This is a genomic window from Alteromonas sp. CNT1-28 (genome assembly GCF_022348345.1).
Lineage (GTDB): Bacteria > Pseudomonadota > Gammaproteobacteria > Enterobacterales > Alteromonadaceae > Alteromonas > Alteromonas macleodii.
This window is the reverse complement of sequence record NZ_JAKREZ010000005.1, coordinates 1-57671: the sequence shown is the minus strand read 5'-3', so window position 1 is coordinate 57671 and position 57671 is coordinate 1. Positions and strand designations below refer to the sequence as shown.

Below are 57671 nucleotides of genomic sequence, written 5' to 3'. Positions count from 1 at the left end.
GGCTTGCAAGCACGTTGTAAATACCCTTTATTCCTGCCCTTATTGATAGCTCGTCGAATCTTAATGCCTCACCTGCCTCGTAAAGCAAAATACGAGTACCAGACTCCGAGGCCGCCTGTCTCAATGAACCATCGCGCAAATTGGCGTTGAGTAACACCGGAACGCCAAATGCTTTGGCTAAGCTTAAGGTGTCTTCGTCAGCCAAATTCGCACGAACTTGTGGCAAATTGCTTCGGTGAATTGCGCCGGTATGCAGGTCAATACCGTAATCGCATTTGCTAACAATTTCAGTCAAAAACAAGTTAGCTAAACGCCCCGTTAATGAGCCTTTGCTAGACCCAGGAAAACTCCTGTTGAGGTCACGGCGATCTGGCATATAACGGCTTTGCGTTAACATGCCATACACATTCACCATAGGCACCGCTATCAAGGTTCCTCGAGTTAGCTTAAAGGTGTCCGACGCTAATAAACGCCGAACTATTTCAATACCGTTAAGCTCATCTCCGTGAATGGCCGCACTTATGAATATTGTCGGCCCCTGACGCTTTGCTCTTATGACTTCAACGGGAATAGACATTTCCGTGTCAGTGTAGAGCTTGGCAGAAGTAAGTGAAAGCTTAACCCTACTTCCCGCCTTTATCTCTGTATCGCCGATAAACAGTGATGGAATACGAGACATGTATTAGCCCTGCCCACGGGTTTTAGTGTTGTGCGGCTTAGCTTTAGTATTTTCGATAAATTCGATGATCATGTTTGCCACGTCTTTATTGGTAGCATTTTCGATACCTTCAAGACCTGGAGATGAGTTCACTTCCATTACCACTGGGCCATGACTTGAGCGCAATAAATCAACACCACAAACGTTAAGCCCCATTGCTTTAGCCGCTGCTACTGCAGTTGTACGCTCTACCGATGTAAGTCGAATTAGCGTTGCACTTCCGCCGCGATGAAGGTTAGAACGGAATTCACCTGGAGCGCCTTGACGCTTCATTGCCGCGACCACTTTCCCACCGACTACGAAACAGCGAATATCTGCTCCACCTGCTTCTTTAATAAATTCTTGAACCAGAATGTTCGCCTTAATACCCATAAATGCTTCAACAATACTCTCAGCAGCTTTGTTGGTATCGGCTAACACCACACCTATGCCCTGCGTACCTTCTAGAAGCTTGATTACAACAGGCGCTCCACCTACGTTCGCGATTAAGTCTTTAACGCTATCTGGGCTATGCGCGAATCCGGTTCTAGGTAGACCAATACCTTTGCGCGATAATAACTGCATTGAGCGCAATTTATCTCTAGAGCGACTAATCGCTACTGACTCGTTAACACTAAACGCCCCCATCATTTCAAACTGACGAACAACGGCCGTACCATAGAAGGTAATAGATGCGCCTATACGTGGAATAATGGCGTCGTATTTGGGTAGAGGCTGGCCTTTGAATCGAACCGAAGGCTTGTTACTGGTAATGTCCATGTAGCAATGCAATGTGTCGATAATATCAACTTCATGGCCACGCGCTTCAGCCGCTTCTTTAAGACGTTTGGTAGAGTAAAGACGTTTGTTTCTCGATAAGATAGCGATTTTCATAAATGCTCCTTTGTTTTTTTTGTAGACGATTACGCAAAAACAAAAGTCACAAACTTTTATAAAAAAAGGCGACATCTGAAATGAGTCCAACTTAATGGGGTCACTTCAGATGTCGCCTTTTCTTTATTTACTCTGAAATAGAAGGAGCTGTTTCCTTTTTCTCCGTTTGCGCGCTTACCACATTAGAGAGTAATGCCTCTGGCATGGCTGAGCTTATTCCCTTAAGCAACCTACCTAAGATATCGGCGCCCGTGATAATGCGGGGCTTTTCTCCCCACACAAGCACTAGATCCACATCAATGGTGCCATCGTGATGGGCATCTAACGATTCCTGCGCTTTTAGATGCCAAATTACATCTCCCAGCGTTAAGTTCTCGTCGCGAACAATTAACGGCCTGTGACAATAATCGTAAATATCAAATGGCTTGTCGGTATCGAACAATGCTGCGCGAAGTGCACCATCCGCGTCTAAAATAAGGTGCGGCTGGTTGTTTTCATCCGCCAATACAACCCAGTTATGCCCGCTACGGTTAATTCTACGAAGTAATTCGTCAGAACTCTCACGCACAAAATCAGGCACTATTGGGAAGTCCACTTTTGTAGGTAATGAAATAATGGAATCAGGGTCTAGTAACTCACCTTCTTGAGACACGCGAATATCATCGATTGCCAGAAAGTTCAGTGCTCCAATACCTTCAACGTGATCAACCTCTGCTTCTTCGGCTTCAACGTGCTGTTTTAACACGCGGCGTAGATCACGGTCTCGCATGTACTCCACACCCTCTTTGCCTAACCAGCCATCGAGAATAAGTGCAGAAGGCTTGGCTACAGGATATAAAACCAGCTGATAAAACCGCAGCGCAGGCGACAAGATTGACGCCATTTTCATCGCATTTCTTGAAAAATAGGCCTGCGGCAATATTTCACCAAAAATCGTGATAAAGCCGGTAGAGAAAATAAACGCACTGGCGCCAACAAGTACCGAGTCAGAAAGCAGCGTTAATAATACGTTTATCCCAACATTACCCCACAGTATGGTAGTAAGCAGAAAGTTCGAATCCTGTCTTAACTTAAGGATTTTCTGCGCGGATTTATGCCCATGAGACACTTCCATCTCTAGCTGCAATCTGTTGAGCGAGAAAAAGGCCAGGTTCAACCCGGAAAACATCGCTGATTGTGAAATACAAAACAATATGCCCAACCAAATGTAGAGCTCTTGTTGAGTAAGAGAAAACTCCATAAAAACGTCCTAAACTTGTAGCGTTAAGTTAACTACATTAATAACAAAGTACCGAGACCTAGAAAGGCAACAAAGCCCACAATATCCGTCACGGTGGTGAGTATGACCGACCCCGATAACGCAGGGTCAATATTGAATTTTTCAAGTAATACAGGAACAAAAATACCTGCAATTGCGGCGGCAATGATATTAAAAAGGATCGCAAGTCCAATAACTAACCCTAGCCAAGTATTGCCAAACCAAAGCATAGCAACGGCACCAATAACAAACGCCCAAATAACGCCATTTAACCCACCTACTTTTAGCTCTTTAACAAGAAGTGCGCTTACGTTTGCTGAGTTCACCTGCTTCAGCGCTAACCCTCGGATGATTAACGTCAATGTTTGACTACCTGCAATACCTCCCATACTAGCGACAACAGGCATCAATACCGCCAAGGCAACCACTTCTTGCAAAGTAGCCTCAAATAAGCCGATAAATGCACTTGCCAGAAAAGCGGTGAGCAAATTTATCCCCAACCATAACGCACGCCCCTGGGCACTTTTTCTAACTGATGAGAACAAATCTTCATCCTCATCCATACCCGCACCTGCCATCAGCTGGCGTTCATGCTCTTCAAACGAGAGTTCGGCTGCGGTAGTGACATCCAGCCTACCTATCAGCTTTTGATTTTCATCTACCACCGGCAGTGCACCGAACCCAGAAAGCTGCACGGTTTTCGCTGCCATTGCGCAGTCTTCGGTGTCCCTTATAGTGGCCACATCTTCCAACGCTACATCGACCAAAGGTAAATGCTCTGGCAGTCCGTGTATCTGCGATATCTCCACTGCCAAAGAAAATTGACCAGAACGGTTCGTCAAAAACAAGAGGTCGCAGTGTTTAGGGGTTTCCCTTCTAATCAATCGAAGCGCGTCTCTTACTTTCGCGTTGCTTGGCAGCGATAAAAAGGAATGCGACGCCCAGTGACCAATTTCCTCTTCACTATATTCGTTAGCTTGGGTGAAATACGCTTTTTGAACTTTATCCATCGCCAAAAATGCTTGTTCCACTAGCGCTTTGGGTAAAGAGTCAGCCAACTCCAATAAGTCATCAGCCTCAATGTCAAAAAACAACGTCTGCCATAACGATGGGTCTGTTGAATTAATCAAAACCTCTCGTGGGTCGCTGCGCATTTCTATCAGTACATCTAGCTTTTTCGCGTCGGCAATGGTGTCCCATAATGACAAACGCTCATCAATAGGAAGGGATTCCAGTAAAAGCGCCAACTCTTTTTCATCAGCTTGTGCTATCACTGTGGCGCTACCAAGAAGTTCTTCATTTGCGGGCGAGTGTTGAATCACTTCTTCAACCAATGTAGGCAATATTTCAGACATGCCGCATTCCTTAATTCCAAAAACTACGGCTACTGACGAGCATTGATTCAATAAAGTCACATTTTTTTATTTTTTTTGTGACTTTTCGCGATTTCCTCTCGTCTATTTAACTATTCATAAACTAAAGGCTATCTAGCCGGTAAAAACGCAATCTGCGCATAATGCTCAAAATGTGAAGCCCAAACAAAGCATCATCTCAATGGTATATGAGGTTAAATGTGAACTTAGATGAAGAAAAGTTTAAGCACTTGCTAAACGAAGAGGTTGACGGGGTCGATGAATCTCAGTCCTTAGAGACGGTGCTGTCCAACGGCAAAAGAGTTGTTGCCGTTAAAGATGTGGCAAGTTTGTTTGTGGGCTGGATTTGGGTTGTATTTTTAGGTTTTGGAGCCTCTTTGTATTCTGCAAAAATGCAATACGGGAAACATGTTGCAGCAAAGACAAATCCTTTAAGACTAAGAAGTAAAAGTAAAAATAAATAAGGAAAACAAACATGGATCTCGATTTATGGGCACAGTCCTTTAGTAATGCATTCAGCCGCTTCTGGACCGAAGTAGCCGGCTTTTTACCTAACTTAATTGCAACCATAATCGTTGTGCTTTTTGGCCTGTTCGTGTCGAAGGTACTCACTAAATGGGTAGCAAAACTCCTTGAAAAATTAGGGTTTAACTCACTCTGTGGAAAGCTGGGTATTCACCGATTAATAAAATCCATTGGATTTAAAACTCGCGGCTCTGAGTTAATTGGTAAATTGCTTCACCTGTTTTTCATTTTGATCATTTTAGTAGCGGCTGCAGAAACCTTAGGGCTAGAACGCTTCTCGTCAATCCTTGACGAATTTATTCTTTATCTGCCTAAGCTATTTGGCGCACTGCTAATCGCCTTCATCGGACTTTTCATTGCTAAGACTGGTAAGAGTCAACTTGAGATGTCTTTAGAGAACGTTGGTGTTGAATACGGCGCCGCGGCAGGACGAGTGTTACAACTTCTTGTACTTTTCGTAACGTTTTCTCTCGTTATTGGGCAGCTGGAGTTAGAAACAGAGCTGCTGAACACAATTTTTACGGTGTTGATTGCTAGTTTAGGTATTGCGCTGGCCTTGGCACTGGGACTCGGTACGCAAACAGTGGCAAATAGTATTGTGTCAGGCATATACGCCCGTGAGCAGTTACTGCCAGGCGATGAAGTAGAGTTTGAAGGTTTCGTTGGCAACGTAGTGTCTGTAAGCACAGTTAATACGTTGTTAGAAAGCAAAGAAGGTAAGCGCCTAAGCATTCCGAACCAAGACCTGCTTTCAAGCAAGTTTGTTGTCACCAAGCTTGGAGCCACTAAACGTACAGATAACAAAACGTGAGATAAGACATGAACGATCTAGAGAACGAAATGATTCGTCTCTCTGATCGGCTGTCGCAACTCAGTGATGACGAATTAGTGCGTATTGCAAAATTGCAGCTCCCTTATGTGACTACGGCGTATGAAGCTATATTTCATCGTCACTATAAAAAGTTGCTGCAGATATGCTTCCGTTATTTGAAATCAGCCGAAGAAGCAGAAGAGACGGTAAATGATACGCTTCTGATTGTATTTAATAAAATCAACCAGTTTGAAGAAAGAGCTCATTTTAGAACGTGGTTGTACAAAATTGCACACAATCAAGCAATAACTCGTTTGCGAAAGAAACATACCAAGTACGTCGAGCTTAATGAAGCGTTGCCAGAAATTGAAAAGCACGAGGAGCTATCTGAGCACTGCCATGTGAGCGAGCAGCAACAGCTAAACAAACTTTTGGACTTACTTAGCCTCGAAGAGCGCTCTATTGTTGTGTTTCGCATAACGGGCAATTTAGAGTTTTCTGAAATATCGCAAATACTCGATATGAAACTTAGCGCTGTAAAAATGCGCTTTAAACGAGCTTTAGAAAAAATGGCTATATCGGCTAAAAAAGCCCTTGAAAGTGAATAAAAGTTTCGGAGTATCAGGTTTACCTTGCTGCCCATCAGGCAAGGTATGGTTTTCCCCTTTGGAACAACCTGGTACTCCTTTTTAATAACCAAATAAGATATTGTCTACTCTAAAAGAGCAAGAGTCACTAAAGTGGTGTTAGAAGAAATACCTTCGAATACAGTACACATTTTTCTAATAAAAATAGCGCAACGCAAACTTAGCAACACTTCGTTTAATGCCAAATTTAGTATCTTGCAAGGTGTGAAAGAAAAGAGACTGATTCTTTCGTACGCTATATCCATCAATTGAAGAAAAAATCGTCATTATGTAAATCGAGCCTTATTAAGGAGCTGGGATGAACGACGTTATTGAGTTTTTAAATCAGCCCGTACTCGAGTTTATGTCTCGTGAATTCACGGTTGGCATGCTGACCCTAATCCCGTTAATGCTAATCGTGGCGGTATGGCTACTTAAATTCATTTCTAAAATTATTCCACGCTTGCTAATCAAGAATAGAGTAACACCCGACGCGGTGCACTTAATTAATCGCGTTGTACAGATATTGGTGCTGGTCATGTTAGTGATAACCACCCTCGATATCTTGAATGTCCCGTTAACTGCTTTCGCCTTTGTATCAGGTGCAGTAGCGATTGGTGTTGGTTTTGGTGCGCAAAATATAATAAACAACTTTATAAGTGGCTGGATCTTGATGTGGGAGCGGCCAATTCGCATTGGAGACACATTAGAAGTAGATGATACCCGAGGCCGAGTAGAAGCCATTAATACCCGCTCAACGCGTATTCGTCGAGTAGATGGGGTGCATATGCTAGTCCCTAACAGCAAGCTGTTGGAAAATACAGTCATTAACTGGAATCTGGTGAATACTGAAACGCGAACCTCGGTAAAGGTAGGGGTTGCGTACGGCTCTTCAGTAAGAGAAGTGGAACAACTCATCTACAGTGCCGTAGGCAAGCTTGACGGTGTTCTAAAAACCCCGGCGCCCGCGGTAATGTTTGACGACTTTGGCGACAATGCCCTTAATTTTGAGGTGTACTATTGGCTAAATGCGAGCTCAGAGATGGAGCGGCGTAAGTCTCGTAGTGACCTTCGCTTTCTTATCTGTGAAGCCTTCGAAAAAGCGGGAATTGTGGTCGCCTTTCCGCAACGAGATGTTCATATTGATGGGGAGCTAGTACTGACTAAAACAGAACAGAATTGGCGTCCTTAATGCTGACACAAGATTTCTGCTAGCTGAACAGCTGCGACGCATCAGTGCATGCATCGCAGCCACGCCTTCGTTTTATTCGATTTCACCGATGATTGGTGCGTTTAATTTTATTCTCTGGCTGTTGCGGATAAACTTACTTCCCTGTTCAATCAATTGCTGGCCTTCCTTAATACGCTCAAATGCTTCCACTTGACGATCTTTGGATTTTTCAATCAACGAATTACCCTTTCTAACTTCATTGATGGCATCTTCCCACCGCTCTCCTATTGAAGAGAGTGTGGTCGCTTCAAACGCAACTTCTTTTGGACTAGTGGAAGCGCCTAGCTGTAGTACAGCCAACTGGTAAGCTTGCTTTGCCGCGATGATTTTCTCGGTTCCGGATTGAATAGATCCTTCACCCTCTCTAAGCATGGCACGCGCCTTCTCTAAATCTTTTTCACCTCTTGTTAATAATTTTTCCCCTCTCTCAGAAAGCTTTTTACCTTCTTCCCACATTCTATCTGGGTCATTTGTATAGTTTTCCATGCTAGGTGTTGAAGTACACCCCAATAGGATTACTACACTTGCAAAAACTAAAACCAAATATTTCATTTAATTCTCCTTACTACTAATCGATTCTAACTTAATTAATCTATTAGCTTTCGCTTTTAAACACGTTGTACTTAGAGTTGGACATCAAGATACCCACCGTCATTCCTATTGCAAATGCAGCACAAATCACAGCCGCAACCGGAACAGATAAACCGTTAAAACTTGACGCTATATAAGTATCTTGTTTACTTAAAAGAACACTTGCCGCAAACAAAAAAAGCAGTAAAAGCGATACCGTAGTTGCAATTACTCTCATTCTTTACCTCGTTTTTCTGGGTCTTGTCGTAATAGATGCGCCCCCGCGATCAAAAGTCACAAAACACGAAAAAATAAAATTAAAATTTTTTATCAAAAGTTGTGACTTCGACGTAGTAAAAATCGTCAGTAAGGGAAAGAAGAGGAGATTATATGAAAACTAAAGTCGCAATTTATTTGTCATTAGTTGCTTTACTAGGCGCTATACTTTTTCAAAATATTGATACAATCAGTCTTCAAATTTTGCTTTTTGAGTTTCAGATTCCGCTGGTTTTGTTAATGGTCGTTATGTTCGCGCTAGGAGCGTTAACCTACGGTTTGCTAGATTATTTTAGCGTTAAAAAGAAGAGGTAATGCGTCACTGACGCATTACCAACTCATGCTAATAACGAGTTGCGGGGTCTGAACTAAACCACCTGCCCTGCTGCCCAACCACTGCTCCATGCCCATTGGAAGTTAAAGCCACCTAGCCAACCAGTTACGTCAACCACTTCGCCAATGAAGTACAGGCCTTCGACATTTTTCGCCATCATGGTTTTTGATGATAGGTCATTGGTATCAACACCGCCTATAGTAACTTCGGCGGTGCGATATCCTTCTGTGCCGTTTGGCTTTATTTGCCAATTCTCTAGGGTGTCAGCAATGGCGTCGCACTCGCCGTGAGTCAGCTGTTTCACCGGCACGTTGCGCCAACTATGATACTCAATAAGGCTCTGTACCATACGCTTTGGAAATACTTTATTTAAACAGGTAGCAAGCAATGCGTCTGGCGTCTCTGTGCGTGCAGTTTGTAGAAGCGCCGTAGCATCGTCGTTAGGTAGCATGTTGATACTTAAGCTGTCACCCGCTTCCCAATAGCTGGAAATTTGGAGCATGGCAGGGCCGCTTAACCCTCGGTGGGTAAACAACATTGCCTCTTTAAACGTAGTGTCGTTGCAGCTGGCATATACATCAACTGCGATACCGCTAAGCTCTGCCAGTGTGTCTTTATCTTTATCGTGCAAGGTAAAGGGAACAAGTGCTGCACGAGTAGGTAATACGTTAAGACCAAATTGCTGCGCTATTTTGTAGCCGAATGGCGTGGCACCTAGCTTGGGCATGCTTAAACCGCCGGTAGCAATTACAAGGGATTCACATTCATACTCACCATTCGAGGTTGTAAGTGAGTACCCACTTTCATTCTTTTCTACACTTAGAATGTCGCAACGAGTGGTAATCGTCACATCCGCTTTGTTGCACTCATTTAGCAGTAAATCGACGATCTCTTTGGCGCTATCATCACAAAACAGTTGGCCTAAGGTTTTTTCATGGTAGGCAATGCCATACTCGGCAACCAAGCCAATAAAGTCCCATTGAGTATAGCGACTGAGTGCCGACTTACAAAAGTGAGGGTTTTGCGAAAGAAAGTTTTCCGGGCCTGCATACATGTTAGTGAAGTTACAGCGGCCACCGCCTGACATCAGGATTTTTCGGCCCACTTTTTTAGCGTGATCGAGCACTTCTACGCTGCGTCCGCGCGCGCCGGCCTGCGCCGCACAAAAAAGCCCTGCAGCTCCTGCACCAATAACAATTACATCGCGCTTGATCACAATTAACCTCTAGGAAAAACGGCCAATGGATGTGTGGTTATTAGCTGTACGAAAGCGCGAGTACCGGGCTTTATAGCATTTTCGTGGCTTACTCGTACTTTAAGCTCGTCGCCGCAATCTAAGACAACCGCGTAAAGCCGACTTTCGCCTTCGTAGCGTACCCATTCAACCGTACAGTTAGTTTCACTTAGTGCAGCATCTAAGCTTAAATCGTCAGGGCGTACCAACAAGTCTACGTTGCCGCTTGCACCTTGAAGCGGTGTGCCCGGCACATTACCAATATCGGTAACCACTGTTTTGTCTGTATTTGCTGCGCTGCTATCGAACGTCGCACTTAAGAAGCTCGCTTCGCCCATAAAACGCGCCACAAAACGGCTGGCAGGAGAAGAGTAACAGGCTTCAGGTGTGTCTAATTGCTCAAGCACACCTTTATTAAGTATACCCACTCTATCGCCAACGCTTAGCGCCTCTTCTTGATCGTGCGTTACCCAAATAGCAGGTACGCCTGCTTTTTTTAAGGCATCGCGAATTTCCCAGCGCAAGCTGTCTTTTAGCGCAGCATCAAGGTTTGAAAGGGGTTCGTCTAGCAATACAAAGGAAGGTTCGTGAGCTAGCGTTCTTGCTAGCGCAACGCGCTGCTTTTGACCGCCAGAAAGACGTGCAGGTTTTGCATCGCGGAAGTTATCTAGGCCTAATAATTGAAGCCAATGATCGGCCAGCTTAGTGTCTTTTAAACGAAAGCAAACGTTCTGCTGAACGGTAAGATGAGGAAACAACGCAAAGTCTTGAAACACCATACCCACGTTACGCTTTTCAGGCGGAACATGTTTGTTTGCTGTACTTTCCCATTCACCTAGGCTCATAGCACCTTCTGAAATAGGAATAAGCCCAGCCAACGCTTGCAAAATGGTGGTTTTACCGCAGCCGGTTGGCCCCACCAGCATCAGGATTTCGTCTTGTCCAAGCTCAAGATTTAACTTGTCGACAACGCGGGTAGACCCATAATTCACAGACAAATTATTTACACTAAGCATTACGAACGATCATCCTCGGTAACGGTAAACTGGGCTTTTCTTTCGCCCGACAGCATGAGAATTAACCCCACACCTGATAATAAAACAAGTAAAAGCCCTGGCACGGCTGCGCGGCCAAAGTAACCCGCTTCGTAAACTCGCCACATATAGGTAGCTAAGGTTTCAAATCCTGTAGGTCCTAACATAAGCGTTGCAGGTAGTTCGCGCATGGCTTCTAAGAACACAAGCGCTGCACCCGCAATCATACCACGAAGGGTTAACGGCAGCGTAATTCGCATAAATGCCTCACGCGGGCTAGCGCCCAGCACGCGAGCAGCTTTTACCAGACCTGAATCAATATTCTCAGCTGTACTTCTTACACTTCCCACAGCAAGTGGGATAAAGCGCAGTACATAAGCCATCACAAGCAGACTTAACGTTTGATAGAGCGCAGGTAAATATTTAAGCCCTACGTATACCAGCGCCGTTCCCATAACGATACCAGGTACACCAAAACCAAAATAAGTAATACGCTCCATAACGCGCCCTGCCTTACCCGCAATAGCGGCATGGGCAACTGGAATAGCCAGCAATACGGCAACCACCGCGGCAATAAAAGACGCGTGAGCAGAGTTCCATGCGTAGCTTAACTCGAACCCCCCAGTGCCTTCACGTATTAACCAAAGGGTAAAAATGGCTAACGGAAGCACTATAGCTAACAGCACTATCGGCATAGTAGCGAGCAACATAAGGTTGCGCTGCCATCGTCCAGGAAAGAGTGATAAATGCCTGCCGGGACGCTCTGAGGCGCCGCTGATGCGGCTTTCAATAAATAGAATTAGCCCGACAATAACCATAAGCTGTAAGCTCAGCATCGCCGCCTGACTCAAGCCAAAGGCATTGTATTCAACAAAAATAACGCGGGTGAAAGTGTCAAAGCCCATAATGGCCGGCGTGCCAAAGTCAGATAGTGCATAAAGCGCAGCAAGTAAAGCGCCTGCCGCTACGCTATTTACCACGCGCGGTAGCACAACACGCCATAGGCTAGCGCCTAACGAGAGCCCTAACGTGCGAGCCGCATTCACCAAGCTTGCATCTAAGCTTAACAGGCTAGAACGGGTGGTCATCATCACAAAGGGGTAAGTGTAAAAACTCATCACTAACGCAGAGCCCCACAAGCCGCTGATGGGCGGCGTGGTAATACCTAAAATATTTTCTATTTCACCGCCTCTGCCAAATGAGAAGTACATAGCAAACGCGCCGATATAACTAGGTAGTGCCAGTGGCGCGGCAAGTAAAATTAACCAAAAGCGCTTAAACGGCATTTGCACATAGGCAGTGAGAAAGGCAAGCGGCACACCAATTAGCACCGAACCAATAATGGTAAGTACCACCAGTGAAACCGTGTTACCTAGAACACGAAGATTATGGGTATCGAAAAGTTGCGCACTGTCTTGGGCTAAAGAAAATAAAACGCCGACGGGCAATAAAGCCATCAGCGCAATAAGCAGTGCCAGTGGATACGACTTTGGCCAGTTTGTCACAGTACGCCAACTTCCCTCATAAGGTTAAGTGTGGGGCGTAAATCAGCCAGCTTACGAAGGTCCATTTCAGGCGGCGAAAGCGTGCTCAAACTTGCTAAGCCTTGCGGCTGGTCGACGCCCTGAACAAGCGGTATTTCGTAGGCTTCACGAGCAAGATACGACTGCACTTCCTGCGACAGTAAGTAACGAATAAAGTTAACCGGTAAGTCGCCTTCGCTTAATGCCACAATACCAGACGCATTCACTAAGCAACCGGCATCGCCTTTAGTGTAAGCTAGCGCTACATTCGCATCGGGCTTGCCTGACTTAAGGCGCAGTGTGTAATAGTGATTAGCAAAACCAATATCCACTTCGCCACGCTCAACGCCCATTACCACGCCAAGTTCGCCCGCATACTTTTTAGAATGCTTATTGATGCCTTTAAGCCACGACTTTGTCGCTTTATCACCCTCTAAAATACGCATAGCAGTAACAAAAGATTGGAACGACGAATAAGCGGGTGCCCAACCTATTTTTAGGTCGCTATCAGCAAGCGCCATTACGCTTTCGGGTATCTGCTCTGGCTTAACGCGCTCGGTGTTGTACGGCAGCGTGCGTACTCGGCCCGTTACCGGTGACCAGCTGGGATATTGAAAATCTTCACGAAGCTGTGCCGTTAAATCGTTAGGCAATGGCTTGGCGGCACCGATGTCCGTCACCACACCAATTGAGCCAGTATCTACTGCCCAAAAAAGGTCTGCGCGTTTAACGCCCGCTTTGGTTTCAGCCACAATCGTGTTCGCCAATGCTGCTGAGCCACCACGTCTTACCTTTAAATTTAACTTCGGGTTGCGCTTTTCAATGGCTTTAAGAACATTCTCGTACAAGCCGCCTTCACCGCGCCCCAAGTACAAGGCGAGATCACCTTCTAATTTAGGCAGGGATTCTACTGACACACTACCGGTTTGTGTCATAGCGTTTGCAAAGCCTAGCGGCAAGCCAGATAAAGCACCGGCTGCAGCTAAGCCTTGTAAGAATGTTCTACGTTGCATACACCTTCCTTAAAATACGTCTTTACGACTTTGTTCTACTTCAACCAAAAGTGCGCGAGCGCGGTCAAGTTTGGCCTGCATAGACTCTACGACCTTACGAACTGAATCAACGCCAGTGTCTTTTGAGATAGCTTGTGGAAGCGTTACGTTAAAGTCTTTCTCCAAGTCTTCAACCAAAGCTGCGTTTTTCGCAATCAAGTCACCTTCCACACCTTCAAATCGTTGAAGGTAAGTATCGTGAACGAGTGTAGTTGCTACTTCGTGAAGCTGTTCCGCGTACTTAGCAACAACACGATCAAGACGTGTTTTAATATCGTCGATAACTTCAGGGCCTGTGGTAGGTTCTTTTTCGGTGGTTTGAACCTTGTTCACTAAGCCTTTCTTTTGATACTGGGACGCAAGTTTAACTGCGCCTAACGCCTGCCACAAGGCATGATTTAGCTTCTCTTGCTCTACGCGCACGTCTGCAACAGGCTTGCCTTCATCAATGGCGACTTTCACACCATAAATACCTTGCCAAATAGAGGCGTAAATAGGCACATACTGGGTTTCAATAGCAGAGTGAAAATCCACCTCTTCCCAATACTCAATCAGTGCATCGGTCTTAAGCGATTTATCTTTTGCTTCATACGCATCAACAACACTGCCAAACTTGCTTTCTAACCAATGTACCTCTTCCGTATATTCGCCGATGTGCGCGTGAAGATTGTTCACGTGATCGCCAATGGCACCGTTAGCAAGCGCCTGAGAAGATAGCATCGAGAAAGTGACCGCAGAAGCCAGTACCAGAGCACTCATTTTTTTCAGTGTTGTTGTCATAATTATTCCTAAAACGTTTGTCTTTTCACGCAAATGATACTTATTATCATTAAGCAAGTAAAGGTAACTGAACGAGCCCACATGCTAAGTAACGTAGTGTGTTAGCCCTTATTTTTTCTGCACTTTCGACACAGAATACTACATGTTAGTTCATTAACCTTCACTGAACGTACTGATATTCAACGCTATTTACAGAGCACCAGATCATACATAGGTTACATTTTAATGAAAATGGCGACCAAGTATACGCTTAAGTCAATTGACCTATTCACAAACATCTAAACGAAAAAAGCCCGCAACCTTAGTTGCGGGCTCTTGATATTATTAACGCCGTAGTATCGGTCTTACAGGCTATCTAGCATGGTTTGCGCATCGCTAACGTCGAAACGACCTGGGTCTTCAACGTTTAGCTTTTTCACTTCGCCATCTTCCACAAGCATGGAATAACGTAACGAACGCAAGCCGCCGAAATTGCCCGTGCTCATGTCTAAGCCAATTTGCTTGGTAAAGAAACCATTGCCGTCTGCCAGCATTATGATCTCTTCAGCGTTGCTCGCTTTGCCCCATGCATCCATAACAAATGCATCGTTCACGCTTAAGCAAATAATACTATCAATACCTTTGGCTTTAAGCTTATCAGCAAGCGCTACATAGCCCGGTAAATGGGCTTGAGAACAGGTCGGTGTAAATGCACCGGGTACCGCAAACAATACAACGCGTTTATCCGAAAACAGTTCGTTCGTTCCTGGGTTGGTTATTTCGCCGTTTTCTAAAAGGCTAAAATCTACTTCAGGCAAAGTGCCCCCAACTTGTATCATGCTACTCTCCTAGATTTTTTTGACACAAATACACATCAAATCTGTGCTTTTTGCTTTCAATAGCCATTGATGCTTTTATTCCTGCCAGCACGTCTGCACTGTTTGGGCGTTTCACCACTACCCGGTGCGTGGCTAGCTCTAGTGCTGGCGGTAACAGCGCATCTGCGTCTGGGTCATGACCAAGCAGTTGCTGAAACAGCCGCATTTCCTTTTTCACCAAGGCTGACTTCTTTTTGTGTGGGAACATGGGGTCTAAGTAAATAGCGTTCACATTCTCACCAGTGAAGTATTGCATTACCTCAGCACTATTTCCATGTTGAAGCGACATTTTAGCTGCAAGTTCCGGAAAACTAAGCGCTAATCTGCGAATACCATCTTCAAGCAAGGCGGCAACCACGGGCGATCGCTCTATCATAGTGACCTTGCAGCCAACGCTTACCAATACAAAGGCATCACGACCTAGCCCAGGCGTTGCATCCACTACGTGCCATGCTTCATTGCCTTTAAGACCAATGGCCTTAACAATGGGCTCTTTGCGCCCACCGCCGTGCTGCTTGCGATACAAACTAGCCGGCGAAGCAAAATCAACCTCTACCGGATTCACTTTTTTCTCACCTGCGTCGGCAAGTCCAAGCACGCCGTTTTGTACCTGCAAATACAGGCCTTCGCTATGCTTTTCACTACTGCTAACAACAGGAAAACCCCACTTTTCGCTGATTGCACTAATTAATGCAGCGTCATCCCTATTGGCGTCATCACAAATAATTAAAGGCACATGATTAAGCATGACCGTACTGTTCCTTATGCCCTATCCATCTATTAATGATGGCTTGAGCGTGAGAGGGGTATTTGTCCCAAAGGGTATAGGCAATTTCCTGAACCTTAGGGATAAGAGCGGCGTCGCGTACTAGGTCTGCTATTTTAAGCTCGGCCATTCCCGTTTGCTTAGTACCCATAAATTCACCCGGGCCACGAATTTCCAAATCGCGCTGGGCAATATAAAAACCGTCGTTAGATTCGCGCAATACGCCAAGGCGCTGAGTAGCGGTTTTCGATAGTGGGCTCTGGTACATAAGTACACACTGACTTTCTACTGCACCACGCCCCACTCGGCCTCTAAGCTGGTGAAGCTGCGCTAAACCCAATCGTTCAGGGTTTTCAATGATCATGATGCTGGCATTAGGTACGTCTACGCCTACTTCAATAACGGTAGTCGCTACCAATAAATCCAGCTTTCCGTCTTTAAAGTCGGCCATAACCTGCGCTTTTTCAGCAGGCTTTAAACGCCCGTGTACCAAACCAACGTGTAAGTCTGGCAGCGCGGTACGAAGGGTAACCGCAGCGTCTTCTGCTGCCTGACACTCCAACACTTCCGATTCATCAATAAGCGTACACACCCAATAGGCTTGGCGGCCGTTTTCTTTACAGGCCTGACGTACGCGCTCAATTACATCGGCGCGGCGTGTATCGGGTAATACCACGGTTTGCACCGGTGTTCTGCCTGGTGGCAACTCATCAATAACCGAGGTGTCTAAATCGGCATAGGCTGTCATGGCCAACGTTCTTGGAATAGGCGTTGCCGTCATAATTAGCTGATGAGGGTAGCGACCTTGCTGTTCGCCTTTATCGCGCAGGGCCAAACGCTGATGTACACCAAAGCGGTGTTGTTCATCCACAATAACCAGCGCTAGCTGCTGGTAGTTCACGCTTTCCTGGAAGATGGCGTGAGTACCCACCAGCATTTGAATATCGCCAGCTTCTAAGCGGGCTAATACTTCATTGCGGGCTTTGCCTTTCAGCTTGCCGGCAAGCCAGCCTACTTCAATACCTAAAGGTTCTAGCCAGCCACGAAAGTTATTGGCATGCTGTTCAGCCAACAGCTCAGTAGGTGCCATTAATGCTACCTGATGCCCTGCACCAATGGCTGATAGCGCGGCCAGTGCCGCAACTAAGGTTTTGCCCGACCCTACATCGCCTTGTACAAGGCGCATCATAGGCCGCGCGTGTTGCATATCTTTTTGAATATCTTCCACTACCCGAGCCTGCGCACCCGTTGGTGAGAATGGCAGTTGAGCGAGCATTTTATCGATAAGAGGCTGGTTCACCCTGATAGGAATACCGGGCTGGGCGTCAGATAGCTTGCGTACTTTCAACACGCTTAGGTGGTGTGACAATAACTCTTCCAAAATTAACCGATACTGAGCAGGGTGCAGCCCCTCTTCCATTTCGTGTACGTCTACATCTGGTGGCGGGCGATGCACCAAATGAAGCGCCTCATTAAGGCTAATTTGGTCATCGTAAATGCCGTCGGGCAGTAGGTCGGCCAGCGCGCCTTTATCTAGAAGTTTTAAGGCCTGGTCGGTTAAATTACGAAGGGTTAACTGCTTAACACCGTCTGTGGTGGGGTAAACTGGCGTCAATGATTCTTCTGATGGTGGCGCGTCTTCATCCACTAATTTAAATTCGGGGTGCATCATTTCAATGCCCCACTTTCCAGTACGCACTTCTCCGAAACACCGCACCGTGTTTCCTGGCGTCATAATAGACCGCTGCACTGCACCAAAGTGGAAAAAGCGTAAGGTTATGGTACCCGTACCGTCGCTAAGCTTAACCACTAGCATGCGCTTCTTGCCGTACTGAATGTCGGCGCTCATTACCTCGCCCTGCACGCTTACATGGGTAAACGGGCGGCACTCTGCCACGCTATAAATACGGGTTCTGTCTTCGTAGCGGTGAGGGAGATGAAACAGAATATCTTGAAGGGTAAACAAACCTATTTTGTTAAGCTTTTCTGCCACCTTTGCGCCTACGCCTTTAAGCGCAGTAATGGGTGTAGTGGCCAGTGCTTGCATCAAGCGATATCCTTCTTTTGGAACATTAACTATTTAACCTTTGAATTGGCACAAGCTGGTGTTATTCAACGTGTTATAGGAAAAGAAGTGTAAAGGATTGTTGAGGGGTTGGCGAGTACGCTTTAGGCCAGTTTTTTACGCTGGCCCTTATACAAGTAAGAGCAAAACTAAAAGTGCAACCAATAGGTTAGGCCCTAGTCGGCCTCTAGCGCGTTTGCTTCTGCTTTTGTGATCTGCATTTCTTTCCACCAGCTATCGTCGGCATCCACTTCACCAATGGCGTTAATAGCAGGCAAAGGCAAACCTTTGCGTTGGCAAAGTTTATACAAACGCGGGTAACCATTTTGAAAGGCCAATGCTTGGCACTCTGCTTCTGGTAACTGCTGAGTGTTATACATACCTGCAATAGTACGTTGGCGCTGGGCTTCGTAAAGTACTAGCGCTGCGGCCACCGATACGTTCAACGACTGCACCATGCCCATCATAGGAATAACAATGTCGTGATCGGCAACGGCTTTCGCCTCATCAGAGGCACCGTATTTCTCTTGACCAAACAAAATAGCCGTTGGCTTGGTGTAATCAATATCACGAAAATCGACAGCGGTATCAGATAAGTGGGTTACCAACACCTGCATGCCTTGGCCTTTTAGTTCAGCCATCGCGTCGTTGATATTATCGTGATTGGTTTGACGCACCCATTGTTGGCTGCCCATAGCGGTGCCGCGACGAAACTGGTATTTCTTTTCCCACACGGTGTGAACGCGATGAATACCCACTGCATCACAGGTTCTCACTACTGCAGATACGTTATGCGGCTTGTGTACATTTTCAAGGCAAACCGTAAGATCTGTTTGCCTTCTTTCCAGCACTTGTCTTATGCGCTGGTAACGCTCAGGTGACATGGCTTACTCCGGCAGTTCCATTACACCATCAATTTCAATTTGTGCACCTTTAGGCAATGCCGACACCTGAACGGCTGCGCGTGCTGGGTAAGGCTTGGTGAAGTAACGACTCATAATTTCATTAACCGTTGCAAAGTGACCTAGGTCGATAAGGAAGATGTTCACCTTCACTAAGTCGTTTGTAGTGCCGCCCGCAGCGTCACACACCGCTTTAATGTTCTCAAAAACTTGTACAGCTTGCGCTTCAAAGTCGTCAGAAACCATTTCCATAGTTTCAGCAACAAGAGGAATTTGACCTGAAAGATAAACGGTAGTACCTGCTTTAACCGCTTGGCTGTAAGTACCAATAGCAGCAGGTGCCTTATCGGTCTGAATAATAGACTTAGACATAGTAGTTCCTAAATAGTGTAGTAATTAGTGTCGTGATTGACTATGACGAGACACTCTTTGAACTTCCGGCATGGTACGTATTTTCTTCATTACGCGAGCCAGGTGCACACGGTTGTGCGTGGTAAGTTCAAGGTCAATAAAGTAGATATTACTCTCTTTCTCTTCAGTTTGCAGACCAATGATATTGGAATCGCACCCTGAAATGGTGTTCGTTAAAGTTGCCAGTGTGCCCTGATGGTTAAACAACTCTATACGCAGTGAGGCTTTAAATTCACCTTGCGGGTTGTCGTCCCACTGCATGGGCAATACGCGTTGAGGTTCTTCGCGTGTTAGCTTGCGAATATTGTTACACCCAATTTGGTGAATAGTCATGCCGCGACCGGGGCTTAAAACCGCTACAATTTCATCGTCTGGAATAGGATGGCAACAACGAGAATAGTGAACAAGCAGGCCTTCTGTGCCGCGAATAGCCACATTACCTTTCTTATCTGATAAATCTGTTGTGCTTTCACCCAATAAACGGCGCGCTACAATTGCGCTTAGCTCGTTACCAAGGCCGATATCTACTAGCAAATCGTCAAAATTAGCGTGCTTGGTCTCGGCTACCACACGTTCAATATCTTCGTTTGGAATATCGTCTAGTTTTACGCTACCTAACGCATGACGAAGCAGACGATTACCCATGTTCACCGCTTCTTGAGAATGCTGTTTACGCAGATACTGGCGAATACGGGTGCGAGCACGAGCGCTCACCACAAAGTTTAGCCAGTTCGCATTTGGCTTCGCTTTCGGCGAGGTAATAATTTCCACGGTTTGACCGTTTTCAAGCGGCTTGCTTAAGCTAAAGTTTCTGCGCTCTACGCGCACACCTACGCAGGTATTACCCACATCGGAATGCACGGCATAAGCGAAGTCAACGGCGGTTGCGCCCATTGGCAACTCGATAATACGTCCGTCTGGTGTAAATACGTAAATTTCATCAGGGAACAGATCGGTTTTTACCGATTCGATGAATTCAAAGGATGAGCTGGCCGATTGCTGAAGCTCAAGCAGGCTTTGCATCCACTTGCGCGCTCGAAGCTGTGCAGTGGTGCCATTATCGCCAGGCTCTTTGTAAAGCCAGTGCGCCGCCACTCCTTTGTCTGCCATTTGGTCCATTTCCTGGGTTCGAATTTGAATTTCCACAGGAATGCCGTGCGGGCCAATTAATGACGTATGCAACGACTGATAGCCGTTGGTTCGAGGGATAGCGATATAATCTTTAAAACGGTTTTCAATAGGCTTGTACAGCCCATGCATAGCACCAAGGGCGCGATAACAGTTATCTACCGATTGAACAACGATGCGAAACGCATAAATATCCATTACCTCATTGAACATAAGTTCTTTGTTTTTCATTTTGCGGTAAATGGAATACAAGTGTTTTTCGCGACCCAATACATTCGACTCAATTTGGTAGGCGTCTAAACGAGTGTTCAGCTCTTCGCGAATGTTTTCGATAATCTCTTTACGATTACCGCGGGCCTGGCGCACAGCAGACTTTAGTGCGCGATGGCGCATTGGATACATGGCCTGAAAGCCTAAATCTTCAAGCTCATTTTTAATATCGTGAATACCCAAGCGGTGGGCAATTGGCGCATAGATTTCTAGCGTTTCTAGCGCAATGCGGCGGCGCTTGTCCGGTCGTAATGACCCGAGTGTGCGCATGTTGTGCGTGCGATCAGCAAGCTTGATAAGAATAACCCTGATGTCTTGCACCATGGCCATCATCATTTTACGGAAGTTCTCCGCCTGCGCTTCCTGTTTAGTGCTAAACGCGAGTTTATCTAGCTTACTTACCCCTTCTACCAGTTCAGCAACGGTATCGCCAAAAGCTTCGGCTAAGTCTTCTTTGCTGTAATGGGTATCTTCAATAACGTCGTGAAGGAGTGCTGCCATGATCGTTTCGTGATCAAGGTGCATGTCAGCCAAAATACCGGCAACTGCAACTGGGTGAGTAATGTACGGATCGCCGCTTGAACGCATTTGTCCGTCATGCGCTTCTTGCGCAAGCACAAAAGATTCTTGTACCAACTGAACGCGGTCGGCTGGTAAGTACTCTAAAACTTTCTGCTTTAAACCTTCAAACAAATACACAGTGAAGCGTGACCCTTATCTAACGTTACAACCCTAAGAATACGTTTAATTGTGCAAGAAGCCAATACGCCAAAAGTAAAGCGCCAGTGCTTTTTTCAAAGCACTGGCGCTAAAATACCGATAAAACCGTTAAAAAGAGGTTTTATTGATCAGATAGGATGTTTGCTACTGATGCAAATTCAGCATGTTCTTGCTGCTCTTGAGCTTGAAGTTCTGCTTGTTCAAGCGTAGCAGCCGTTACTAAACCTTCTTCAATTTCACGAAGTGCTGTAACAGTTGGCTTATCGTTTTGAACGTCAACCATAGGATCTTTGCCTTCAGTGGCAATTTGACGTGCACGGCGTGCAGCAACAAGCACTAGGTCAAAGCGGTTACCAATTTTATCTACGGCATCTTCTACAGTTACGCGAGCCATGTATTTCTCCGAAAATTAGGTTGAGCAAGTTATTCAAAAAACGGCCGCGTAGTATACACAGATACGTGGCGCGATCCTAGCGTTTTGTTTGAATTTGAAGCAGTCAGATCATGCAATTTATGCAGCGATCGTTCGATGCTAAAACAAAACACGTATTGTTAAGTTAAGCTTACGCGCTACCGAGCAGTTCGTCCAATAGCACTTGATGGCGCATTTGTTGTTTTCCTGTGCGAAGTCGCTGTGCTGTCACGATGGCTTCCAAATCATTTAACGCAGTCGCAAAGTCGTCGTTGATAATTACGCTATCGAATTCATTGAAATGAGACATTTCAGCTACGGCTTGCGCCATACGCCCTGCAATGACTTCTTCACTGTCTTGACCGCGATTATTTAAACGCTGCTCTAGCACGTCGAGTGAAGGCGGAAGAATGAAAATACCGCATGTGTCTGGCATAAGCTTTTTGACTTGGCGCGCGCCCTGCCAATCGATATCTAAAAATACGTCAATGCCACGGTGCAAAGTTTGTTCAATTGTCACGCGGGATGTGCCGTAATAATTGCCAAATACTTCTGCGTATTCAAAAAACACACCCTGTTCAATCAGCGCTTCAAACTGCTCTCGGCTCACAAAATGGTAATGCACGCCGTCGACTTCACCCGGACGAGGTTGACGTGTTGTATGAGATACAGACACCTGCATTGGCGTAGCTGTATTGCTTTCATACTTTTCCATTAGCGCCTTTATAAGGCTTGATTTTCCTGCTCCAGAAGGAGCTGCAAGAATGAATAAGTTGCCGAGTAGTGAAGCCATAGGGTATTAAAATTCTTCCAAAATGTGGTGATTTCAAGTGGCAATGATAGCATATTAAGCGGTTGTGCCGTACCTTTCATTGCATAGTGAAAACTTGGATCACTCTACCAAGCTTATGCCGATGGGTTACCACAGCAAAAATTAATGGGGTCAGAGTACTTTTTCTGGCCCTAAATGTACTCTGACCCCAAAACTAGGAAATAAAGCATGACTCAGCAACTTCTGCCGTGCGTAGAGATAAACCCATCCACTACGCCTGATGCCTGCGTTATCTGGCTTCACGGTCTTGGCGATTCAGGCCATGGTTTTGCGCCTATTGTGCCCGAGCTAAAATTACCCGAATCAATGGCGGTTAAATTTCTCTTTCCTCACGCTCCAGAACGCCCTGTGACTATCAATGGCGGCATGAGAATGCGCGCTTGGTACGATATCAAATCGTTAGATTTTGAAAGCCGTGCGGACTTAGAAGGTGTAAAAGAGTCGGCTGCTCAGGTAGAAGCGCTTATCGAAGCACAAATTGAAAGTGGCATTCCTAGCGAACGTATTGTACTTGCAGGATTTTCTCAGGGCGGTGTTATTGCTCTGCACTTAGCACCTAGATATGCCAATAAATTTGCAGGTGTTATCGCTCTATCTACCTACATGTGCGAGCCATCACTTCTTGGAAGCGAAGCAAACGATATAAACCGTGAAACGCCAATTATGATGGCACATGGTGAGCAAGACGAAGTGGTGCCGGTATTTATGGGCAATGCTGCGTTTAAAACGCTGAGCGGAAGTGGCTTTAATGCCACGTGGCAGACTTACACCATGCAGCACAATGTTTGTATGCAAGAGCTTAACGACATAAGTGCTTGGCTTCAAAAAGTTCTAGGGTAATGCCTTAAGAGCCTGTTGGCCCTTGCTGCAAATTACGTTCATATAATAAAACCCAACAGGCCCTAGTATTTGAACAAAAGAGAAAGCTGGTGACGCAACAAAAGCCAGCTTTATTCTTAGCGTAAGTGGGTACACGTCTATCGATTGCAAAGTTGCGCCTTCCGTCTCTTCTTTATTTCGCGTTTATTCCAATAACTATTCGACGACTCTGTTGCGCCCCGCATTTTTAGCTTTGTAAAGATTGTCATCGGCCTGCTTCAAACAAGCGTGCAAGTTTGTATCAGTAAGCGCTGTGGCTACACCAAAGCTTGCGGTTATGGAGTGATTAACATCACCCTCTACAAACGGATTAGCTTCAATCACCTTTCTCATTTTTTCCGCTAATTTTACCGCTTGGCTCAACGTTGCATGAGGGAATAGAACCAAAAACTCTTCACCACCGGTTCTTGCCACCACGTCAGTAGTTCTTACTGCTTCTTTCATTAGGCGAGTGATGTGTATAAGCACTTCGTCACCAATATCGTGGCCATAGGTATCGTTGATTGTTTTGAAATGGTCAATATCTACCACCACCGCACTTAAAGGGAAATGAGCACCGGGATCTTGCATTGCGCGTTCAAAAAAAACAGCTTCAAGGAATCGCCGGTTAGGAAGTTTTGTAAGCGGATCGGTATTAGCCTGCCGCATGCGCTCTAAATTTTCACGCAGCATTTCTTTTCTGCTTTGATGCCAGAAATTTTCACCTATAAAGGCGACGCAAATGAAACAGAACGTAGCGATTAAGAAGCGGGAGACATGCTCTGCTGGGTACTCAGCCACTATTTTTTCTTGATTGTAGAGCATAAAAATAGCGATACCCATGGTCACTGCTACGTAAACCATGGCGGGCTTGAAACGCACAACAACTATCTGAATAAAAAGCAGGGGAAAAATAAAATAAAGCCCAGTGTTATTGAGTCCGCCGGTATAAACCAAGCCGTTTATGGTAAATGCTACCACTAAGCCTGCTAAATAATAGAAGACATCAACGCGAGGGAACATATGGGATAACGCCACATTGGCGTACACAAAAGCGGCTGACCCCGCCAGCGTTCCAACGAGCAATGGGTTGTTTGTACCCATGTTAATCCACGCCATAAACGCCATAATTGTGCCACCAACATAGGATATGAAATATAGCGTTAAGCGCCTTCGTTTTGCTTCCGCTTCATCTTGCTGAGCACTTCTAAGTAATTGACGCAACGACGAACTGTCCATAAAAAGACTTATCTCCGCATTTAAAACTAATTGACCATTATTCCTTTCAGCATAGACTGAATGTCTAATAATAACCAAGGAGAAAACTGCGCCTAATTTCAAACATTAATACAGAAAATGCGTATACTACGGGGTATATCGTATGACGTTATGTGATACATCGTTTTAGTTTCTTTTTATATAGTTTGGAATAGCCATGAGTCACCTCAACACTACCCGCACCGTTCGAATTGCTACTAGAAAAAGTGCTTTAGCGCTTTGGCAAGCAGAGTATGTGAAGGCAAAATTGTTGGAGCATTATCCGTCAATGACCGTTGAGCTTGTGCCTATGAGCACGCAGGGCGACAAAATTTTAGATACACCTTTGGCGAAAATTGGTGGTAAAGGGCTTTTCATAAAAGAGCTTGAAATTGCCATGCTTGAAGGCCGTGCCGATATTGCCGTTCACTCTATGAAAGACGTACCGGTTGAATTTCCTGAAGGTTTTGGCCTTCACGCTATTTGTGAGCGAGAAAACCCGTTCGACGCCTTTGTTTCAAATAACCACGACAGTTTAGATGCCCTACCCCAAGGCGCAGTAGTAGGTACGTCTAGCCTTCGCAGGCAGTGCCAAATTCGCAAGTATCGCCCTGACCTTATTATCAAGGACCTGCGCGGAAACGTGAATACTCGCCTAGCCAAGCTAGACGCAGGTGAGTACGACGCTATTATCTTAGCTTCTGCTGGCCTTATTCGCCTTGAAATGGAATCTCGTATTCGCATGCCGTTACCCGCTGATATTTCACTACCCGCCGTTGGACAAGGTGCCGTAGGTATTGAGTGCCGTAACGACGATGAAGAGCTAATTAAGTTGCTACAGGCGCTGAACCATACGGACACCAATACGCGCGTTACTGCGGAACGCGCCATGAACGAGAGATTGGAAGGCGGCTGCCAAGTACCTATTGGTAGCTTTGCCACGCTTGATGGAGATGTGCTGACACTAACCGGTATGGTTGGTAAGCCAGATGGTTCAGAACTGCTCTTTGCTTCTGCTACAGCGTCGCGAGAAAAAGCCGCAGATATTGGTGTTGAAGTTGCGGAATCCCTTCTTGAGCAAGGTGCCGGTGAAATCTTAAAGGCGCTTTATAACTAAGTTATAGTTTGTCGAATGCGTGCAGGTTTACGCAGTAAAATAAAAGGATGAAAATTCGATAGTATGTTGCTGTTTACACGCCCACTGCCAAAGTTAAAAGCAAGCGCTTCTGCCTTTGAAAAAGCCGGAATTGACGCGGTAGGCGTTGCCACGTCTAGCATCATTGATATTTCGTCTGAAAGAAAAGCTGCTGCAGAATTTTTAGCGTCAAATGCAGTAAACGCAATTGTTGTTACCAGCGTATATGCTGTAGACACCGTTATTGAAGGCTTACGCGAAACGGCTAACGAATCACCATTGATCATAGCTGTGGGCGATGCCACTGCACGAAAATTACAAGCGGGACTTCAGGCGTTTTCATCGGCGCAGGTTGCTATTCCCGAAGCCCATACATCCGAAGGTATACTGGCAATGCACCAACTTAATGAGGCAAACTGTCAGCATGTCGTTATCATTAAGGGTGAAGGTGGGCGCGACGCCATAGCCACTGGATTAGGCGAAAAAGGTATTTTAGTGAATAGCTTTTGCGTTTATAAAAGAGAGGAACTTACAAGCCCAATTTACACAAAACGGTGGAAAATGGGCGAAGTTAGCGGCATTATCGCTACAAGCGAAGCAATGGCACTGCAACTAATTGCGCAATTTGGCCAAGCACTTAAATCTATTAAATGGTTAACAGTGAGCGACCGAATTGCCAAAACCCTCATTAGCCAAGGCATTAAAGAGGTAGCGGTTTGTCAGCGAGCCACCGATCAGGCACTCATCGCCTGGGTAAAGGATAACTGGGAGTATTGAATGGCCAACAACAATGAAAGTAGCCCACAAAAAGAGGAACTCGTGAAAGTGGAAGCTGAAAAAGACGTTATCGAATCTTCTGCCACGCACAGTGAATCAACACCATCGGGTGCTGCTAAAAAGAAATCGTCGGGAAATGGTCTACTGTGGTTTGTTGTAATCATCCTTTTCCTTATTGTGCTTGGTATGGCTGGCGCAGGTTACTGGTATTACATGCAGCAACAGTCGGCAAGCAAGGACTCTGAATCTGCACTTCAAACGACGACCTCTCAGCTAAACACTATTGAGCGTGAGCGCGCTGGTCTTGTTGCCTCTATCGACAAAGTAGCTCGTACCAACCAGACGTTAGAAAGCACGGTAGCCGAGTTAAAAGCGCAAAACGAAAAGCTGACGCTGCAAGCTGAATCGACCCTTGAACAACTAAATAATATGGAAGGTCGCCGACCGGCCGACTGGCTTATTGCTGAAGCTGATTACTTGGTTCGCATGGCAGGCAGAAAACTTTGGTTAGAAAACGACGTACGCACAGCTATTTTGCTGTTGGTTAATGCAGATAAGCGATTAAAATCGCTGGCCGACCCGTCAGTACTGCCTGTTCGTGCAACACTCGCTGAAGACATTCAAACCCTACAACAGCTTAACCCTGTATCACAAAGTTCCGTAGCCCTTGCGCTTACAGGCATGATAGCGCAAATAGATAAGCTACCACTTGATACCTTCGAAAAACCAGAAGACGCCAATGCAGAAGACACGACCTTATCGGAGTCAGCTGACGACTGGCAGGAGAACCTTGCAAAAGTGTGGCGTTCACTGGTGAACGATTTTCTTACCATAAAAACCATTGAAGGCCCGGTTGAACCAGTGCTTTCACTGGAAGCGCAGTTTTTAGCAAAAGAACAACTTCGTCTGCAGCTTATGCACGCGCAAACTGCCGCGCTTCAGGGCGATGCAGGACTTTACAGCCAGTCGCTTCAATACGCTCAAACGTTAATTATTGAAAAGTTCGACACAGAAAAAAGCCAAGTAACGGGCTTTGTAGATGCACTACAAAACCTCATTGCTACCGATGTATCGCGCCCAATACCTACAGAGCTAGCGTCACAAAAACCGCTAGAGCGTCTATTGGATAGCCGCGTTAAACAGGTGTTCGGACAAGGAGCAAGTGCACTATGAAATGGTTAGCTATTGCCCTTGCGGTATTAGCCGCATTCGTTGTTGCACTAATTGTTGGCCCGATGTTGTTAGGCGATAAGGGCTACGTACTCATATCACTGGGTAATACCGCTGTTGAAATGACGGTGATTAGCTTTTGTATTTTAGTGATAGGTGCCGTCATTGCCTGGTACGTACTATCTCGACTTGTGTTGTGGGCGTTAAGCCTGATCACAGGTTCACATAAATGGTTCGGCACTTTGGGGGAGCGCAAACGCAAGCGAGCGTTTTACGACGGCTTACACGCAATGGCTGCAGGTAATTTTGATACGGCTCAAAAGGCGCTAAGCAAAACCACCAACGGCGATTTCGAAGGCGTTAACTATTTGGCGTCAGCGCAAATTGCTTTTGCCAATAACGATTTAGCCAAAGCCCGTTATTTCCTTGTTCAGGCAACTGACTTTCCAAAAGCGAAAGTAGCCGCAACGGTCATGCACGCGCGTATTGATATGGCTGAAGAAAAATACGATGCGGCACTAGAGAAACTTAACGAACTTGACGAGCAAGAGCGCGAAAACAAGCAGGTTGTGCAGTTAAAAGCGCAAATTCTTGCCAAGCTAGGTAAATGGCAAGTACTTCAAGAGAATTTGTCAGGCTGGCGTAAAGCATTGCCCAAAGCAGACTACACTGCGTGGAGCCAGCGCATCGCCAAAGGTAAGTTTGCAGAAATTGCCAGCAAACAAGGCGCTGTCGAGCTTAAATCGTATTGGGAAACCCTACCTCGTAAGCTTCGTCACGACGATGCTTACCGCGCGGCTTACATTCAACAGTTACTTGACCAAGGTATGCATGCCGACGCACAGAATTTGCTAGTTGAATGGCAAAAGCGTGGCCCGAATAGCGCCCTGTTTCCACTGTTCACGCAGCTTAATATTCCTGATGCATCGCCATCACTACGACTGCTTGAAAGCTGGATAAAGCAAGACGAAGAAAACGTGTCGCTATATTCCACACTAGGCCAAGTTGCGTTCAATTCCGGCGATGATGTGTTGGCAGAAAAAGCCCTGCTTAAAGCCACTAAAATGAAGTCGCGCAAAGAAGACTTATTGCTGCTGTCTGCAATTAGCGAACGCAAGCACGACACAGCCACTGCACTTCAGCTTTACAAGGAAGGTCAGCAGCTAGCCATCTAGATGAATATTCATTTAGCTTTCTGGTAGTACTTGTATTACCCGTAAAATTGAAGATATAGTAAAAAGGAATTCTCAATTCGGGTTGTTTCAACAACCCGAATTGACTTAAACAACTTGTCGGAGTGCTTCACTGGTAACCCAGTAAGCTGAGACCGCGAAAGTGGGATCCGTAGAACCTGATCAGGCTAATACCTGCGAAGGGAACAAGAAAATACAATGTGCACAATGTTAAACCGTGGTTTAGCGTTGTGAAGCGAAGTTGTTTTGCTGTTGATGATACAGACACACCCATTCCGGTGCTGCTCGTCACTCAAGGTAAACTGTTCAAGTTTATTGCCAAGTCAACATCAACGGTGTAAAGGGCTGCAATCACCAGAACCTTTACCAACAATCTCGCTAAAGTAACGGGATTGTTTCCCTCTACACTTCCACTTTGTATTCTCCTTCACTCCTGACAAGCATTTTTAGAACCTAAATTTACAAGGTAAAATGCTATGTCGAACAGACGCGAACAGCGCCAACAAACACAACAATTCATTAATGAACTTGCGGGCGAAGCTTACCCAAATTCAACACGCCACTACGAGTGTGGCAGCCGTGACGATATTCGTGTGGCCATGCGCCTTATTCACCAACACGACAGTTTAGTGGGTGGAACAGAAGACAACCCTATTTTAGAACCAAATCCGCCCATTCCTGTTTACGACACTTCAGGCCCCTACGGCGACCCACAAGAAAACATAGATGTGCACAAAGGCCTAGCTCCGCTTCGCCAAAAGTGGATTGAAGAGCGTAGCGATACCCTTGAATTAGAGGGCGTTTCGTCAAGCTTTGCAAAAGAACGTGAAAACGACATATTTACCGAAGATTTCCGCTTTATTCGCAGCCGCAAACCACTAAAAGCAAAAGCAGGCAAAAACGTTACCCAGCTTCACTACGCAAGACAGGGCATTATTACCCCTGAAATGGAATACATTGCCATTCGCGAGAATATGGGTCGCCAAGCCATTAAAGATGCCGAACTGACGCAGCAGCACAAAGGCGAACACTTTGGTGCGAATTTACCCGATACCATCACGCCTGAATTTGTACGCCAGGAAGTGGCCGCAGGCCGCGCCATTATTCCATGCAACATCAATCACCCCGAGTTGGAACCAATGATTATAGGGCGTAACTTTCTAGTAAAGATTAACGCAAACATTGGTAATTCAGCAGTCACCTCGTCTATTGAAGAAGAGGTAGAAAAGCTGGTGTGGTCAACGCGCTGGGGCGCCGATACCATCATGGATTTATCTACCGGCAGAAACATTCACGAAACCCGAGAGTGGCTGCTGCGAAACAGTCCTGTTCCTCTTGGCACCGTGCCCATCTATCAAGCGCTAGAAAAAGTAAACGGTGTAGCCGAAGATTTAACGTGGGATATGTTTAAAGACACCCTAATTGAGCAAGCCGAACAAGGCGTAGACTACTTCACCATTCACGCTGGCGTGCTGCTTGAGTACGTACACCTTACCGCAAAGCGGGTAACCGGCATTGTATCGCGCGGCGGTTCGATAATGGCAAAGTGGTGCTTAAGCCACCACCAACAAAGCTTTCTGTATGAGCACTTTCATGATATTTGCGAAATTTGCGCTAAGTACGATGTGGCGCTGTCGCTAGGTGATGGCCTGCGCCCTGGTAGCGTAGCTGACGCTAACGACGACGCGCAATTCTCTGAGCTACGCACCCTTGGTGAGCTGACGAAAATTGCATGGGAGTACGATGTTCAGGTAATGATTGAAGGCCCGGGGCATGTGCCAATGCATATGATTAAAGCGAACATGGAAGAGCAGCTTAAGCACTGCCACGAAGCACCGTTTTATACCCTTGGCCCCCTCACCACCGATATCGCTCCTGGCTATGACCACTTCACTTCAGGTATAGGTGCCGCCATGATTGGTTGGTATGGCTGCGCAATGCTGTGCTATGTAACACCTAAAGAGCATTTGGGCCTACCTAATAAAGAAGACGTTAAACAGGGGCTGATCACCTACAAAATTGCAGCCCACGCTGCCGACTTGGCAAAAGGACACCCAGGTGCACAAATTCGCGACAACGCCATGTCGAAAGCACGCTTTGAATTCAGGTGGGAAGACCAGTTCAATTTAGCTCTCGACCCGCATACCGCGCGCGCTTATCACGATGAAACCTTGCCGCAGGCGTCTGGCAAAGTTGCGCATTTCTGCTCTATGTGCGGCCCTAAATTTTGCAGCATGAAAATTTCTCAGGAAGTGCGCGATGTGGCTAAACAAGCAGAGCAGCAAGAGTTTGAGAAAGAAAAAGGCATGAAAGACATGGCCCAGGCATTCAATCATTCTGGCGCAGAGCTTTATCACACTGCAGATAGCAAGGTAGAGCTACCATGATGGCGAAAGCGTCCATAAGCCCTGCATCCAACAACCTCACCACTGCACTTCCTGTAGTGTGGTGTGTGGGAGGCGTTGACTGTAGCGGTGGTGCGGGCGTTACCCGCGACGCCATTACATTGGCCGATCTGAACATCCATGCTTGTGTGCTCACTACACAGCTTACCGTCCAGTCCAACTCAATCATGCTTAGTAAGGAAAGCATGTGCGCGTCGGCATTAAATCAGCAGTGGCAAGTGCTGTTTGAAGATACCCCGCCACGCGCTATTAAAATTGGCGCCATTGCTAATGATGAGCAAGCGCTGTTGTTGTGTGCTCGTATTCAAAAAACATCTAACCCTCGCCCCTTCGTTGTATGGGACCCTGTACTGTCTACCTCGTCAGGTGGCGTGCTGAGTGAGTTAAGCGAAAGCGTAGTTGACGAACTGTTGAATACGGTAGATATCGTTACGCCAAATATCGATGAGCTTGCGTGGCTCACTCATTTGCCAGTTGTTGATGAAGCGAGCTTGCTAACTGCAATCAATCGGCTAAGGGGTAAAGGCGCAAAGAGCGTGTACGTGAAAAGCGGTCACGCCCACTGGCAAAAAAACGTGAGCGATATTTTTGTTTGTGCCTCTCACACTCTTCGTTTTAGCCAGCCGAAATACGCTAACGGCAACCTTCGCGGCACAGGCTGTATGTTAGCCAGCGCATTAGCGGCATTCATTGTGCACGACTACTGCATTGAAGACGCACTTACGCTTGCTAATGCTTACGTCAGCGAAGTTCGCAACAATACACTACCAAAGCAATGCGCAGCGGCTAACGCAAACGCCATAAGTAACGAATTAACCACCTACTTTGCACAAACCAACGGCTTTCCAGCAAAACCAGAGAGCTTTCCGCTGGTGACCTTTCACCAACGTGGCGCCACTGCTAATGAAAAAGAGCGGGATAAGGATTCCCTTCTTAAAGCCTCGTCTTGTAAAGCAGCCCACTTTCCTGCACTTACTCATACTCATTTAGGCATCTACCCTGTAGTGGATAGCGTGCAATGGATAGCCCGCCTCTGGCCAACGGGCGTAAAAATAATGCAGCTGAGGGTTAAGCAAGGCTCCCAAGAAGACATTCGTCAGCAAATAAAAGAGGCAATAGAATTGGTGAAACACACCGACTGCCAATTATTCATTAATGACTACTGGGAACTGGCTATAGAACTCGGGGCTTACGGAGTTCATTTGGGACAAGAGGATATCGACACCGCAGACCTAAACGCCATCCGTAGTGCGGGTTTACGGCTTGGAATATCAACGCACGGCTTCGCTGAAATTCAACGTGTTCGCGCTTTAAACCCGTCTTACATTGCCCTTGGTCATATCTTCCCCACCAATACCAAAGACATGCCTTCGAAGCCCCAAGGTGTAGCACGTTTAGAAAAGTATGTGCAGCTTTGCGATGGCATTCCCACCGTTGCTATTGGTGGTATTAACTTATCGCGTATAGGCGATGTAGCTAAAACCGGCGTTAGCGGCATTGCTGTGGTAAGTGCAATCACTCAGGCAGCACACCCACTGAAAGCCTACCAAGCATTGGTTGAGGAGGCTGGGTTTGCTTAGTCATTCAGCTACTCATTCACTTAGTCACTCAGTAGGCCAGCAGTTAGCGCATCAAGACATACGTCGCTACAGCAGACAACTCTTACTCGATTGCATCGATCACGACGGACAGCTTAATTTGGCGAGTGCACACGCTGTTATCGTTGGCTCAGGTGGATTAGGCAGCTTAACCGCCCGCTATTTAGCAGGCGCAGGCGTGGGCAACATTACACTTATAGATGGTGACACCGTCGACATTAGTAATTTGCAGCGCCAGATAAGCTACAACGAAATGCACCTAGGCGAGCTTAAAGCTAAATCGCTTTACAATGAACTGCGTAAAGTGAACTCGCATTTAAACATCCAATTTAAAAGCTTATTTGCTGATAGTAACAACTTACCAACGTTAATTGCATCAGCCACCTGCGTGCTGGATTGCACCGACAACGTTACGGTACGAAGAGAGATAAACCTGGCCTCATTTCGCGCCTCTATTCCGCTTTTTATTGCAGCAGCCAGTGGGCTTACCTGGCAAGCGCTGAACTTGCCTCAAAACTCAGCTACCTGCGGTTGCTATGAGTGTTTAGTGAATAATGTTGCCGTACGCGAGGATTGCGTTAGCAAAGGTGTACTGGGCCCCGTTGTAGGCATGGCAGCGTGCCACCAAGCTACCCAAGCCTTGTTATTTCTGGCAAGAGGCTTCGATGCCGATATTAAATGGGGCCAGTACGTAAACGCCCATGCAGGCCAAGGTACGCTGCAAAGTTTCAAGCTTCCCCCCTCTTCTTCTTGTGAGGTATGCCAATGACCCAAATTAATATCAACGTGAACAATCAACCAATGAGCGTGATTTCTCCTATATCACTTATTGAATTAATTGCTCTTAAACAATTGAAAGACGAAGGCACCGCCGTTGCCAAAAATGCCGCCATTATCAGCAAGAATGAATGGCCAACAACCTACTTAAGTAACAACGATACCGTGGATATCTTCACTCTAGTGGCAGGAGGCTAAAATGCTAACACTCGCAAATCACACCTTCCCTTCCCGCCTGTTAACTGGCACTGGCAAATTTAGTAACCCAGACACCATGAAAAGCGCGGTACAGGCAGCCAAGAGCAGCATGGTGACCTTGGCAATGAAGCGTGTCGCCAGCCATAGCTCACAAGATGAAACGCTTTCGGCATTAAAAGCATTGGGCGTTACTCTTTTGCCGAATACGTCGGGAGCGAAGAACGCAAAAGAAGCCATATTCGCCGCCGAACTTGCATACGAAGCATTAGGTAGCCCTTGGGTGAAGCTGGAAATTCACCCAGACCAACGCTACTTGTTGCCCGACCCCATCGAAACCCTGCTTGCCGCAGAGGCACTGGTTAAAAAAGGGTTTCACGTTTTGCCCTACTGCGGAGCAGACCCCGTTTTATGTAAACGCTTAGAAGAGGTAGGCTGCGCTGCCGTTATGCCATTGGGCGCGCCTATTGGCAGTAATCAGGGCTTACAAACCAAACCCTTTTTGCAAATTATTGTTGAGCAAGCGTCGATACCCGTCATTGTAGATGCAGGCATTGGTAAGCCAAGCGAAGCTATGGCGGCCATGGAGCTGGGAGTAGACGCAGTACTGGTGAATACGGCCATCGCCACCGCTAAGGACCCAGTTGCTATGGCAGCAGCTTTCGCAAGCGCCGTAGAAACGGGGCGAAAAGCCTTTGAAGCTGGACTTGGTGCTACCAGCATTTTTGCCCAAGCCTCTAGCCCGCTTACCGCCTTTTTGGAGCCGGCGGTATGAAGGTAGCGCAGGCATTAATGCAGCAAGACTTGTCGCATGTGGCTATGTCGATAAACAGCAAAACAGCGGGCGACGTAGAACGAGCGTTAGGTAAAGATACACTTTATTTAGACGACTTCATGGCGCTGATCTCTCCCGCTGGCGCTAAGTACTTAGAAGCCATGGCCTATCGCGCTAAAGCAATTACTCGCCATCGCTTTGGCAATACCATGCAGCTGTTTGTACCTTTGTATTTATCAAACTTGTGTGCCAACGAATGTACCTACTGCGGCTTTACAATGAGCAACAAAATAAAGCGCAAAACCCTGTCTATAAGCGAAGTGTTGACCGAAATTGAAGCCATCAAAGATTTAGGCTTTTCACAGGTGTTACTGGTTACTGGCGAACATGAAACCAAAGTGGGGATGGAATATTTTGAGCAAACACTAAGCGCCATTCGCGAAAAGGTGAGCTACCTTATGATGGAGGTACAGCCTTTAAAGCGCGAGCAATATGAAACCTTGAAGCACCTGGGCTTAGACGCGGTGTTAGTGTATCAAGAAACCTACTCACCGCAGCATTACGCTAATTACCACACTCGAGGTAAAAAACAGGACTTCTTATGGCGCTTAGAAGCCTCCGATCGCATAGGAAAAGCCGGCATTGATAAAATAGGCATTGGCGCACTACTGGGTTTAGGCGACTGGCGGGTTGATAGCGCCATGACCGCCCTTCACGGCAAGTTAATACAGCAACACTACTGGCAAAGCCGTGTCTCTATTGCTTTTCCGCGCCTTCGTAGCTGTGAAGGTAACAGCACTGGCGGCAACGCCCTCACCAACAGTAAACTCCCTAACGAGCGAGATCTGCTGCAGCTAATATGCGCCCACCGCATTTTTAACCCACAAGCAGAACTCTCGCTGTCTACCCGAGAGTCGGCGGTATTTCGGGATGGCGTAATGCCGCTTGGCATAACGTCTATGAGTGCAGCCTCGCAAACACAGCCTGGCGGTTACAGCGCCCCATCGAAGGCACTAAATCAATTCGATATTGACGATAACCGATCTGTATCAGATGTCGTGAGCGCACTTTCAATGAAAGGACTGGAACCCGTATGGAAAGACTGGATGCCGTTTACAGAACGTGTTTAAGAGCAAGAATACCTGTATTTTTCGTTTGAAAACTCGCGCTAAAGAGCGCACTTTTAATGGATTAATCGATTAGTTTTTGTAAGGGAAAATAAGAGAAAATTTGTTTTGCTTTCGTGCAAAACCCTCCGTACAATCCGCCCAAATTTTAGCCAGACACTTTACCTATGCGTCTGGCTTTTTTGTCTCATTTATCTCATATTAGATTTATCAAAACTAAAGGGCAGTGCGTTGGATACCGTTGAATTTATTCAAATTCGTAGATTTATAGTGAAGCTAGGCAAAATGCTGCACAAGTACGGTACCCCTGCGTTCCGTCTTGAAGCTTACCTAGGTGAAGTCGCTAAGTATTTAGGCGTACACGCTTCATTTATTTCAACGCCAACTTCACTGACTTTTGTTATCTGGAGTGACCGTCACGAAGACGAATATAACCATGCTGCGCGTTTGCTTCCTGGCGAATTAGACATGAACGCGTTGTCGCTTACCGATGAACTGGCCAGCGAACTGCTGTCGGGCAAATTAACCTTAAGTGAAGCTGACAAGCGCTTAAATGAAATAGATGCCATGGGCAGCCCTTATGGTAAATGGGTTACAGGCGTTGCCTTTGCTATGGCCACTGGCGCGTTTGCTATGCTAATGGGTGCAAGCTGGAGTGAAATTGGCTGGTCGGGTGCCTTGGGTATTGTGGCTTATCTTTGGACCTTATGGGCACAGCAGTCTAAACGCGTAAACTTGATGCTAGAGCCTGTCACCGCGTTCGTTGGCGGCATTCTTGCCTGTGCTATTGGTCAATATGTTGACCCTGGCATTAACATTCCGCTGGTTGTGCTTTCATCGGTCATTGTATTTGTACCCGGACTAGCGCTGACAATGGGCCTTGCCGAGCTTTCATCGCGAAACATGGTGTCGGGCACGGCTCGTACTATGGACGCCATCATGCAGCTGTTTAAGCTGTATTTCGGTGCTTTTTTGGGTGTATCAGTGGGCTTTAGTGCGTTTGGTGAAAACGTGTATACCCCTGCAGAATCGCTGCCTTACTGGGCTACTTGGCTAGCGGTATTCTTGCTGTGTATTGCCCTAGTTGCGATATTCAGAACGCGTATTAAACACATTCCATGGGCATTGGCCGCAGCATTTATTGCCTACAGTGCTACCGCATGGAGCTCTGACTACATGAGCCCTGGGCTAGGTGCGTTCGTGGGTGCGTTTGCATTAGGCATTTTTGCTAATGCGTTCACCCGCATTGCTAACCAACCCGCAACCATTGTGGCTATGCACGGGCTTATAGTGCTGGTGCCGGGGTCTAAGACCTATATTGGCTTGAACTCGTTTATGACAGGCCAAGACTTTGTGAAGGCCGACCATTTGGGGCAGGAAGTATTTCTTATCTTTATGTCACTAGTGGCGGGATTAATCTTTGCTAACGTGGTGGTGCCCACTAAAAAGGCGCTATAACGTTGATACAGTAACCTAAGAGTTTCGCGCTAGAGCGCGGCTGGTACCACTAGGCTGCGCAAAATCACTAGCACAGCCTAACAAGCAGGCAAGACGCGCTATTTAAGTAACTTGATCAACGCTCGTCCTAAACGGGCGTTGAGCGCGCCCGCAGCAATCGCTTCAGCCGAATTTTCCATAAACTTCGCCGACAAGCTGCCGCCAATTTGATTGGCAACTTCGTCGGTAGCTAAGTCAAACACGCCTTGCGCCGCAATGTTTTGCGCCAACACTTTAAGCAACTTCCAGTTGCCTGCTGTACTTGGCCTTAGCCCATACACGCGGGCCATTCGACGAATGGTACGAAAGCTAATCCATACCACAGCAAAAGTTTGAATAAGATTATTTGGGCTTATAAACGCAAGGCTTCCGGCGGTCACCGACTCTTTATTCAGCACCTTGTGCGCCTTTTCCTGAACAGGTTTTAGTACCGTGTCTTCGTACAGGCCTAATCGTTCTGGGCCTGTCATGTCGTCTTGAAGCTGCTGCTTATAACGGTCGAAACAATGCGCCGCGTAAGACCCTCGCGAAAAGCGTTTGCCGTGCTGGCTTAGCACGCGATCAATTTTCTGTGGTGATGCTTCTGTTCCCGCTGATGGATTTTGTTTCGCTGAAGGCTCCTTTTGCGCTGAAGGCTCTGCTCCCTTGCTAGCCAGCAAATCTCGGATAACGCTTGCATCTTCCATCGCCGTATTTACTTGCTTGTAGCCTCGCCACTCTTTAAAACTCAAAAAGCTAAAGCAGCTAACAAACCCAACTAATAGCGCGCCCAGTACGCCCGTACCGATGGGGTGTTCAGAAACATTTGCCGCAAGGGTGGTATAAGCTTCAAAAACGAAAAAGCCAATTAATGAAACCACACCAAACCCTAATGTTGCCGCACCTAACGACAGGCCACCTTTTTTAGTATCCACTTCCCATACATCCTCGGTAACTTGTTGCGGGAGTTTGGTTTCAGGCTGCGCTATGTCTAAGGTTTGTGTTTTAACTTTGGTTTTGTACTGTGGTTTTGTTACCGCATCCCTTTCATGGTCATTATTAGGTTTACCATAACCAGTCACCGCATTATGCTGCTCTTCCTCACCGACACCGCCGTAAATTGCATCGCTTCTAAGCGTAGACTGGCTTGTTTCTTCTGGGCTTTCGTCAAATGTATAAGGTTTATCGCTCATTCTTACTCTCCTTTGCCCAGTAAAAACTGAAGCAATCTATCTACGCCCTTACCCGCTAAAATACGCGCCTTAAAATCGCTAGGCACACTCACATCAGGTACTGGAAAATGGCTGCCCTCTTCCATCTCTTTCAGTGTGCTGGGAATAGGTTCGAACGTAGATTCTACATAGCGGCCATCAGTGTCTTTATAACGAATAGCATCGTCGTTACTACCTTCGTCGGTTACTTGCATGCTAGACACTAAAAAATGCTCGAATTGTATGGGTTTACCGTCAAACCGTGCTCTCGCCCCTTCGGTTATCTGGGTAAGTAAATTAAGTAAGTTAGCGCGCTGACTTACAGGCACTAAATCAGACTTAGTGGCCACAAACGCAACTCTGCCTATTTGTTCCTTTTTCAGCACATTGCGTGAAAACCACGTGCTTTGCCCGTACACAAAGGTGTCGGCCAGATGACTAAGAGTTTCCTTTAACTGATACAAATGCTGTCTGCTGTGGTTAAGCCCTTCAAACAAATCGACTAGAATAATTTGCTTGTCGGTTTCTTTGAAAATGGACTGCTTCAGCGGCGTTAACCACCCACTTTGGAATTTAGCAAAGTGCTTGTCGAATATTTTAAACCAAGGATGTGATACATCGCTGGTGATGCTAGACGGAAGCGGCGTAAAGCCAAAGGCCTGCCAATCGAAGTCGCTCGATTCCAATAAAAAACTGCCCGGTTGAAGAAGAGATATGCCGTTGGCCTTCGCGTCTACTAAATAATCGCGATAGGCATTAACCAGCAGCTGAATACGTTGTTCGGTTGGCTCTTGCTCAAAATCAAACTGATTAACAAACGCTTTCCACTGGTTGGCAAAATACTGCTGCGGCCCACTGCTAAGCTGAGCCCACGCAGAGTCTGACCAATGAGCATAGGTTTTACTTAGCATGGGAATGTCGGTCACCCATTCTCCAGGGTAATCGATAAACTCAAACACCACATCGCTATGAGGCAGTACATGACGCTTCAATGAGGCGGTTTCTTTTAAACGCACCACCAGCTTAAAACCGAATGCTTCTTCGGTGGCTTTAGGCCATTGGCCGTTTTCAAGATCAGCAATGTTCTGTATATGCGGGAACGGTTTGTAGCCTTCAATGGGCTCTATGCGCATATCAAGCACTTGGGATGGCGGCAAATAACGTAGCAAAGGCAAACACGCATAGCCCTCTTCACTACGGCTTTTCAGCATAGTGATAAGGCTGGTGAACAGCATAGATTTACCGCTTCGACTTAGCCCGGTAATGGTGAATCTGTGAGTTTCTTTGTTAAACACACTGCTAAGTTTGTCGCCAGTTAGCGACGCCATTGCCCGAGTTTTGTCAAAAAGCGTAGCGATATTTTTTTGCATTGTTTTGTTTGTATTCTGCCTTTGCAGTTCCTATTCCCTTAAACCTAAACCTTTAAAAATAATATCCAGAGAGTGCGGCCGATACATTATTGCCCTCTCGTTATTATAGATATGCCTATAGGATTAATGTGGTTATTAAGGGGGAAAAGCAAGGGCAGTGCCAGCTAAACACGACGCTGCGTAAAATAAATAACGCTAACGACGGCTAATAAACTAATGCTCGCGAGTCTTATTGAATAGCTTTTTCTTTATGCGATTTTTACTGGAGTGCCAGTGATTCTTAGGTTTACGCGGCGCGTTTTCAATAACTTGTTCAAAGTCGATATCTGACTTTTTGGTGGGCGGAACGTGAGCACAAAAGAATGTATCAATATGTGACTGGGCCAGCTTCTTTAAGCTTTCGCGGTATTGGTTTGGGTGACATAACGGATATGGCGGTACTAGTTCACCTTTCACCTGTACCAATACATCGGCAATGTAAGCCTGCTGCGTGGGAATGTGCTTTAGCGTTAAATCGTGGTCGGTATGGCCCGGCGTGTACATAACCTGCCAGTCAGGAAAACCGGGCAGTAACTGATTGTCGGCAAGCGTCATATCTGGCGCTAGTATTGGGTTGTACCAAATAGGCATTCTTGGCTTGCCGATACGATTGGCCACCCACCAAGTTAGCAACAAATCTATACCGTGAGCAGTACGCCCAGCAAACCCAGCATACCAATTGATGGCTTTGGGATGAGATGCCACCTGCGCGCCAGTACGTTCACGTAGTTTAATGGCGCCTCCGGCGTGATCTGGGTGCATGTGTGTAACCACAATCAGCTTTAAGTCACTTAACGGACGACCTAAGGTTTGCGTAATGTATCGACACACGTTGTCTACATCGGCGCGGCTACAGCCATCAAGCAATAGCAACCCCTTGCTGTCTTCAACAAGATAAATATGCTGTATGTAGCCTGCAAGTGTGTGAATATTCATTACTGCTTCCTTTTCACCAAAACACGCGCCAACCGCAGTATCTGACATACCTCATGTACGCTAGCACTAAACCCCGCTAATCGCTGGCAAAGTGTGAGCTGCGTGATAATGCCTATAGCGCTGAATCCTATCAGAACCTATCTGGTAAGACCAGATTCAGCGAACAAGTGTAGCATTAAATTGCGTAACCACATTAGCCCGGGCTCGCCTTCCTGCTGGCTATGCCAGTAAAGGTGTGTTTCCAACGCGGGAAGCTGATACGGTAGTTTGGTGCTAATCAGGTTGTCATCGCTTACCGCATCAGCCACAGAGCCTGGCAAAGTTAACAAAGCGTTAGTGCTAGCCACCACATCTGCCGCGGCGCGATAGTTTTGGCAACGCCATAATGAAGGACGGCTTATACCTAGTTGCTGCAGTGCAATTTCTTCTACCGACGCCCCTTTTGCCCGGTTCGACACCGTTATATGGCGTGCCGCCACATACTTCTTCTTATCTATATTTTGTGCCAACGGGTTTTGCTTATTCATAAGCACCTTGTAGGTGTCGCGGCGCAATAGTGAGTGAGAAATGGGCGCGGCAACAGCGCGACCAATATCAATGACAAGGTGGAGGTTTCGATTTGTTAAGTCTGCCAGCATTGCATCTCGATGTAAGCGAGTGCTTACTATTTCGACATTAGGTGCTTGTTTTTCAAGGGTTGAAAGCAGGACAGGTAAAACGCCTAATTCAAGAGACTCTTGCATGGCAATAACAAAGCGCTGATGGCTGTGTAACGGGTCGAAGTCGGCAAACTCCCCCAATGCTTTTCGAATATCGCTTAAGGCTTTTAGAATAGCGGGCGCTAACCGTTCGCAGGCCGCAGTAGGTAACATGCTTTGTTTTTCTTTAACAAAAAGTGGGTCGCCCAAAATATCCCTAAACCTGCGCATGGCATGGCTAACGGCCGATGGCGTAATGTGAAGCGCTTCAGCTACGCGGGTCATATTCCTATGCTGCCAAAGCGCTTCAAAAACCTTTAGCAGGTTTAGATCCAACTTCTCGAATTGTCTGTTTTCGAACATTGCCAATACCATGAATGAGATTCACACCATTTAAGGATTATATTTCATTTCATTCATTTAACAACTTTCTCTACTATGCGTTTAACGAACAGTTATCGCACGCTTTAGAGACAGTCCCTACATTTTAACTTGCGGCGACCCAAGTGCGAGATGCGAAGCAAATACTCTCTATATCTAATTAGTACAATTTCAACGAATGTAAAAAGGTGCCCTATGGATTTTTCACATAACGACAAAACCAAAGCCTTACTAGAGAAGCTCGATAATTTTATAGCCGAGCATATAGCGCCAATTGAAGATGAAGTTTACGACTTTCACCACAAAGAGAATAATCACGGCGACTGGAAAACCTGGAAGCTGCACCCTGGTACTGAAGCGCTTAAAGCTAAAGCGCGTGAAGCAGGGTTAGCCAACCTGTTTTTGCCCGATGCCGAGCTAGGCCAGGGTCTTACCACGCTTGAATATGCACCTATGGCAGAGCGCATGGGAAAATACCTCTTTGCACCAGAGATTTTTAACTGTAATGCGCCTGATACCGGCAATATGGAAGTGCTGTATCACTTCGGCAACGACGCCCAAAAAGAGAAATGGCTTAAACCATTGCTTGCAGGTGAAATACGCTCAGTGTTTGGTATGACAGAGCCTGATGTTGCTTCGTCTGACGCCACCAATATGGCCGCCACCATTATTGAAGATGGCGATGACGTAGTCATTAACGGTAAAAAGTGGTGGTCGACAGGGTTAGGCCATCCTAATGCTGCTATAACTATATTCATGGGCTTATCTAATCCTGATAACGACAAGCACAGTCGCCACAGTATGGTCGTAGTGCCGCTTGATACACCGGGAATTACCATTAAACGCATGCTAGATGCCTACGGCGATTTTGATGCGCCTTACGGCCACGGGGAGATGCATTTCGATAATGTGCGCGTGAGCAAAGACAACCTAATTATGGGTTTAGGCAAAGGCTTTGCTATTGCACAAGGGCGCTTGGGCCCGGGCCGTATTCACCACTGCATGCGCGCTATCGGCATGGCAGAAAAAGCGCTAGAGCTTGCACTTAAACGCGGTCACGAACGGGTTGCGTTTGGTAAACCAATCATACGCTTAGGTGGCAACTTAGAACGGGTAGCAGATGCTCGCATGGCTATTGAGCAAGCGCGTTTGCTTACGCTTCACGCCGCATGGAAAATTGATAATTTAGGCGTTAAGCATGCTATGACCGAAATCTCAGCCATTAAAGTGGTGGTGCCGAATATGCTACAAAACGTGGTGGATATGGCATTACAAATTCACGGCGGTGCGGGTATGTGTAGCGACTTCCCTCTGGCGCGATTTGCCGCTGGTGCAAGAGCCCTTCGCTTAGCTGATGGCCCTGACGAAGTGCATAAAGGCATGGTGTCACGACTAGAGCTTAAGAAGTATCAGTAGTTATAATTGATACAAAAAATGCGGCTTCATTAAGCCGCATTTTTTATAGGTTAAACAGCTGCACCAAACAGCGCTAGTTGCCTTCTTCCCGCTGCTTTATTTTACGGTGGATAGCATCAAGCTTTTTGAAGCTCTCCCATAACTCTGGGTGTGTTGCGATTAATGCTGCAACATGGTCGTGATTTTCTTCACGCGTATTTTTGGTAAGAAATTTAATGTCGTCATCATGAGGTAATAGACCAAAGTTGATGTACGTATTATCGCTAGTCGACGTGTTGCTGGCTTTTTGTATCATCATGGACCTGTAAGACTTCAAATACCTAGGCTCGCAATGCTTACGCACAATTTGGCTACCGGTGGGCTTACTGCGATGACATATCATGTCAAATTTAGCAACGTTGTTAATTTCGTTGTAGAGCTCCAAAAAAGCAAAGCGTTCTTTCTCAAAAGCTGTTACGAGTTGAGGCGTTGTTTTCTGCCCCACAACATCGATTCGCTCTACTTTCTGCTTATCTAACTGGGCCATTGCGTGGCCATTGGTTAGCGAAAAAAGCGCTAAAGCAGCGCTTAGTGCGAAATATTTTTTAAGAATACGGTTCATTTTAATTCCTGTGATTTTCATGAATTAATCTTCGTAAACTTCTTCTTTACGCTGCTCGATGCGCTGGTGAATAGCGTCTAGTTTAGTAAAGCTATCAAATAGTTCTGGATGGGTGGCAATCAACGCTGCAACATGCTCGAATGCATCTTCTCTCGTGTCGTTAGTAAGAAAGCGAATATGGTCATCGCTGGGTAAGCGGTTAAAATCAATTCCCGGGCCAGTAGACGAGACTTGCATCATCATTGAACGAAAGTCTTTCACATAACGCGGTTCGCAACTTTTACGGGCAATTTGACTTCCAATTGGCTTGTGGTATTTACAGATTACGTCGAACTTTGCGACCTCATTAATGCTGTTATACAACTCTAGGAACTCGAAACGTTGCTTGTCGAATGCGCGTTTCAGTTGAGGAGAAGTTTTCTCACCCACTACGTCAATTGTTTCGTAGCTTTGTTTATCGGTCTGTGCGGCGAGGTGGCCGCCAAGAAAAATACCTAACGTTAGGACTGACAACTTAACGGTACTTGGGAACACTTTGTTTAAGTGTTTATTCATTTGAAACTCCATCTTCTGAACGTTCTAAAACAATAGCAACTGGTCTAATTTTAATCAATTAATAAAAATTTAAATTAAGAGTCTAAGCAAACTGTTTCATTAATGATGAATCACAAACAAAAAATGCGGCCTATGCCGCATTTTTGTCATTCATGTTTTGGTTCATATTAGAACGTATATGATGCACTCAACTGAGCGTTGATTCCCGCACCGTAGTAACCAACCGTATGTAGGCTGTTAATGTACTTCTTGTCGAAGATATTGTTGATGTTCATGCGAACGGTGAAATCTTCTGTAAACGCATGTGAAGCATAAACGTTGCCTAAGAAGTAAGCGCCCTGCTTTACATTGTAGTCTACGTTGCTGATTTCAGACTGCCATCTACCGCCAAAACCTACTTCAATTTCTGGCGCTTGCGGTACGGTGTAACCTAGTTGGAACGTCACTACATCACGTGGTGCCCATAGGTTAGCGTCGTTACCTTGCTCGTCTTCTACATCAATGTTGGTGTAAGACGCGTTAATGCGTAGATCATCAGTTAACTGACCCGCTAGCTCAATCTCAAAACCATCAGACTCTACCGATACGCCTTTGTAGTAGTACTGAAGAGTTTCAGGGTTAGTACCTGCATATGCTGCCAAGTTATCTTGTTCAGCGGTGAAGTAAGCGAAAGTTGTTAGTAGTCTGTCGTCGAACCACTGTGCCTTGAAGCCCGCTTCAAAGTTCTTACCTTTAGTTGGGTCAAGGTATTGGCCGTTTACGTCATACTGCTCTTGTGGCTGGTACACGTCAGAGTAGCTCACATAAGCATTAACATCTTCTGTTACCGCGTAAGTCGCACCAACATAAGGGCTGGCTTCGCTTTCTGAGTTATCGATAACCGCGCCTGCGTTTTGGCCAGTACGCTCGAAGTCGATCGCGTTAAAACCAGCAATGATGTGCATTGCATCAGTTACGCTGAATCGAGCAGAGCCGAAGTAACGCGTTAGTGTTTGCTCAATATTTGAGTACTCAGACACACCTAACCACTCAGGCTCAGCAATCGCATCCAAGCCGTACGGGAATGCTGGTGTTGGGCCGTATGCAGGAGTAGTAGCGTAGTCAAACGCATGAACAAAAGACACGTCGTCGCTAGTAGCGTGACTTACACCAAAATTAACTTCATGGCTGCGACCAAACAGCTCGAAATCACCGAATACACGGCCTTCTAACAGGTGAGAGTCAATTTCAGAATCGTAACGACCTGGCCAGCCAACTAAGCCTAGGCCAGTCTCTTTATCAATGGCACCGTAAGCATAAAACAGCTTACTTTCATCTTCGTAACCACGGAAGTTATAGCTAAGTAGCAATTGCCAATCGTTGTCGAACTCATAGTCTAGTTCAACAAAGGCGTTAGTGGTTTCAGTATCCCACTTGGTCCATTCTTGCGTAGTGGTGTCATTAATATCCCACTCAGCTTGCGTACCGTCGGTATAGTTGAATACTAGCCCGCCCCACGTGTTGCCGTCGGTATTGGCGTCTTGGTATGACAAACCGAAAGTTATCGTAGCGTTATCAGTTAGCTGACCGTCAATAACACCGTATACAAAGCCGCGATCGTTTTCTAAACCATCTAGGTGAGACTCTTTATCTTCAAAGCTACCTACTACACGCGCCGCCCAGCTGCCGTCTTCTGTAAGCAGCATAGAGTAGTCGCCTTGAACGCGCTTGAAGTTGTAAGAGCCAAAGCTTGCACCCACTTCGCCGCCTTCTTCGTTAGTAGGACGCTTGCGCACATAGTTGATGGTGCCTGACGCGTTACCTACACCAGTAAGCAGGCCGTTCGCACCACGAATAACTTCAATTTCTTCGTAGCCGTAAGCTTCAACCGAACCGGTAACAATACCCCAGTCGTTAGGCAGGCCTACACCATCAATTTGGGTGTTTTTAATTTCAAAACCACGTGCGGTGTAGTTAGTACGGTTAGTTTCCCACTCTTCTACGTTAATACCTGGTGCTAGCTTTAGTGCGTCATTAATGTTGAACGCACCAAACAACTGCATAAGGTCTTCAGAAAGAATACTGATAGACTGAGGCGTTTCACTGATTTCCATGGTTAAGCCAGTTGCACCGCGGCTAACACGGTTTTGGCGAACACCTACAATACGAATTTTTTCTACGTCTGCTTCTTTAACTTCTACTGTATCGCTTTGAGTTGTTTGCGCATTTACCGACAAAGCAAACGCGATAGGCGTTAGTGCAAATAAACTGCTTAGTTTCATGGTTTTCTCTGTTATTTGGTTATGAAGGGTTAAGAACTTTACGGCGGGGGAGTATAAGATAAATTAAAGCTAATTTAAATGATAATTATTGCTATTTAAGTTTATAAAAAGAGATTTTACAAAATGGTAAAGGTCGTCTTTCCAATACGCTTGAGCGGATAAAGGCAAGTGGGCAGAGTTTGTAAAACTTATGGGGGGAGTATTCTGTAAGCGCAATGAACAGGCAATTCGCCCTCTTTACAAAGAAAAGCTTGATACAAAAACAGGTGAACTTAAACAAAGTTACTTTGATGGAGTGGTTTCAATTTCGCTTCGAGGAATAAAGCTAGGTGAAAAAGAACTTATTACTAGAGTTCACGAATGGCGATTAGAAAAACGTGGCACTAGAGCCGCATAGCGGCTCAGATGCTTTTACTTGGAGTTCTGTAAATAAGTGTACTAGGAAACAGGATCAAATATTACATGAAGAATAAATCAATGAAGCACTAGAATGAAAAAGAGCAACCGTAGTTGCTCTTTCAAATGAGGCGGGGTGAGTAGCAAAGCGGGAACTAGCCCAGACCTTTACCATCTATCCCCTTGTTTTCTTTCAATTACCCGCATGTTTGAGCGTGTAACAATATATGGTAGTCTTTTTATTATAACCACTATTACTAATAGAGCAAGCGCTTGAGAATAGATCATAGGCTCCCTCCTTTTACTTATACCGCGCATCAGAAATTCTTTCTTGGGTGTTGGTATAACATGTCACATCAATTTTCTATTGACTCGTATAGGCTTAGAACGATGAATCCTGTCAACTCTGCAAGAGAATTGGCTAAGGTTTGGTCTATGAGTCATGCTAATAGTTTAGACAAATATCTTGTATTTAACGAAGCTATTGACGTAATCGAGAGCTCATTACACTTGATGGACAGCGAAGCCGCTCGATTAATCAGCCACTTAAAAAGTTTCAAAAAAGATATAAAGAAAAACAATGTAACAAGTGGTAATTGTGAGCTGATAGTGCCTATTGCTACTGCACTATACGAGTTATTGGATGACAAATATATCAACTTTTGCAAGATATATTTAGAAAAAGAACTGATAGAAAATGATACTACTGACTTAAGTCTGCTCAAGATAACGGTCTCAAGCCTACTTAGCGCTTTGATTGATAAAGGATCAAGCATTGAGTCACTATTTCATCTATATAAAGGTGTTTTGGCAAAGGACCGTAACGATAATAGTTACCCATTTAATAAAAGGTTAGGACTCCTATTTCGGATAATTAAATCCGAATCTAAAGAATTCAAAATTGCATTCTCCCTCACAGGAATTACCTCAAAGACTTCAAGCATTTTTCCAGAAAAAATTGGTCAAATAAGCTTCCATAAAAATCTGGATAGCTTCATAGCGAGAGGTAAAATTAAAAATAAGTCTTTTTCAACGGAGCACAACTCAAAAAAATATGCTGTAACGACTGTAGATGAAAACGACGCTAGACACGCAGGTACACTTGCCTACGAAAGAGTTTGTAAAACCTTAGACCTAATTAGATTTGAGTTTAACAATGAACCAATAAAAGTTTCCGAAGAGTTTGTTTGTTTAAACGAGGATGCAACTCTAAAGGGCAGAATTTTTGATATTCCAAAGGTCGTACCTAACCCCGTTGACGTAGCCACTATTGAAGTTGAATTGACTAAATTAGTAGGACAAGTAGAAACACTAGTCAATTCAGCACAAATATCGGATGCAAATAGAGATAGGATTATTTCCTCCTTCAGATTTTTTCGCTATGGCAGTGATACAAATATTTTCGAGAATAAGTTAGTTAATTGGTGGACAGCTATCGAGTATTTGACCAGCACAGATAAAAATTCTGGAAATATTGGAGAAAGAGTCGTTAAATCAATAACACCTATTTTGTGCTTGCACTATACACACAAACTTTTGCTTGCTACTCAGAAAATTCTGGGAGAATTGGAATATAAAACTAATGGGGAAGACATCACTACACTCGACATAGTAACCTTCAGAGGTATTTTAGATTCCGAGAAAAATGAGATTCTAGAACACACTAAAAATTATGAGTACATTAACTACCATATCAATTCACTTATATCGACGATAAGCTCCCCCAAAAGCCTCTATCTATTAATACAATCGCACAAAGAAAGGTTAGAGCTACAGTTACAACGAATCTATAGAGCGAGATGTGACATCGTTCATAGTGCTGAACTCCTCGTATCCCCTGCTCTACTTTGCGCCAACCTTGAATTTTACCTCAAGCAAACTCTACGCAGTGTGTTGGAAATATTTATTACACAGAGACATTTAAGTTCTACGAAAGACTTCTTTAGGAATGCATCTTTCAGACTAGATTTACTACTTACAGACCTAAATAATAACAGCTCTGCTGAATTGGACCATCAGCTCGGTTCGAAGCTTATTGGCTTTTAGCGAGGAATTATAAAATTTAATCTGCTACACATTTGCTACATATTTTAAAAAATAGATTTTCAAGAAAACAAAATCAGGCTACAGCCCCTTAAAAATGGCACACCCGGCGCGATTCGAACGCGCGACCTTTGCCTCCGGAGTGAAAAGCCACTATTCAGCTTTTCATGGGTTAACTCTCAATCGCCCTATCAAGGCTTTCATCATTGTCGAAATAAAGCTGGCTCAGCCGGCTTTTCTTTATTTGGTATGTCGCACTGGCAAGGCTAGCGCTTCTTTAAAGCTACTAAATTCTTCATCGGACACCTCGCGCTATGGTTTTGCCACCCGCTTTTTTAATACGGGTAATTATTAGCGCTAATTGAGTTTATAATAGCGGTTAAACAGTTTTTGAATTACATCGACCAACTTGAGTAGAACATGGCCCATAAAGTACGTTATAAGTTTAAAGGTGTTGCAAAAGAGATAAATTTTTCTTACAGCCGCCATCAAAATATGCATGAAGCCGTGGCCGAAGCTGAGGGAATAAACCTTTCCCAGTTCCTGCAAACTGAACAGCAACTTGCCGCTATTAGTAAAGATAAAAAAACCGTAAGAAACTTCAGAGATACCGAATTTGCAAAAATGGGGTTTTCTGATTTGTATTTTTTAAAAAACGGGCAAGAATGATGGTTGCGCCCTTTCAACACATACTAGGCCTTTGAACTACTTTGCTTTTGGGGATTAACGGCCAAACCTTAAAAAATGGAGGGCTTTATAGTGCTCGAACCTCTGACTCCGAAGTGCAAAGCCACCAATCAGCGCTTTATGGGTTACCCTCAACTAGCCCATGAAAAGCCTCAATCGCCCTATCAAAGCTTTCGTCATTATCGAAATAAAGCTGACTTAGTCGGCTTTTCTTGATTTTGTAGGTAGCGCTGGCAAAGGCTAGCGCTTCTCTAAAGCTGCTAAACTCTTCGTCGAACACTTTAAACACCTCGCGTTGAGGTTTTACGACCCGCGTAATACTCCCATTCACTTCATAATCGAACCCTGCAAATTGAAGACGGGAAAGGGTTTCTTTGCCTAATCGCAAGCCGCCTTTTAGGCTTATTTGAAATGCCGCGTCCATTTCTTCAATTTCTTCCATACTCCAGTGGTTAAACACCCGAATGGCCTTTTTGTACTTTTCCGCCAACCGCTTTTTTAACACGGTTATTCTGGGTTCTAGCGTGGCGTTGTTTTCATTTTTTAAAAGATCAGTGCATTCGTTGCATGCAGGCACGGAAATAAAGTCGGCCTGTAGATGTCCGTCTTGCCAGTCGTGAATGAATTTTATGGGTGGAATAAAGTCTTGCCGCGCAGCTTCGCAGCCGCAGTAAATGCAGCGATTAAAATCAGCCGAATGTACCGCGTTTAGTGGCTGATAGAATTTCTGATAATTCTTAACTGACATTCTGCTACATACGTAAAGTTGAAAGGGTGCAAACGATTATTACGGTACCACAGTCGCTTTTGTAGGGTACGCTAATTGTGCTCAATTAATACAAACGCCGCCCGTGAGCGGCGTTTGTTTCATTCAGTTACGATAAAAGCTACAACCGCGACGGTCTGCTGTGCGGGTCGCCCTCAACGTGGCCTTTTGGCGGTCTTTGTTTAGGCTTTGCGGCAATAGGCGTTTCGCCATCACTCTCTTCGCCTTCTTCATCAATATCCCATGTACCTTCTTCGCTCCACGGGTCGTCGTCGGGGAATTCCCCTATATTGATTTCTTTTACCGAGTAATCGGGCTGGTAACGCATGTCGTAATTGGCCGCCCGCACTATGGCAATACATAACATTAAGGCCACAGCTAATAGCGGAACGCCCCCTATTATCGACGCCGTTTGAAGCGTTTCTAATCCACCTACAAACATAAGCACTATAGGCATAAACGATAGTGCGAATGCCCAGAACAATCGGTTCCAGCGCAATGGCTCTTCGTCTACTTCTTTTTGCACTACAGCTGCCAGAATGTAAGAAATGGAGTCGAACGTAGTTGCGGTAAATATTAGCGCTAACAAGGTGAATACGAAAATGACTATGTAGTCCAATGGCAGCGTGTGTAGCATGGCGAAAATCGCGGCCGTAGGGCTTTCTTGGTTAAGAATACTCACCACGTCTAGTTCACCCGAAAGCTGCAAATACAAGCCATAATTTCCCATTACCATGAAGAATAAAAAGCAGCCCATGGTGCCGAAGAACATGGAGCCCGCCACCATAGTGCGAATGGTGCGCCCCCTTGAAATGCGCGCGATAAAAAGCCCTACGCTTGGTGCAAATACCAGCCACCATGCCCAATAGAATATAGTCCAGTCTTGAGGGAAATGCGTGTCTTGAAAGCCATTAAATTCGGCAAAAGGCTCTAGCCAGGTAGCCATTTTAATGATGTTGCTAAGTACTCGGCCCAAAGCATCTAGGCCGGTATTGGCCATAAACAACGTAGGTCCCACAACAAATATAAATAGTAGCAACCCTATGGCCAGCCAAAAGTTAATGTCTGACAGCAGCTTAATGCCCTTCTTTAAACCTACATACGCGCTGTAACCAAAGATAGCTGTACAGGTTACTAGCACCAGAACTTGGGTAGTAAGTGATTTAGGCACGCCGAATAGTTCGTGCACCCCTTCGTTGATCATAGGCGCAGCCAAACCTAACGTGGTCGCCCCGCCGCCTAACATTCCGAAGATAAAGCTGATGTCGATAATTTTACCCAGCCAGCCGTGAGCCATTTTCTCGCCAATAACCGGCATGAGTGCTTCTGATATTTTAAGTACGCTGTGATTGCGCACATAGTAGAAGTACGCAATAGGTACGGCGGGAATGAGGTAAATTGCCCAGGCAAGCGGCCCCCAGTGAAAGATACCGTAGGCTGCAGCCCATTTTGCGGCTTCGGGGGTTTCACCTTCTATGTGAAACGGTGGCGCTTGGTAGTAGTACACCCATTCAATCATGGACCAATACAAAATAGACGCGCCTATGCCTGCACAAAACAGCATGGCAGCCCATGATACTGGCGAGAACTCGGGTTTCTCTTCCGGGTCGCCTAGTTTTATTTGCCCGATGTCGCTGAACATGATGTAAACCATGAACCCACCAGCGCCAACGCCAAGCAAGAGGTATAAAACACCTAGTTTACTGGTTACGAAGTCTTTTGCGGCTGCCACCCACTGTGCACCTTGGTCCGGCCAAATAATTAGGGGAATGGTGACAGAGAGAAGAAGAATAAGAGAGCCAAAAAAAGTGGGCTTGTCGATTACGCTAAACGCGCCTTCCTGTTTAATAATGGCCTTGGAGGAGGCCGCATCTCGGGTATTACTACTCATACACGATCCTTTGTTTTGTTTTTATAGATGCCTTATACGTTTGGCTTTAAACGGGCGATCTTAAAAAACAGTTTATCAGAATTGTGTTAGCTATTGGGTTACTTCAAATCGATGTGCGTTTATTCATTCGTGCTTTGGTTGTTAGCATGCCCATGCCCAATGCGGCCATGGTTACCGCAACAACGCCGTTTAGATAGTTGAAGAACGCATAGGGCACGTAATCGAGCACGTCAACGCCCAGTGTGGCAGAGTAAAACGCACCAGCCGTTGTCCACGGAATAAGGCCTGTGGTCATAGTGGCACCTTCTTCTACCGACCGAGATAGCACAGCGGAGTCAAGGTTCTGCTGTTCATATTTCGGTTTAAACAGCTGGCAATTCAAAATGATAGAGATATAGGCCTCGCCCATGGCCGCATTGCCTAGAAAACCAGACGCAATGGTCACGGCAATTAGGGTTGCTGTGCGTTTTACCCGTTCAATAATGCCTGTCAGTAACGCAGCTAGAAAGCCTGCACCGTGCAGTATGCCGCCCAATGCGATTGCCATTAAGGCGAGGAGCAACGTCCAGCTCATACTGCTAATACCGCCTCGTCCTAGTAAGGCATCTAAATTTGCGATACCCGTATTTTGAGGGGTGTTTTCCCACAACGCGTTGAGCACGCTAATGGTATTGGTGTCTTGATAGAAAATAGCGATGATAACGGCAAGAAGAATACTGCACGACATGGTTACTTCAGCCGGCACTTTCTTGATGCTCATTACCGTAAGCAGCACCAGCGGTAACAGTGTTATATAGGGTGCAAGGTTATAGTGACTGGCGAGTGCTGCTTTTATTTTGATTATTTCGTCAACATTTAAGTTTTGGTCTGCATAGCCAAAGCCAATTACCAAGAAAATTACAAAAGTTAGAAGAAGGCTAGGCAGTGTAGTTAGCAGCATGGCGTACATATGTCAATACAGGTTGGTACCCGCGCTCATGGATGCGAGGTTGGTGGTATCAGACACTGGGGACATTTTATCGCCAAACGTCGCACCACATATCACCATGCCCGCCACAATGGGGAGTGGTATGTTCATGGCAGCACCAATACCCATCAGCACTACACCCATAGTGCCCACCGTACCCCACGATGTGCCTGTAGCCACCGACATTACCGCACACAAAATTAATCCCACCGCCAGGAAGATACTGGGGTTAGCCAACTTAAACCGTAATAAATTAGCGCTGAGATAGTGCCGCTTTGCATAAAGCTGGCGATAACCATACCAATGAGAATAAAAATATAGATTGCAGGCATGGCCCGGGTTAGTGCGCTGGTCATTAAATGGGAATAAGCTAGGAAAGCGTTCAGATACGTTAAAAGCTATTGAGGACACTCTTAGATCTAAAGGTGTAGTCAGAAAAAAATCCATTTTAATGGCAGACGGTAAGACTAAGCGTGGGTTTTCTGGAGTTACTCCTAGCAAACTAAATAGTTCAAATAACGTGACACAACTAAGCTGCCTAATTTAAGGCACTTTTATATGTAATTTCTCTTTGAAAAATTGAGAGAAAATTAAAATTTGGGCATTAAGGCAAAGAATAATAATAAGATTAATCCAATATAAATAAGAATATTGGGATTTTGCCAAAATGCCCAACAACCCGATTCATATAGGAAATTACTGGCGTTAGCCAGTGGGCTTTTAAACTAAAATTTCTGCAAATCAAAAATTTATGTCTAAGTAATACTCAATTAGTTTGTCTACTTCTTGCTTTTCATCTTGAACATCCACTTCTGTATAACGTGGCTGAACTTTGGCAGGTGGTGAAAAGACTTGAACCACAGCCATAATGAAATCGGACAACTTCTGTTCTGCTAACGTTGGGTTGCTAGACTCTTGCACTCTGACCAGTATGATCTTTAGTAATTTCACTACTAGCGAATGGTATTCCGCAAGGATAGGGTTCGGTTTGAGTTTTGATAAACGCTCTATTGTTTTTGGGAAAGTACCAACTGAAAGATCTATGTAAATACAATCAAACTCAGCCTGTAGCTGACGGACAAAACCATCCAAATCTTTCACCCTTTCACATATATCAGATTCACACTGAACACCTATTAAATGAGCATTAATGAGCTGCGCTACCAGCTTATGCGCTCTATATTCTGCCGACCTCTTGTTTGATGGCTCATGCCACGTATAGGCATCAAGATACGAAGTAACTGCACTATCAATTTCATTTTGGAATAAATTCATTTCGATTCACCTTCACTTTATTATTGTTTTTAATTGTTTTGTAAATCACGTCAGACAATAAGCTCTTTGCTTTCTTTAGCCCGATACTTAGTTTGTATATTTGCTCGTTCTTATCTAAAAATATCTTTTTTAGAAGTTGCGCCACCCTCACTTGTGCATGCCATTCCTTTCGACTCAATCTGCGGCGACGAGGCCCATAACGGAGCTGACCATTTTTTAGCCCGACCGATTCATAGTACTCATCTTGAAAACACCTCATCGCTTCTTTATAAGCAAAGTCTTTCTTGCTCTTGCTAGACTCTTTAACTAGTCTTTGGGCCGCAAGCCCCGGATGAATCGAACTAATATCTAACTGATTACTAATGTCGGATTTAGGAGCCAGCACGAAATGGATATGCACCCATCGTTCATCAAGATGAGCAACTGCCGAAACAAACGATGACCCAAATCGCTTTTCAAGAAATTCGAGGGTGTCGTTTACCCAATGTTGCACTTCTGCTGAATTCCAGTTCTCAGGCGTGGATTCAACTTTTGTAGACGCAACTCCAAAGCTAACAAACTGAGCATCCGAACGAATCTTTCTTCCCATTGCATCTCGACATCGCTTTACAGTTGAACGATCTTCGTTCAACGCGATTATAGGTTCAACTCCGTAAATTAACTGGGCAGCTAGAGGATTCTGTATATGAGGGTAAGACTGCTCCACTCTTTGACACTCCCTTGCTACAGCTTCAGCTGCGGGGCGTCCCGAGCCTTTACGCGGCTTATCAGCGTATGTCTCTAAATGGATAAATTGGTAGGAGTTATTCACTAGTCACCATGGATTTTTATTATGTTTATTAATTCATGATTAAGAATTCAGGCTACGCTGATTTTCCTGCAAGGCCGACGCTTATGAATATAAGCCTAGTTGGTCACTAGGAATTCTGTACATACATACATACAGATAAACATGCAAGTAAAACATTATTTTTTATAGATCGAAAGTTTCTTCTGTTCTACTAGATATAAATTACCTCTTGCTCTTGTGCATGCGACATAAAGTTTGTTCTTTGTTGTAGCTGGCAGACTATGCAATTCATTATCCAGTAATGCTTTATAACTTTTAGGATTCAAGACAACACAAACATCTGTGAAATCATCAAGGCCCTTTGTATTACCCCAATTATCAGTAAATCCACTATATTTATTACTGCTTTGATAAAATAACTTCACGATTTTGTTGTCTTGATAAATTTTATCAATCTCTTGACTACATTGAACATCTGTCACCGTAACATTGTCTTCGCGGTGAGATCTAATGCCGATTCCTAAATTATTTTCAACGAAAGAACATACACTAGGGCTACACCCTGTAACTATTGGATAAACTATCTAGATCTACAACATAACCAGCTTTTTCTAATTCTTGGCAATATTTCGCAAAGTTATCGTGTAATGACTTTCGAATATTACCGTCTCTACTTGTATCAAAAGTGTGCTGAAAAAAGTCTCCTACTAATTGGATATTCGCATTAGCTTTCGCCATTTCACATAATAAATTGAAATCATTCGCAGCAAAGTCTTGAACCTCATCGACAAAAACTGTGTCAAAGAATCTTTCTATTCGCTCATTTAGGTCAGAAGTTAACTTAAATTGAATTAGATACTTCGCTATTCGCCCAGCGTACAAGCGCCTATTCCTATCAATATAATGTTCTGGTTTACTTTTTTGCGATCTTTGGATAAATGCTGGCAGAGGAACTTCAAAGTTTATCCCTTTAATTAGAAATTCATGATTGGTGAGAGGCCTGACACAAAAAGAATACAAAAAGGTAAAATATCTATAAATTCTTACGCCTTTAGGAATTTCGCCAAGTTTGATAAGAATTTTATTCTTTAACTGCTCAGCATTATTCTCGGTATACGTAATTATAAGTGCACGGCTATCTTCTTCAATTTGGTCAATGATACTAGAAGATTTACCGGAACCTGCGACAGCCAATACTATGCGTTTATCCACTCGATTGCCTCTTGAATGTAGGCTGGAACTATCAAATCATCAGCGTGGTTATCAAGCAATCTCAGTGCACTTTCAGCTTTATTATCAATCATGTATTCCTGTGGTGCTTTTTGTATTCCACCTACCGAAAACAATTGGTTACAGATATCTTCGTTTTCTGCAAAAATACACACTTCAAATGTATACCTAGCATTATCTCTATCCGCAAAAACACTGATGCAATCAGAGATATGCTCAGCATAGAGTCCTACACAATTTGCTTGGTAGTCCTTATCGTTATCTCTCACAACAGCAGTTCTAATTTCAAGTGTCCTTGCAAGCTCCATATATCTTTTAAAGCTTGTACCGCCTACGGAGATAATATGTACTCCATCCTCTTCAAGCGTTCTAGCTGTCGCTTTAGCGTAAAGAGCACCCATCAAAATATACTCTGCGTCTCCTTCAACTAAAATAACCTTGTTTGAAAGTACAAACTCCTAAATGTTGGAATCTGGTGCTTTCATAAAAAACTTTGCAGTAGAAGCGGTGAGAGCAGATAAGGTCAAAGGAACATTAGATGTACTGTTTAGTAGAATTGAATTTCGTAGATCTAGACGAGAGCTTATTAAACTACTGTGAGTTGCCACAACGATTTGATTGTTATGAGTATCTGCGATTTTTGATATAAGCCTATTCATATTAGTGTGGCTAAGATGGTTTTCTGGCTCTTCTAATAAAATTAAGTCAATGTTTTGTCCATTAGCATTCCTTGTTAGTAAGCGTCCGCTAATCCCACCTAACGCTTAGTAAACTGCCATGGTAGTAGTTGATCGATATTGGTTTCGGGCTTGCTGAGCTGCTCTAGGCAGTCCA

At 45.3% G+C, this 57671-nt stretch carries 56 protein-coding genes, 1 pseudogene and 1 riboswitch (1 of these 58 running past the window's edge); of the genes and pseudogenes, 21 read left to right on the top strand and 36 right to left on the bottom strand.

Going from position 1 to position 57671, the window contains the following annotated elements:
- From MHN02_RS04460 to MHN02_RS04445, 4 genes are all read right to left on the bottom strand, one after another.
- On the bottom strand, positions 1 to 679 hold the 5' portion of the coding sequence (locus tag MHN02_RS04460; RefSeq protein ID WP_061438987.1) for a succinylglutamate desuccinylase/aspartoacylase family protein. The gene continues 365 nt to the left of window position 1, outside the view; the window shows 679 of its 1044 coding nt (coding positions 1–679); its start codon is at positions 677 to 679; the stop codon falls past the left edge of the window.
- A 3-nt stretch (positions 680 to 682) separates the two neighbouring features.
- Positions 683 to 1591 (bottom strand): 30S ribosomal protein S6--L-glutamate ligase, encoded by a 909-nt coding sequence (gene rimK, locus MHN02_RS04455; protein WP_061438984.1) that lies wholly within the window; start codon positions 1589 to 1591, stop codon positions 683 to 685.
- Between the two features lie 127 nt (positions 1592 to 1718).
- The gene (locus tag MHN02_RS04450) at positions 1719 to 2831 is read right to left on the bottom strand and encodes a DUF21 domain-containing protein (protein ID WP_239244775.1); all 1113 of its coding nucleotides are present in this window, start codon (positions 2829 to 2831) and stop codon (positions 1719 to 1721) included.
- A 32-nt stretch (positions 2832 to 2863) separates the two neighbouring features.
- Positions 2864 to 4204, bottom strand: coding sequence for a magnesium transporter (locus MHN02_RS04445; protein WP_239244773.1), 1341 nt, complete (start codon positions 4202 to 4204; stop codon positions 2864 to 2866).
- 218 nt (positions 4205 to 4422) lie between these two features.
- Here MHN02_RS04445 and MHN02_RS04440 point away from each other — a divergent pair, with 218 nt between their 5' ends.
- The 4 genes from MHN02_RS04440 (at position 4423) to MHN02_RS04425 (ending at position 7376) form a co-directional block, all read left to right on the top strand.
- Positions 4423 to 4686, top strand: coding sequence for a hypothetical protein (locus MHN02_RS04440; protein ID WP_239244771.1), 264 nt, complete (start codon positions 4423 to 4425; stop codon positions 4684 to 4686).
- Positions 4687 to 4697: 11 nt separating this feature from the next.
- Complete coding sequence (locus MHN02_RS04435) at positions 4698 to 5558, top strand: mechanosensitive ion channel domain-containing protein (protein ID WP_239244769.1); 861 nt, start codon at positions 4698 to 4700, stop codon at positions 5556 to 5558.
- An 8-nt stretch (positions 5559 to 5566) separates the two neighbouring features.
- Positions 5567 to 6166 carry a sigma-70 family RNA polymerase sigma factor gene (locus tag MHN02_RS04430; RefSeq protein ID WP_239244767.1) on the top strand — a complete coding sequence of 200 codons (600 nt, stop codon included), beginning with the start codon at positions 5567 to 5569 and terminating at the stop codon, positions 6164 to 6166.
- Positions 6167 to 6503: 337 nt separating this feature from the next.
- A complete protein-coding gene (locus tag MHN02_RS04425) occupies positions 6504 to 7376 on the top strand; it encodes a mechanosensitive ion channel domain-containing protein (protein ID WP_239244765.1) in 873 nt (290 codons plus the stop codon).
- Positions 7377 to 7448: 72 nt separating this feature from the next.
- Here the strand turns inward: MHN02_RS04425 and MHN02_RS04420 are convergent, their stop codons facing one another.
- Both MHN02_RS04420 and MHN02_RS04415 read right to left on the bottom strand, forming a co-directional pair.
- Entirely contained in the window at positions 7449 to 7967 is a 519-nt protein-coding gene (locus MHN02_RS04420; RefSeq protein WP_061438967.1) for a hypothetical protein, read from the bottom strand.
- Positions 7968 to 8010: 43 nt separating this feature from the next.
- The gene (locus MHN02_RS04415) at positions 8011 to 8223 is read right to left on the bottom strand and encodes a hypothetical protein (protein ID WP_061438965.1); all 213 of its coding nucleotides are present in this window, start codon (positions 8221 to 8223) and stop codon (positions 8011 to 8013) included.
- A 152-nt stretch (positions 8224 to 8375) separates the two neighbouring features.
- On the opposite strand from MHN02_RS04415, the gene MHN02_RS04410 reads away from it, so the two are divergent.
- Positions 8376 to 8576 (top strand): LapA family protein, encoded by a 201-nt coding sequence (locus MHN02_RS04410; protein WP_171336960.1) that lies wholly within the window; start codon positions 8376 to 8378, stop codon positions 8574 to 8576.
- A gap of 53 nt (positions 8577 to 8629) precedes the next feature.
- Here MHN02_RS04410 and MHN02_RS04405 read toward each other — a convergent pair whose 3' ends face one another.
- From MHN02_RS04405 to gmk, 13 genes are all read right to left on the bottom strand, one after another.
- Entirely contained in the window at positions 8630 to 9811 is a 1182-nt protein-coding gene (locus tag MHN02_RS04405) for an NAD(P)/FAD-dependent oxidoreductase (protein WP_110289035.1), read from the bottom strand.
- A 2-nt stretch (positions 9812 to 9813) separates the two neighbouring features.
- Positions 9814 to 10845, bottom strand: a complete 1032-nt coding sequence (locus MHN02_RS04400; protein WP_168533143.1) for an ABC transporter ATP-binding protein — start codon at positions 10843 to 10845, stop codon at positions 9814 to 9816.
- The gene (locus MHN02_RS04395; protein ID WP_239244763.1) at positions 10845 to 12368 is read right to left on the bottom strand and encodes an iron ABC transporter permease; all 1524 of its coding nucleotides are present in this window, start codon (positions 12366 to 12368) and stop codon (positions 10845 to 10847) included. The genes MHN02_RS04400 and MHN02_RS04395 overlap by 1 nt, the downstream gene beginning before the upstream one ends.
- The gene (locus tag MHN02_RS04390; protein ID WP_239244761.1) at positions 12365 to 13399 is read right to left on the bottom strand and encodes an extracellular solute-binding protein; all 1035 of its coding nucleotides are present in this window, start codon (positions 13397 to 13399) and stop codon (positions 12365 to 12367) included. Before MHN02_RS04390 ends, MHN02_RS04395 begins: the two co-directional genes overlap by 4 nt.
- Before the next feature lie 9 nt (positions 13400 to 13408).
- Positions 13409 to 14218: a hypothetical protein gene (locus MHN02_RS04385; protein WP_014947811.1), complete on the bottom strand. Its 810-nt coding sequence runs from the start codon at positions 14216 to 14218 to the stop codon at positions 13409 to 13411.
- Positions 14219 to 14562: 344 nt separating this feature from the next.
- Entirely contained in the window at positions 14563 to 15036 is a 474-nt protein-coding gene (locus MHN02_RS04380) for a peroxiredoxin (protein WP_014947810.1), read from the bottom strand.
- 1 nt (position 15037) lies between these two features.
- Positions 15038 to 15823: a class I SAM-dependent methyltransferase gene (locus MHN02_RS04375; protein ID WP_239244759.1), complete on the bottom strand. Its 786-nt coding sequence runs from the start codon at positions 15821 to 15823 to the stop codon at positions 15038 to 15040.
- Complete coding sequence (recG, locus tag MHN02_RS04370; RefSeq protein WP_239244846.1) at positions 15816 to 17888, bottom strand: ATP-dependent DNA helicase RecG; 2073 nt, start codon at positions 17886 to 17888, stop codon at positions 15816 to 15818. The genes MHN02_RS04375 and recG overlap by 8 nt, the downstream gene beginning before the upstream one ends.
- Before the next feature lie 194 nt (positions 17889 to 18082).
- Complete coding sequence (gene trmH / locus MHN02_RS04365) at positions 18083 to 18790, bottom strand: tRNA (guanosine(18)-2'-O)-methyltransferase TrmH (RefSeq protein ID WP_239244757.1); 708 nt, start codon at positions 18788 to 18790, stop codon at positions 18083 to 18085.
- Between the two features lie 3 nt (positions 18791 to 18793).
- Positions 18794 to 19180 carry a RidA family protein gene (locus MHN02_RS04360; RefSeq protein WP_014975316.1) on the bottom strand — a complete coding sequence of 129 codons (387 nt, stop codon included), beginning with the start codon at positions 19178 to 19180 and terminating at the stop codon, positions 18794 to 18796.
- Positions 19181 to 19204: 24 nt separating this feature from the next.
- Positions 19205 to 21316, bottom strand: coding sequence for a bifunctional GTP diphosphokinase/guanosine-3',5'-bis pyrophosphate 3'-pyrophosphohydrolase (gene spoT, locus MHN02_RS04355; RefSeq protein WP_039226917.1), 2112 nt, complete (start codon positions 21314 to 21316; stop codon positions 19205 to 19207).
- Between the two features lie 142 nt (positions 21317 to 21458).
- Positions 21459 to 21731, bottom strand: coding sequence for a DNA-directed RNA polymerase subunit omega (gene rpoZ / locus MHN02_RS04350; RefSeq protein WP_014947805.1), 273 nt, complete (start codon positions 21729 to 21731; stop codon positions 21459 to 21461).
- 169 nt (positions 21732 to 21900) lie between these two features.
- On the bottom strand, positions 21901 to 22542 hold the full coding sequence (gene gmk, locus MHN02_RS04345; protein ID WP_014947804.1) for a guanylate kinase: 642 nt from the start codon (positions 22540 to 22542) through the stop codon (positions 21901 to 21903).
- A gap of 207 nt (positions 22543 to 22749) precedes the next feature.
- Between gmk and MHN02_RS04340 the strand changes: the two genes are divergently transcribed.
- Complete coding sequence (locus MHN02_RS04340; protein WP_239239405.1) at positions 22750 to 23421, top strand: alpha/beta fold hydrolase; 672 nt, start codon at positions 22750 to 22752, stop codon at positions 23419 to 23421.
- A gap of 195 nt (positions 23422 to 23616) precedes the next feature.
- Here the strand turns inward: MHN02_RS04340 and MHN02_RS04335 are convergent, their stop codons facing one another.
- Positions 23617 to 24678, bottom strand: a complete 1062-nt coding sequence (locus MHN02_RS04335; RefSeq protein ID WP_014947802.1) for a GGDEF domain-containing protein — start codon at positions 24676 to 24678, stop codon at positions 23617 to 23619.
- Between the two features lie 196 nt (positions 24679 to 24874).
- On the opposite strand from MHN02_RS04335, the gene hemC reads away from it, so the two are divergent.
- From hemC to MHN02_RS04280, 11 genes are all read left to right on the top strand, one after another.
- Positions 24875 to 25813, top strand: a complete 939-nt coding sequence (hemC, locus tag MHN02_RS04330; RefSeq protein WP_014947801.1) for a hydroxymethylbilane synthase — start codon at positions 24875 to 24877, stop codon at positions 25811 to 25813.
- 63 nt (positions 25814 to 25876) lie between these two features.
- On the top strand, positions 25877 to 26608 hold the full coding sequence (locus MHN02_RS04325; protein ID WP_239244754.1) for a uroporphyrinogen-III synthase: 732 nt from the start codon (positions 25877 to 25879) through the stop codon (positions 26606 to 26608).
- Positions 26609 to 27781: a uroporphyrinogen-III C-methyltransferase gene (locus MHN02_RS04320; protein ID WP_239244751.1), complete on the top strand. Its 1173-nt coding sequence runs from the start codon at positions 26609 to 26611 to the stop codon at positions 27779 to 27781.
- Positions 27778 to 28953 carry a heme biosynthesis HemY N-terminal domain-containing protein gene (locus MHN02_RS04315; protein WP_239244748.1) on the top strand — a complete coding sequence of 392 codons (1176 nt, stop codon included), beginning with the start codon at positions 27778 to 27780 and terminating at the stop codon, positions 28951 to 28953. Before MHN02_RS04320 ends, MHN02_RS04315 begins: the two co-directional genes overlap by 4 nt.
- 108 nt (positions 28954 to 29061) lie before the next feature.
- Positions 29062 to 29173, top strand: a riboswitch (TPP riboswitch).
- Between the two features lie 274 nt (positions 29174 to 29447).
- On the top strand, positions 29448 to 31358 hold the full coding sequence (thiC, locus tag MHN02_RS04310; protein WP_239244746.1) for a phosphomethylpyrimidine synthase ThiC: 1911 nt from the start codon (positions 29448 to 29450) through the stop codon (positions 31356 to 31358).
- A complete protein-coding gene (thiE, locus tag MHN02_RS04305) occupies positions 31355 to 32956 on the top strand; it encodes a thiamine phosphate synthase (RefSeq protein ID WP_239244744.1) in 1602 nt (533 codons plus the stop codon). The genes thiC and thiE overlap by 4 nt, the downstream gene beginning before the upstream one ends.
- A complete protein-coding gene (locus MHN02_RS04300) occupies positions 32949 to 33743 on the top strand; it encodes a HesA/MoeB/ThiF family protein (RefSeq protein WP_239244742.1) in 795 nt (264 codons plus the stop codon). Before thiE ends, MHN02_RS04300 begins: the two co-directional genes overlap by 8 nt.
- Positions 33740 to 33949 (top strand): sulfur carrier protein ThiS, encoded by a 210-nt coding sequence (gene thiS / locus MHN02_RS04295; RefSeq protein WP_239244740.1) that lies wholly within the window; start codon positions 33740 to 33742, stop codon positions 33947 to 33949. The genes MHN02_RS04300 and thiS overlap by 4 nt, the downstream gene beginning before the upstream one ends.
- Position 33950: 1 nt before the next feature.
- Positions 33951 to 34721 (top strand): thiazole synthase, encoded by a 771-nt coding sequence (locus MHN02_RS04290; RefSeq protein WP_239244738.1) that lies wholly within the window; start codon positions 33951 to 33953, stop codon positions 34719 to 34721.
- Positions 34718 to 35851 carry a 2-iminoacetate synthase ThiH gene (thiH, locus tag MHN02_RS04285; RefSeq protein WP_239244736.1) on the top strand — a complete coding sequence of 378 codons (1134 nt, stop codon included), beginning with the start codon at positions 34718 to 34720 and terminating at the stop codon, positions 35849 to 35851. The genes MHN02_RS04290 and thiH overlap by 4 nt, the downstream gene beginning before the upstream one ends.
- A 228-nt stretch (positions 35852 to 36079) precedes the next feature.
- Positions 36080 to 37306, top strand: a complete 1227-nt coding sequence (locus MHN02_RS04280; RefSeq protein ID WP_014947791.1) for a threonine/serine exporter family protein — start codon at positions 36080 to 36082, stop codon at positions 37304 to 37306.
- A 98-nt stretch (positions 37307 to 37404) separates the two neighbouring features.
- Here MHN02_RS04280 and MHN02_RS04275 read toward each other — a convergent pair whose 3' ends face one another.
- From MHN02_RS04275 to MHN02_RS04260, 4 genes are all read right to left on the bottom strand, one after another.
- Positions 37405 to 38517, bottom strand: a complete 1113-nt coding sequence (locus tag MHN02_RS04275) for a YcjF family protein (protein WP_239244733.1) — start codon at positions 38515 to 38517, stop codon at positions 37405 to 37407.
- 2 nt (positions 38518 to 38519) lie between these two features.
- Positions 38520 to 39905 (bottom strand): YcjX family protein, encoded by a 1386-nt coding sequence (locus MHN02_RS04270; protein ID WP_014947789.1) that lies wholly within the window; start codon positions 39903 to 39905, stop codon positions 38520 to 38522.
- Positions 39906 to 40118: 213 nt separating this feature from the next.
- Positions 40119 to 40880 (bottom strand): MBL fold metallo-hydrolase, encoded by a 762-nt coding sequence (locus tag MHN02_RS04265; protein WP_239244730.1) that lies wholly within the window; start codon positions 40878 to 40880, stop codon positions 40119 to 40121.
- A gap of 137 nt (positions 40881 to 41017) precedes the next feature.
- Positions 41018 to 41941, bottom strand: coding sequence for a LysR family transcriptional regulator (locus MHN02_RS04260; RefSeq protein ID WP_049587583.1), 924 nt, complete (start codon positions 41939 to 41941; stop codon positions 41018 to 41020).
- Positions 41942 to 42154: 213 nt separating this feature from the next.
- Here MHN02_RS04260 and MHN02_RS04255 point away from each other — a divergent pair, with 213 nt between their 5' ends.
- Positions 42155 to 43375, top strand: coding sequence for an acyl-CoA dehydrogenase family protein (locus tag MHN02_RS04255; protein ID WP_239244728.1), 1221 nt, complete (start codon positions 42155 to 42157; stop codon positions 43373 to 43375).
- A 73-nt stretch (positions 43376 to 43448) separates the two neighbouring features.
- On the opposite strand, the gene MHN02_RS04250 is transcribed toward MHN02_RS04255, so the two are convergent.
- From MHN02_RS04250 to MHN02_RS04240, 3 genes are all read right to left on the bottom strand, one after another.
- Positions 43449 to 43976: a hypothetical protein gene (locus MHN02_RS04250; protein WP_239244726.1), complete on the bottom strand. Its 528-nt coding sequence runs from the start codon at positions 43974 to 43976 to the stop codon at positions 43449 to 43451.
- Positions 43977 to 44000: 24 nt separating this feature from the next.
- On the bottom strand, positions 44001 to 44531 hold the full coding sequence (locus MHN02_RS04245; RefSeq protein WP_069943498.1) for a hypothetical protein: 531 nt from the start codon (positions 44529 to 44531) through the stop codon (positions 44001 to 44003).
- A 167-nt stretch (positions 44532 to 44698) separates the two neighbouring features.
- Entirely contained in the window at positions 44699 to 46792 is a 2094-nt protein-coding gene (locus MHN02_RS04240; protein WP_239244724.1) for a TonB-dependent siderophore receptor, read from the bottom strand.
- A 190-nt stretch (positions 46793 to 46982) separates the two neighbouring features.
- Between MHN02_RS04240 and MHN02_RS04235 the strand changes: the two genes are divergently transcribed.
- The 3 genes from MHN02_RS04235 to MHN02_RS04225 all read left to right on the top strand — a co-directional run bounded on the left by MHN02_RS04235 (position 46983) and on the right by MHN02_RS04225 (position 49900).
- Positions 46983 to 47189 carry a hypothetical protein gene (locus tag MHN02_RS04235; protein ID WP_101563232.1) on the top strand — a complete coding sequence of 69 codons (207 nt, stop codon included), beginning with the start codon at positions 46983 to 46985 and terminating at the stop codon, positions 47187 to 47189.
- A gap of 434 nt (positions 47190 to 47623) precedes the next feature.
- Complete coding sequence (locus tag MHN02_RS04230) at positions 47624 to 49234, top strand: hypothetical protein (protein ID WP_239244722.1); 1611 nt, start codon at positions 47624 to 47626, stop codon at positions 49232 to 49234.
- Positions 49235 to 49651: 417 nt separating this feature from the next.
- Positions 49652 to 49900 (top strand): DUF2960 family protein, encoded by a 249-nt coding sequence (locus MHN02_RS04225; RefSeq protein WP_239244720.1) that lies wholly within the window; start codon positions 49652 to 49654, stop codon positions 49898 to 49900.
- Between the two features lie 136 nt (positions 49901 to 50036).
- On the opposite strand, the gene MHN02_RS04220 is transcribed toward MHN02_RS04225, so the two are convergent.
- The 9 genes and pseudogenes from MHN02_RS04220 to MHN02_RS04175 form a co-directional block, all read right to left on the bottom strand.
- Positions 50037 to 50666, bottom strand: a complete 630-nt coding sequence (locus MHN02_RS04220) for a hypothetical protein (RefSeq protein ID WP_239244718.1) — start codon at positions 50664 to 50666, stop codon at positions 50037 to 50039.
- A 139-nt stretch (positions 50667 to 50805) separates the two neighbouring features.
- A complete protein-coding gene (locus tag MHN02_RS04215) occupies positions 50806 to 52575 on the bottom strand; it encodes a BCCT family transporter (protein WP_239244716.1) in 1770 nt (589 codons plus the stop codon).
- 103 nt (positions 52576 to 52678) lie between these two features.
- A pseudogene (nhaC, locus tag MHN02_RS04210) lies at positions 52679 to 53925 on the bottom strand (Na+/H+ antiporter NhaC); the annotation flags it as partial.
- A 358-nt stretch (positions 53926 to 54283) separates the two neighbouring features.
- A complete protein-coding gene (locus tag MHN02_RS04200) occupies positions 54284 to 54817 on the bottom strand; it encodes a hypothetical protein (protein WP_239244712.1) in 534 nt (177 codons plus the stop codon).
- On the bottom strand, positions 54798 to 55628 hold the full coding sequence (locus tag MHN02_RS04195) for a plasmid recombination protein (RefSeq protein ID WP_239244711.1): 831 nt from the start codon (positions 55626 to 55628) through the stop codon (positions 54798 to 54800). Before MHN02_RS04195 ends, MHN02_RS04200 begins: the two co-directional genes overlap by 20 nt.
- Positions 55629 to 55783: 155 nt before the next feature.
- Entirely contained in the window at positions 55784 to 56089 is a 306-nt protein-coding gene (locus tag MHN02_RS04190; RefSeq protein WP_239244709.1) for an ATP-binding domain-containing protein, read from the bottom strand.
- A 73-nt stretch (positions 56090 to 56162) separates the two neighbouring features.
- A complete protein-coding gene (locus tag MHN02_RS04185; protein WP_239244707.1) occupies positions 56163 to 56819 on the bottom strand; it encodes a UvrD-helicase domain-containing protein in 657 nt (218 codons plus the stop codon).
- Positions 56804 to 57271: a TOPRIM nucleotidyl transferase/hydrolase domain-containing protein gene (locus MHN02_RS04180; protein WP_336246466.1), complete on the bottom strand. Its 468-nt coding sequence runs from the start codon at positions 57269 to 57271 to the stop codon at positions 56804 to 56806. The genes MHN02_RS04185 and MHN02_RS04180 overlap by 16 nt, the downstream gene beginning before the upstream one ends.
- Positions 57272 to 57295: 24 nt before the next feature.
- Positions 57296 to 57547, bottom strand: a complete 252-nt coding sequence (locus MHN02_RS04175; RefSeq protein WP_336246465.1) for an AAA family ATPase — start codon at positions 57545 to 57547, stop codon at positions 57296 to 57298.
- Between the last annotated feature and the right edge of the window lie 124 nt (positions 57548 to 57671).

What these genes read in the sequence shown, in the direction of transcription:
- MHN02_RS04380 (WP_014947810.1), bottom strand. Translation starts at nt 15,036, where the DNA reads ATGATACAAGTTGGGGGCACTTTGCCTGAAGTAGATTTTAGCCTTTTA.
- MHN02_RS04340 (WP_239239405.1), top strand. Translation starts at nt 22,750, where the DNA reads ATGACTCAGCAACTTCTGCCGTGCGTAGAGATAAACCCATCCACTACG.
- MHN02_RS04410 (WP_171336960.1), top strand. Translation starts at nt 8,376, where the DNA reads ATGAAAACTAAAGTCGCAATTTATTTGTCATTAGTTGCTTTACTAGGC.
- MHN02_RS04435 (WP_239244769.1), top strand. Translation starts at nt 4,698, where the DNA reads ATGGATCTCGATTTATGGGCACAGTCCTTTAGTAATGCATTCAGCCGC.
- MHN02_RS04335 (WP_014947802.1), bottom strand. Translation starts at nt 24,678, where the DNA reads ATGGACAGTTCGTCGTTGCGTCAATTACTTAGAAGTGCTCAGCAAGAT.
- MHN02_RS04225 (WP_239244720.1), top strand. Translation starts at nt 49,652, where the DNA reads ATGGCCCATAAAGTACGTTATAAGTTTAAAGGTGTTGCAAAAGAGATA.
- thiS (WP_239244740.1), top strand. Translation starts at nt 33,740, where the DNA reads ATGACCCAAATTAATATCAACGTGAACAATCAACCAATGAGCGTGATT.
- MHN02_RS04390 (WP_239244761.1), bottom strand. Translation starts at nt 13,399, where the DNA reads ATGCAACGTAGAACATTCTTACAAGGCTTAGCTGCAGCCGGTGCTTTA.
- MHN02_RS04240 (WP_239244724.1), bottom strand. Translation starts at nt 46,792, where the DNA reads ATGAAACTAAGCAGTTTATTTGCACTAACGCCTATCGCGTTTGCTTTG.
- MHN02_RS04290 (WP_239244738.1), top strand. Translation starts at nt 33,951, where the DNA reads ATGCTAACACTCGCAAATCACACCTTCCCTTCCCGCCTGTTAACTGGC.
- MHN02_RS04400 (WP_168533143.1), bottom strand. Translation starts at nt 10,845, where the DNA reads ATGCTTAGTGTAAATAATTTGTCTGTGAATTATGGGTCTACCCGCGTT.
- recG (WP_239244846.1), bottom strand. Translation starts at nt 17,888, where the DNA reads ATGCAAGCACTGGCCACTACACCCATTACTGCGCTTAAAGGCGTAGGC.
- thiE (WP_239244744.1), top strand. Translation starts at nt 31,355, where the DNA reads ATGATGGCGAAAGCGTCCATAAGCCCTGCATCCAACAACCTCACCACT.
- MHN02_RS04450 (WP_239244775.1), bottom strand. Translation starts at nt 2,831, where the DNA reads ATGGAGTTTTCTCTTACTCAACAAGAGCTCTACATTTGGTTGGGCATA.
- MHN02_RS04250 (WP_239244726.1), bottom strand. Translation starts at nt 43,976, where the DNA reads ATGAACCGTATTCTTAAAAAATATTTCGCACTAAGCGCTGCTTTAGCG.
- MHN02_RS04325 (WP_239244754.1), top strand. Translation starts at nt 25,877, where the DNA reads ATGTTGCTGTTTACACGCCCACTGCCAAAGTTAAAAGCAAGCGCTTCT.
- MHN02_RS04200 (WP_239244712.1), bottom strand. Translation starts at nt 54,817, where the DNA reads ATGAATTTATTCCAAAATGAAATTGATAGTGCAGTTACTTCGTATCTT.
- trmH (WP_239244757.1), bottom strand. Translation starts at nt 18,790, where the DNA reads ATGTCACCTGAGCGTTACCAGCGCATAAGACAAGTGCTGGAAAGAAGG.
- MHN02_RS04445 (WP_239244773.1), bottom strand. Translation starts at nt 4,204, where the DNA reads ATGTCTGAAATATTGCCTACATTGGTTGAAGAAGTGATTCAACACTCG.
- MHN02_RS04315 (WP_239244748.1), top strand. Translation starts at nt 27,778, where the DNA reads ATGAAATGGTTAGCTATTGCCCTTGCGGTATTAGCCGCATTCGTTGTT.
- MHN02_RS04230 (WP_239244722.1), top strand. Translation starts at nt 47,624, where the DNA reads ATGAGTCATGCTAATAGTTTAGACAAATATCTTGTATTTAACGAAGCT.
- thiH (WP_239244736.1), top strand. Translation starts at nt 34,718, where the DNA reads ATGAAGGTAGCGCAGGCATTAATGCAGCAAGACTTGTCGCATGTGGCT.
- MHN02_RS04375 (WP_239244759.1), bottom strand. Translation starts at nt 15,823, where the DNA reads ATGCTTAATCATGTGCCTTTAATTATTTGTGATGACGCCAATAGGGAT.
- MHN02_RS04235 (WP_101563232.1), top strand. Translation starts at nt 46,983, where the DNA reads ATGGGGGGAGTATTCTGTAAGCGCAATGAACAGGCAATTCGCCCTCTT.
- MHN02_RS04420 (WP_061438967.1), bottom strand. Translation starts at nt 7,967, where the DNA reads ATGAAATATTTGGTTTTAGTTTTTGCAAGTGTAGTAATCCTATTGGGG.
- MHN02_RS04385 (WP_014947811.1), bottom strand. Translation starts at nt 14,218, where the DNA reads ATGACAACAACACTGAAAAAAATGAGTGCTCTGGTACTGGCTTCTGCG.
- hemC (WP_014947801.1), top strand. Translation starts at nt 24,875, where the DNA reads ATGAGTCACCTCAACACTACCCGCACCGTTCGAATTGCTACTAGAAAA.
- thiC (WP_239244746.1), top strand. Translation starts at nt 29,448, where the DNA reads ATGTCGAACAGACGCGAACAGCGCCAACAAACACAACAATTCATTAAT.
- MHN02_RS04415 (WP_061438965.1), bottom strand. Translation starts at nt 8,223, where the DNA reads ATGAGAGTAATTGCAACTACGGTATCGCTTTTACTGCTTTTTTTGTTT.
- MHN02_RS04425 (WP_239244765.1), top strand. Translation starts at nt 6,504, where the DNA reads ATGAACGACGTTATTGAGTTTTTAAATCAGCCCGTACTCGAGTTTATG.
- MHN02_RS04270 (WP_014947789.1), bottom strand. Translation starts at nt 39,905, where the DNA reads ATGCAAAAAAATATCGCTACGCTTTTTGACAAAACTCGGGCAATGGCG.
- rpoZ (WP_014947805.1), bottom strand. Translation starts at nt 21,731, where the DNA reads ATGGCTCGCGTAACTGTAGAAGATGCCGTAGATAAAATTGGTAACCGC.
- MHN02_RS04275 (WP_239244733.1), bottom strand. Translation starts at nt 38,517, where the DNA reads ATGAGCGATAAACCTTATACATTTGACGAAAGCCCAGAAGAAACAAGC.
- MHN02_RS04320 (WP_239244751.1), top strand. Translation starts at nt 26,609, where the DNA reads ATGGCCAACAACAATGAAAGTAGCCCACAAAAAGAGGAACTCGTGAAA.
- MHN02_RS04430 (WP_239244767.1), top strand. Translation starts at nt 5,567, where the DNA reads ATGAACGATCTAGAGAACGAAATGATTCGTCTCTCTGATCGGCTGTCG.
- MHN02_RS04260 (WP_049587583.1), bottom strand. Translation starts at nt 41,941, where the DNA reads ATGTTCGAAAACAGACAATTCGAGAAGTTGGATCTAAACCTGCTAAAG.
- MHN02_RS04215 (WP_239244716.1), bottom strand. Translation starts at nt 52,575, where the DNA reads ATGAGTAGTAATACCCGAGATGCGGCCTCCTCCAAGGCCATTATTAAA.
- MHN02_RS04360 (WP_014975316.1), bottom strand. Translation starts at nt 19,180, where the DNA reads ATGTCTAAGTCTATTATTCAGACCGATAAGGCACCTGCTGCTATTGGT.
- gmk (WP_014947804.1), bottom strand. Translation starts at nt 22,542, where the DNA reads ATGGCTTCACTACTCGGCAACTTATTCATTCTTGCAGCTCCTTCTGGA.
- rimK (WP_061438984.1), bottom strand. Translation starts at nt 1,591, where the DNA reads ATGAAAATCGCTATCTTATCGAGAAACAAACGTCTTTACTCTACCAAA.
- MHN02_RS04265 (WP_239244730.1), bottom strand. Translation starts at nt 40,880, where the DNA reads ATGAATATTCACACACTTGCAGGCTACATACAGCATATTTATCTTGTT.
- MHN02_RS04220 (WP_239244718.1), bottom strand. Translation starts at nt 50,666, where the DNA reads ATGTCAGTTAAGAATTATCAGAAATTCTATCAGCCACTAAACGCGGTA.
- MHN02_RS04255 (WP_239244728.1), top strand. Translation starts at nt 42,155, where the DNA reads ATGGATTTTTCACATAACGACAAAACCAAAGCCTTACTAGAGAAGCTC.
- MHN02_RS04245 (WP_069943498.1), bottom strand. Translation starts at nt 44,531, where the DNA reads ATGAATAAACACTTAAACAAAGTGTTCCCAAGTACCGTTAAGTTGTCA.